Source organism: Halorubrum sp. Eb13 (assembly GCF_002252895.1).
In the GTDB taxonomy this organism is placed as follows: domain Archaea; phylum Halobacteriota; class Halobacteria; order Halobacteriales; family Haloferacaceae; genus Halorubrum.
This window is the reverse complement of record NZ_NHPE01000031.1, coordinates 1-55,587: the sequence shown is the minus strand read 5'-3', so window position 1 is coordinate 55,587 and position 55,587 is coordinate 1. Positions and strand designations below refer to the sequence as shown.

Below are 55,587 nucleotides of genomic sequence, written 5' to 3'. Positions count from 1 at the left end.
TTCGACGTTTCGACCTGTCGGCCGAAGTTTCATACTCGCGCGTGTGGTACACGTCACCGTGATGGACTGCCGAGTCGTCGTGGAGGCCGCCGTCCCGGTGTACGACGTCGGGACCGCGGACGAAGCCGTCCGGATCGCGATCTCGAAGACCGGCGAGATGCTGAATCCGGACCTCAGCTACGTCGAGATAGAGACCGGGAGCCGCACGTCTCCCGCCGGCGAGGAGCTGCCGCCGGCCTTCGTCGCCGCCGACGAGGCGCTCGTCGCGCTCGAACTCCGCATGGACGTGTTCAACGTCGAACGCGCCGAACACGCCAGCCGGGTCGCGCGCAAGGAGATCGGCCAGCGCCTCCGGAACATCCCCCTGAAGGTACTCGACGTCGAGGAGTTCGAAACGGACGACGAGGGGGACGACGAGTCGGAGTCGCTACCCGACGACGGGCCGTAACGCGCCGGCGACCCCGAGCGAGACCGTGGACCGGAGCGAGTCGGACAGCCCTTGGTGTGGACGTCGCTCGCGCGGGCCGAGAGATCCACCGGGTCGACTACCGACTGGGCGACTACCGACTGAGCGAGTGCCGACTACGCGAGCGTCGACTGCGCGGGAGACGAGCCCGCGAGTACGGCTACCGCTCGGCGAGCGGGGAAGGACAGGAAGCGGGACGAAATTTCAGTCTGCGGTCGGGGCCAGCGGCTCCGATTCGGACTCCTCCATCGGCTCCGTGATTCCCTCGGTCAGCTTAAAAACGGCCGCTTTGTGGTCGGTCTTCGACTTGTGAATCGATGTCGGCTTGACGCCAAGTTCTTCGTAGGCTTCGAGGTCAATATCCTCGTTCCAGAATTCGCACTGTTTTCGTACCTCCGCGAGAAGGCCGTGAAGATGGATGAGCTCCTGCTTCTTCATGAGTAACAGCCCTTTGCTACCGGAGGTTTATATTATTATCTTGAGTCACGTTACCATGCAACTTTGCGTATTTACCGGATACGAGGCGTAGACGGGTCTTTTCGGGTTATCGATCGGGAAGGATTCGTTCGCACGCGCCCGCTGAGGGGGCCCGAGACGGAGAGCCGTCCCGCCGCGGAGCTGACTCGGTTTCGAAGGTCGCGTGCGACTTACTGGAACTGCTTGACCGCCTCGAGGTCGCGCTCGGTCCGCATGAACTCCGTCAGCCGGCGGGTCGCGTGACACTCGGGGCAGCTGAAGTTCGAGCGGAGGCTCTGGAGATCAGCGGGGTTGTCCTGCCATTCCTTCGTACACTCCGGACAGACCAGTCTGACGAACGCATCCACCATGGCCTGCCGTACACGCGGCCGGGTTAAAAGCGTACGTGGCGAGGGCTATTCAAACGCGCTCGAACGCGGGAAGAAAATGACAGGGAGAGAACGGATCGAACGGCGGTGTTAGGCCGCCAGCCCCTCGCTCGCTTCGAGGAGCTCCTTGTACCGGTTCCGGATGGTGACCTCGCTGATGTCGGCCACGTCGGACACCTCGCTCTGGGTCACCTTCTCGTTCGAGAGGAGTGCGGCCGCGTACACTGCGGACGCGGCGAGCCCGACCGGGGACTTCCCGCTCGTGATGCCGGACTCTTTCGCGCCGTCGAGGAGCTCGCGGGCCAGCCGCTGGGTCTCCTCGGAGAGCTCCAGCCGCGAGACGAACCGCGGGACGTAGCTCCCGGGGTCCGCAGGCTGGACGCGAAGCCCGAGCTCGCGGATGACGTAGCGGTACGTCCGGGTGAGCTCCATCTTCTCGACGCGGGAGACGGCGGTGAACTCGTCGAGGCTCCGGGGGTTCCCCACCTGCCGGGCGGCCGCGTACAGCGACGCGGTCGCGACACCCTCGATGGAGCGGCCGGGCAGGAGGTTCTCGCTCAGCGCGCGGCGGTAGATGACCGAGGCGGTCTCGCGGACGTTGTCCGGGAGGCCGAGCGCCGAGGCCATGCGGTCGATCTCGCCGAGCGCCTGCTTCAGGTTGCGTTCCTTCGAGTCGCGGGTGCGGAACCGCTCGTTCCAGGTGCGGAGCCGCTGCATCTTCTGGCGCTGCCGGCTCGACAGCGACTTGCCGTAGGCGTCTTTGTCCTGCCAGCCGATGTTCGTCGAGAGCCCCTTGTCGTGCATCATGTTCGTCGTCGGGGCGCCGACGCGCGACTTGCTGTCCCGCTCGCCGGAGTTGAACGCGCGCCACTCCGGCCCGCGGTCCACCGAGTCCTGTTCGACGACGAGCCCGCAGTCGTCGCACACCGTCTCGCCGTGCTCCGTGTCGGTGATGAGGCTCCCGCTACACTCGGGGCAGGTCGTGGTCCGCTCCGCCGTCGTCGACTCCGTTTCCTCGGATTCCGTCTCGGTCGTTCCGCTTCGATTCGTTCGTTCTCGCTCCGTCTCCCCGCCGTAGTCGCGCGTACGTGTTTCTGTCATGGGTTCTCTCCGATCGAACTCCCGACCGAAATACTGGTGCCGGGCTCGCCGATTCGTTAACCAATAGTAAGTCATCAGAGTATATAAATGTGACGTGTTTAAAGTTACCACACACCTCATTTAACGGCCCATATAGGCCCGATACCGCCCGTTTCCGTATTATCGCATCTTCGTCGGGATCGGCGGCCGGATGACGACCGAATAGTTACAGTATATAAATCATGACGGAACGGCGACCGACCTCCGTCCGGCGGCGGCTCGATCGCCTCCGCGCTAGCGATTTCGGCTCACCGGGAACGCCACGCGACCGGGCGCGTCGTTGAAACGGTCGAGGATCCGCTCGTACAGCCGGTTCTTCACGCGCTGCCCGCGACGCGGATGCGTGAGGTACCGAACGCGAAGCTCCATCCACGACTCGCCCTGCGTCACGTTCACCGTCGGACGATTGTGGACCTCTAGCTCCACGGGCGTCTCGGCGAGCGCCTCCCGGTACGCCGCGATTCCGGCGGCCATCTCGTCGCCGATCAGGTCGCTCGCCTCCTCGGCCATGACCTCGCGCGAGAAGTCGAGATCGGTCTTGTAGGCGACCTGGACCCCGACCTCGTTCCACACGTAGGGGGAGCCGCCCCCGCCGAAGTTGACGACGTTCGAGGAGAGCACGACGCTGTTGGGCACCGTCACCACGCGTCCCGACGGCTGGTTCGTCGTGACGAGCTCGCCGTTGATCTCCCACAGCGTCGTCACGAGGAAGTCGACGCCGATCACGTCTCCCTTCGCGTCGTCGATCCGGACGCGGTCGCCGACGCCGTACGGTTGTTTCACGGTGATGTACACCCACGCGATCAGCGACAAGAGGGGCTGTTGGAGCGCGAACGTGACCGCGAAGCCGATGACCCCGAGCGAGAACAGGAGTCCGAGCCAGTTCTCGGTCAGCACCGCGAGCGTCGCGATCGTCCCCACGAAGCCGAAGACGAGTCGCAGGAGGTTGCGCGTGTTGTACGTGCGCCGCTTGTTCGCCGACCGCATCAGGACGCCGACCGCGAGGAGGTACGACCCGTACAGCAGCGCCCCCACGGCGACAACGAGCAGCGCCCGCCCGACGACGAGCGTCGCGGGGTAGCCACCCAGGTCGGGCCAGCCGCCGAGGACGCCCGTCGTTTCGACGATCGTGCCAACGGCGGCGGCGACGACGCCGAGCGCGACGGCGGCGACGCGAGTGGACGTCTCACGCTAACCGCTCGCAGCCGACCGCCAAAACGGTTGTGACGTCCGGTCGTCCGATCCGACCCCGAGTCGCCCCGCTACGCCTCGTCGCCCGTGACCCGCGTCAGCGCCCCCGCCAGCACCTCGGTCGCGGCCGCGCAGTCCTCCCAGTCGGTCCACTCGCGGGGGTTGTGCGAGATCCCGTCCCGCGAGGGCGCGAAGAGGAGGGAGGCGTCGGTGACGCGGGCCACGCGCATCGCGTCGTGTGCCGCGCCGGAGTGGAGGTCGAGCGCGTCCCGTTCGGCGTCCGCCGCGGCGGCGTGGGCGGCCTCTCGGAGGCGCTCGCTCATCGGCGTCGGCGCCACGTCGAAGGGGCGGTCGAACGACGTCTCGACCCCCCGTTCGCGCTCCAGTCGGGCGAGCGACTCGCGCGCGGCCGAGACGATCGCGTCCATCGATTCGGTCTCGACGTCGCGCACGTCGACGCCGGCCTCGACGTGGCCCGGAACAACGTTCGTCGCGTTCGGCGAGACGGAGAGCGACCCGACGGTGCCGACCGCGGAGACGCTCGACTCGTCGACGACGTCGTTCGCGGCCGCCTCCACGTCGAGGACGAACTCGCTCGCGGCCGCGAGCGCGTCGGTCCGGTCGCCCATCGCGGTCGCGCCGGCGTGGTTCGCCTCGCCCTCGACCGTCACCTCGCAGTGCGTGATCCCCGTGATCGTCGTCACCACGCCGGCGTCGGCGCCCGCCTCCTCCAAGACGGTGTCCTGCTCCACGTGGAGCTCGTAGAACGCCGCCCACGACGCGGGGTCGATCGCGTCGTCGCCGCGGTAGCCGATCCGGTCGAGCGCCTCGTCCAGCGTCTCGCAGGCGTCGCTCTCGTACGCGAGGGCCTCGTCGACGGCCGTCTCGCCCGCCGCCACCGACGACCCGAGCAGCCCCTCCCCGAAGGTGCCCCCCTCCTCCTCGGTGAAGCTGACGACGCCGACCGGTCGCGCGGGTTCGACGCCCGCATCCCGCATCGCGCGCACGGACTCCAAGGCGGCGTACACCCCGAGCGGTCCGTCGAAGATCCCGCCCTCAGGAACGCTGTCGAGGTGGCTCCCGCTCACGACGGGAGCAGCCTCCGGGTCCGCTGAGTCGGGGACCCACGTTCCGAGCACGTTCCCGACTCCGTCGACCGCGACGTCGAGGCCGGCCGCCTCCAGGCGCTCCACCAGCCGGTCTCGCGCGGCCGCGTTCGCCTCGCTCCCGGTCCGGTTCGTCCGTCCGCGCCTCTCCGGGTCGTCGTACTCCACGCGTCCGAACGCCGCGTTAGCCTCCAGGTCCGCGCGGAGTCGTTCGGCGTCGACTGGCAGGTCCATGCGCGGATCGGAGGGCCGCCGGACCAAAACGGTTCGTGGTCGGCGCGGGACCGGGCCCCAAAGACACTTATTACGCCCCCGAGTGATATCGGCCGATGTCCCCGATACTGCTCCAGGAGGCCTTGGCCGGCGGGATCGCCTTCCTGTTCGGTCTGCTGGTGCTGCTCGTACAGCTCGCCATCATCGTCTGGATCTACTCGGACGCGCAGCAGCGTAGCGACCAGCCCGCGTTCCTCTGGGCCATCGTCGCCTTCCTCGCGCCGCTGCTGGGCCTCGTGCTCTACTTCATCATCGGTCGGACTCGGTAGGCGCTCACACCCCCCGCAGGAGGCTCGTTACGCCGACCGTCTCGGCGATCATCCACGCCACGAACAGCAGGTACGTCGCGAGTAGGATGTACGACTCGCGGCTCGTGAGCGACAGGTCCGTCCGGAGCGCCGCGAACAGCAGGACCGTCGCCGCCGTGAGCACCCCGAACATCGGAACGGCCGTCGAGAAATTCACCTCAACGCGGCCGACGATGAGCACGCCAAGCGGGATGGCGACGAGGAGGTCGAACGTGTTCGAGCCGAGCACGTTCCCGAGGCTCGTCGCGCCGCGCCCCTCCTGCGCCGTCCGGAGGCTCACCAGCGTGTCGGGGAGGCTCGTCGCCGCCGCGACGATCGTGACGCCCGCGAGGAACTCCGGGATGCCGAAGGTCGTGCCGAGCGACTCCACCGACGCGACCAGCCGCTCGACGGTCACCACGATGACGAGCAGTCCGGCCGCGAGCTTCCCCCACTCCCGTCTGACGTCGACACCGTCGCGCACCGTCTCGATGTCGGCGTCGCCCACGTCTTGGTACTGAATGAACAGGTAGAGCCCGTACAGCGTCAGCGGGATAAGCGCGAGCGGCCGGGTCAGCTCGCCCGCGATCGCCTCGGCGGGAACCGGGACGTAGATGACCGCGAGCGAGAAGGTGACGACGAGCGCCGCGACGGCGATCATGTAGAACTGCGCCTCCTTGTACACGATCGTCCGGCTGGACTCCAAGGGGCCTTGGGCGCCGATCCCGGCCAGCGCGGGGATGACGAGCACGTTGAAGATGGCGGAGCCGACGAGCGCGCCCACGCCCATGTCGAAGACGCCGACGAGCGCGGTGACGAGCACGCTCACCAGCTCCGGGAAGCTCGACCCGACGGCGACGACGATCGAGCCCTGCACGACGGCCGGCAGTCCGTAGTACGCGGAGAGCGTCTGGGCCGACTCCTCGAGCCACCCGCTGCCGACCCAGATGGCCGCGGTCGCTCCGGCGATCACCGCGACGTGGAAGAGTGGCGAGTCCGGGAGGATGCCACCGAACACCGCGTTACCGGACGTGCCGTCCGGCGAGCTCCCACAGGCGGTCGGCGATCTCGTCGTCGAGGTCGTCCCGAGTCACGCGCCACTCCCAGTTGCCGTCGACGGTCCCCGGCTCGTTGAACCGCGACTCGCTGCCGAGCCCGAGCAGGTCTTGCATCGTCGTCACGGCGAGCACAGCCTCGGAGTCCCACACCTCGTCGATGATCTCCCACTCGGGCGCGCGGTCGCCGTCGGCGCCGACGTTGTACCGGAAGCAGTCCCGCTGGCGCTCCGGGAGGTCCTCGAAGTAGCCGATCCACGTGTCCGTGTCGTGGGTCGAAGTGTAGCCGACGACGCCCTCGGGGTAGTGCATCGGCTGGTACGGGTTCCCCTCCTCGCACCAGTCGGCGTACTGGGGGACGCGCATGCCGGGGAAGCCGAACTCCGCCATCAGCTCGTTCATCGCCCGCTCCTCGAACCCGAGGTCCTCGGCGATGAACGGGGCCTGTCCCAGCTCGCGCTCCACCGTCTCGAACAGGTCGCGCCCCGGCCCCTCCCGCCACTCGCCGGCGGCCGGGTCGTCGCGGTCGGCCGGGATCGCCCAGTACTTCACGAACCCCAGGAAGTGGTCGAGCCGCGCGACGTCGGCGAGCTCGAACAGCCGCCGGAACCGCGCGATCCACCAGTCGTACTCCCGCTCGGCGAGCCGATCCCAGTCGTAGATGGGGTTCCCCCAGCGCTGTCCGTCGTCGCCCGGGTTCGGCGGGACGCCGGCGACCGCGGTCGGACGGTTCCCCTCGTCGAGTCGGAACGCCTCGGGCTTCGCCCACACGTCGGCGGAGTCGAGCGCGACGTATATCGGCACGTCGCCGACGATCGAGACGCCCTCCTCGGCCGCGACCGATCGGAGCTCGCGCCACTGCCGGTCGAACGTCCACTGGACGAACTCGCGGAACCGGACCTCGGTCGCGCGTTCCTCGCGCGCCTCGGCGAGCGCCTCGGGGTCGCGGGTTCGGATGGGTTCCGGCCACTCGACCCACGTGTCCTCGGGCCGCGCGTCGGCCAGCGCCCGGAACAGCGCGTAGTCGGCGAGCCAGGGCTCGCGATCGCGGAACGCGTCGAGGTCCGCCTCGTCCTCCTCTCCCGCTTCCGCGTCGAACCGCTCGAATGCGTCGCGCAGCAGCGGGAGCTTGTACTCCCGGACCGCGCCGTAGTCGACGCGGTCGTCGGGGAAGTCGGGGACCGGTTCGAGGTCGGACGAGTCAAGCCAACCGTCGGCGACGAGCCCGTCGAGGTCGATCAGGAGGGGGTTGCCGGCGAACGCCGACGGCGACTGGTACGGCGACTCCCCGGCGGCGTGTATCGTCGGCCCGAGCGGACAGATCTGCCAGTGGTCGACGTCGGCGTCGCCGAGGAACGAGAGGAACGCCGCGGCGCCGTCGCCGAGGTCGCCGATCCCGTGTCGTCCCGGCAGCGAGGTGACGTGGCAGAACACGCCGTCGGAGCGGTCGAATCGCATGCGTCTCCCTGTGACCCCCACCGACTCAAGCGTTGCGTCCGAACGGGGGGCTCGGATGTCGCGGCCAGACGGCCGGCTCAGTCGCCGCGGACCGCGCGCCAGACGACCGCGTCCGCGGTCTCGAGCGTGACGACCCCCGCGTCCGATCCCACCGAGGCGTCGGTGTCGGGCGCCGCGAGCGCGACGGTCCAGTCGGGCGCCCCGTCGCGCTCGCCGCCGTCGTCGCGCCCGGCGACGCCGAGGTCGTCGAGGACGTCCGTCGGCGACACCTCGACTGGGGTTCCCTCCACGTTGCAGGCGACGAGCAGCGCCTCGTCTCCGTCGGGGTCGCGTCTGAGCGCCTGGTACACCACGGTTCCCTCCGTCGGATGCCGGTAGCCGAACGCCTCGCCGCGGTCCGGGTCGACGTCGCGGCGGAGCCAGGGCCGCGGCTGGCGGAACTCGCGGACGCGGCGGTCGAACGCGGTCCGCGCATCGCCCTGAGCGTCTTCCCAGCGGTCCAAGACGAGGTACTCGGCCACGTCGGCGCTCCAGGCGAACGAGAACGCTTGGAGGTCGGTGGCGGCGAGTTCGCCGCGAGCGTTACCTCGAAGGGGGGTGCCCTTGACCGACAGCAGCTCCGCGATCAGGTCGAGGTCGTAGTCGGTCGCGTCGACCAGGGCCGCGAGCGTCGTGACGAACTCCCTCAGCTCGGCGCGCGTCTCGAATCCGAGCTGTTTCAAGCGCGTGAACGAGTCGCGCTCGCCGTACGCCCCCTCCGGGACGTGCCAGTCGATCCACGGCGCCTCCTCGGCGACGACCTTCACGTTCCACGTCGGGTCGGTGTCCCTGACGAACCCCCACGGCGCCCGGTAGTTCGCGTGGAGGAAGTCCATCGGGACGCCCGGCATCGCGACGTGGAACCAGACGAGCGCGGCGGGGCTGTCGTACGCCTCGCGGATCGTCTCGGGCGGCGAGTCGGCGAGGTACGGGTTGATCAGCGCGCCGCCCCAGTCGTCGGTCACCTCGACCTGCGAGCCGCGCCGCAGCGTGTCGTGGTTCGCGACGCCGGTGATCCACTGGCTTCCCATCTCGCCGACCTCGCGCATGCGCCACCACTTCGTCGCCCAGAACGTGAGGAGCGCGGGCTTGTTGTGCGCGAACGTCACCGGCGACCACTGGAACGCGTGCGGGTGCTGCTCGATCAGCGTGCGGTACGTCGACGCGAGCTCCCAGTCCTCCCGCGGCCACGGGCGGCCGTCCTCGTAGATCATCCACGGGCGGTACTCGGTCCCGGCGACCTCGTGGGTCACCCGGTCCATCTCGGCGAGGAACGCGTCGTCGTGGACCTGCTCGCCGGTCTCCTCGTCGTGGTACGTGAAGTCCTGCGCGCCGTCGATCCGGATGCCGTCGGCGCCGAAGTTCGCTTTCCGGCGCTGTAACTCGAGTATGATCGCCCGAACGACGGGGTGGCGGTAGTTCAGGTGGAGGCCGTACATCCCCGGCCCCTCGAAGAACGGGTCGGGAAGCAGCTCCGCCGCCGCCTCGTCCGCGTGCCCGAGCGCGACGTCGAAGACGACCCGGATCGGGTCGGGCATCCCGTGGCAGGCGGCGATGAACTCGACGAGCTCGTCGGGCCGTCCCGTCTCCAGTATCGCGGGGTTCGCCGCTCCGAAGCCGCTCACAACGACGTCGTACCCCCAGTTGGTCTGGTCGGGGCGCTCGACGCCGACACTCGCGCGCTCCAGGTCGCGCTCGCGGTCGAACGCCGACGCGGGGTCGACTGGCGCGTCGTCCGACCCGCCGCCGCGCTCCGGGCCGGACCCGCGAGCGTTCTCGCCGTCTCCGGGCTCGTACGTTCCGCCGGGGCGCCAGTACCACTGGCGCCCGTACGCCTGCGTTAGCGGCTCGACCGGCATGAGCTGGATCGCGTCGTACCCGACGTAGTTCCGCTCGTGAGGTGCGAGCGGCTCGCCGGTTCGGAGCTTCTCGCCGATCGCCTCGAACCGCTTCGCGAGCGCCGCGAGCGACCCCGATTCGGTCGACGTGCCGGGGTGGATCTCAACCATGCTCGTCGCGGGGTCAATCCGCGGGAGCCCGTCGTCCGCCGTCGTCGGGAGCGCCTCCTCGTCGGTCCCGAGCGAGTCGAAGTGGTCGCCGTCGGGGCGCGTCGCGTCGAGGCGCGGCCAGTCGTAGGCCTCCGCGGGCGCGAACGCCCCGAACGGGAGCGAGTACGCGAGGGGGTCCCGAACCGTCTCCCATTCGTCGCCGCCAGCGGTCCGGTACACGAGCTGATACAACGCGCCGAGCCGGTCGCGCGTCCCGAGCGCGATCCCGTCCACGGCGACCCAGTGGAACTCTTCGTCGCGCTCCACCGGGAGCCGGTCGACGCGAAACGTGGCCTCGCGGAGGTCGTCGCGGCCGGGGTCGACCGCCGTCTCGTCGCCGTCGCCCCCGTCCTCGGCGACGGGAGTGAACAGCTCCAGTCGCACGTCGTCGACGGGGACGCCGGCGTCGGCGAGGTCGGGCGTCCAGAAGCCGAAGGCGACGCCCTCGGGCGGGTCGGTCGCCGGGTCCGCGCCCTCAGGTCTGATCGGATGCGCGCCGAGGCGCTCGGCGAGCGACCGGGCCGCCTCGAACCGATCGGCCGCCGCCTCGCGGTCGGCCCGCGCCCGCTCGACGAGGGCTTCGGTCCGGTCGGGGAGCGTCTCGCGCGTTCGATCGCGCGACGCGTCCCCCGCGTCCCCCGCGTCCCCGCTCATCACTCCGTCTCTCTGACGATAGCGACCTCGTCGACGCGGATCCGCTCCGTCCCCTCCCCGTCGACGACGACGCACGACTCCCCGGTGACCAGGTCGCGGTCCGTGTGGTCGGCGTCGACCGCGACGCTGGCCTCGTCGGGCGCGAAGTTGAGGACGACGATCAGCGACTCCGCGCCGTCGCTCCGGCGGAACGCCACCACGTCGTCCGGGTGGACGTCGCCGCTAGCGACGATCGGCCGCTCGCTCAGGTCGCCGCTGGCGACGTGGTACCCCACCCGTTCGAGGCCGCCCTCGGGCCCGAGCGCCGGGTGGTCGTCGCGAGTCGAGAGCAGGCGCTCGTAGCGATCTCGGACCTCGTCGCGCGCGTGCTCCCACGCGATCGCGTCCCGGCGGCCGCGCTGACCGATCTCCTGTCCGGCGTACACCATCGGCACGCCGGGCAGGGTGAACGTCGCGGCGCCCGCGGCGGCCGCGGCGGCGTCCCCGCACTCGACGCGGTAGCGCGTCTCGTCGTGGTTCTCGATGTACTGGAGGAAGCCGGCGTGGTCGGGGAAGCCGATCTCTGCGCGCTGGTCGATCGCGTCTAACACCGAGGCGGCCGGCTCGGCGCCGCGGCCGACCTGCCGGAGCTGGAAGTACAGCGTCGCGTCGAAGTGGATGTCGAACATCCCCTCGTGGAAGCCGGGGATGTACGGGATCGTCTCGTCCATCAGCAGGAACTCGCGGTCGATGTCTTTCACCCGGTCGCGGAGCTCGCGCCAGAACGAGTCGGGGACCGCCCACGCCATGTCACAGCGGAACCCGTCGACGAGCGGCGCCCACTCGTCGATCACGTCGAGGAGGAACCGCCGCACGTCGAGGTTCGCGTGGTTCAGGTTCGCGATCAGCTCCCAGTCGAAGTACGTCCCCGGCTCGCCCGACTCCTGCCACTCGAAGCGGTCGCGGTACGGAGAGTCGGGGTTCCGGTAGGCGTCCTCGAACCACTCGTGGTCGCGTGCGGTGTGGTTGGCGACGAAGTCGAACAGCACCCGCATCCCGTGGTCGTGGGCGGCCTCCACGAGCGCCTCGTACTCGTCGCGGTCGCCGAGGTCCTCCGCCACGTCAAAGAAGTCGACGATGTTGTAGCCGTGCGGCTTCCCGTCGTGCTGGAGCACGGGCGTGAGCCACAGCGTGTCGACGCCGAGGTCGGCGATCTCCGGGATCCGCTCCGCGATCGACTCGAACGCCTCGCCCTCGTCGGCGTCGGCGAACGTCCGGACGTACACCTCGTAGACGGTCGCGTCCGCCGTCCACTCGGGCGGCTGGTTCAGTCGGACCGTCTCGAAGGCGGGGCCGTCGGCGTCGACGGGGGTCGTCAGGTCCGGGTCGGCGGTCTCGTCCTCGTCAGCGTCCGCGAGCTCGCTCCGGTCGGCCCGCTCGACGGCGACCGCGTCGGCGACGCTCACCCGCTGTTCGCGACCCGGCTCGCGGGCGACGGCGACCGCGTGGACGCGGAGCCGGTCCGGGACGGCGTCGACCGGAATCCGAAGCGCGCGTCCGTCGTCGGTCGTCCGGAACGCGTCCCGCGGGTTCCGCCGCCCCTCCGCGACCGCTCGCTCGACGTCGCGATCGTCGACGACGAAGGTGACCGCGAGCTCCGACGCGTCGAGGGCGGACTCGGGGTTCGGTGTCGGCGTCGCGCGAACGACGACCTCGGTGCGCTCTCCCTCGCCCGCTGCGTCTCCGCTCGCTCCGCCCCCCTCCGCCTCCTCGACGGTCGCGTCGAGCCGGACGCGGGGACGGCCGACGCCCTCGTGGGGCCGCTCGGCGCCGTAGTCGATCGCGGCGTGGTCGGCGTCGCGGTCGCGGATCGCCGTTCCGCTGCCGCCGGCGACGTCGACGCCCTCGTAGCTCGCCGCGAACGCGCGGACCGTCAGGAGGTGGTCGCCGTCGGGCGCGTCGAGGCCGAGGCGGTACTGTCCGGGGACGTCCGGCGTGAACTCGGTTACCGAGTCCTCGCCGACTGTCGCCTCGCTGTCCGGCGGCGCGTCGGCGACGCGCCACTCGTACTCCGCCGTCGGGTCCGGGTCCCGCGGGGCGAGCTGCGTCGTCTCCCCGGTCGAGAGGAATCGGGGGGGTCCTGGGTGGTGCATGTGCCATCCATCGGCACCCGGGGTATTCGTTGTTCCCCTTCGCCGGATCGCGGCGAAACCGGTCGGTCGCCTCGTTCGTCAAGGCTTTTACCGAGGGAATCGCAGGGCGACTATGCGACTGCGAACCGCTCTCACGGAGCACGAACGTCGGCGCGGCGAGCGCTATCCGGCGGAGCGTCCCACGACCGCCGGCGCGTTCACGGGCGACGACGGCCGTCTGGTCCACGTCGGGCCCGACGGCACCGTCCACGACTGTTCGTACTCCCTGTCGGGAGTCGGCGGGGCCGACCGGCTCCGGATGGGGATCACGGCCGGCCGCGGCGTCCGCTGGTTCGACGATCTCACGACGACGCGACAGCACTACGACGAGGACACGCCGCTCGTCGAGACCGAGTACGACGCGGGCCGGTACACGATCCACCAGTTCGACCTCGTCGTGAGCGACACCCACCTGACGCACATCGAACTGCGGGGCGCGCCGCCCGCGGGCGCCGAGCTCGTCGCCGCCTGCGCGTTCTCGCCCGACATGGTCGAGGGCCGCGTCGGCAACCTGGTCCACGAGGGGGCCGGACCGGACGACGGGAGCGTCGTCGAGGTGTACCACCGCTCCGAGCACGACTTCCTCACGGCGTCGACGGGGCTCACGGCGGCGCACGGCCAGCGGCTCCGCACGATCACTGAACTGCTCGGCGAGGGCGGGGCAGGGTTCCCCCACCGCGGGGAGATCGACCAGCGCGAGGACTCGCGGCTCACCCCGGACGTCGTCGTCCGCGCGCCATTCGAGCGCGACGGCCGGACCGAGCGCGTCACGCTCGCGAGCCGGGCCGTCGTCGACCGGCAGGAGACGCGCGAGACGGGCGACGACGCGTTGGCCGCGCTCTCCGATGGTCCCGACCGCCGCCGGCGGATCGAGGAGCTCTCTCGGATCGCGACCGCCTACCCGGACGCCGACGACCTCCGCGAGGCGGCGGCCGGCCGTGGGCCGGAGGTGCCCGAAGACGTGCCGCGGCGGGACGTGATCAGGAGCGACCTCCGGGCGCTCGACCTGCTGACGGCCGAGTCCGGCGCTCGGATCGCCGCCCCCGAGTTCGACCCCTTCTACTCGACCTCCGGCGGCTACGGCTACACCTGGTTCCGCGACGAGGCGGAGACCGCGACGGCGCTGTTGACCGCGAGCGAGGAGGTCGGCCTCGACGCCGACGAGGAGCTGCTCGCGACCGCCTCCTTCTTCTGTCGCACGCAGGACGCCGACGGCTCGTGGCCCCACCGCGTCTGGGCCGACTCCGGCAAGGTCGCCCCCGGCTGGGCGAACGCCAGGATCGAGGGCGCGAACGGGACGGCCGGACCGAACGACCAGCTGGACCAGCCCGCGTCCGTGGTCGCGTTTTTGGCCCGACTCCGCCGGACGACCGACCTCCCCGAGGAGTGGCGCGAGCGGATCGACGCGACGATCGCCGACGCGGTCGCCTTCCTCCGCGAGACGACCGAGGACGACGGGCTCCCCCGGCGTTGTCAGAACTGCTGGGAGAACGCCCTCGGGCGGTTCACCCACACCGGCGCGGCCTACCTGCGTGCGTTCGCCGCGGTCGCCCGTGCCCCGGTCGACGACGAGACGCGCGTCGCGGCCGCGGCGGCGGCCGACGAGGCGATCGCCGGGCTCGACGACCGCTGGAACCCCGACACCGAGCGATTCCCCCAACGGGCGAGCGCGGAGAGTCGCGACGACCGTGCGGACGCCAGCACGTTCGCGCTGGCGAGCGCGACCGTCGAGTACGCGGCCCTCCGCGAGGAGCGCGCGGACGTCGACGGCGCGGTCACCGACGGCTCCGGCGCGGCGGTCGCGACGGCCGACTTCGAGGCGTTCCTCGACCGCGTGGAGAGGCACGTCCGGAACTCGATCGAGGCGCTCCGCCGGGAGACGGCCGATGTCGAGGGGATCGTCAGGTTCACCGGCGACGACTGGCGCACGGCCGAGCAGGGCGCCGCGAAGGTGTGGTCGATCGCGACGCTGTGGGGCGCGACGGCCGCCGCCTCGCTCGGCGGGCTCGTGCGTGAGCGCGACGGCGACGCCGACGAGCTGTTCGGGGCGGCCCGAGACCTCTACGCCCTCTGCGAGCCAGACGGTCACTTCGTCAACGACGCCGGGCTGTTCGCCGAGCAGGCGTTCGACGACGGGGACCTCGACGGCGCGACGCCGATCGGGTGGTCGCACGCGCTCCGGATCGAGGCGACGGTGACGCTCGCGAAGCACGGCGCGCTCCCCGTCCCGCACGACCGACCGACCGGACCGAGCGAGGCGCCCCACTGGACGACGGGCCGGAAGTTCGGCGTCGGGACCCCCGCCGACCACGAGGCCGACGACCCGGTCCCGGTCTGGTTCACCCTGACCGAGGGGGCGCTCACCGAGGCCCGGTTCCCGCGGATCGACGTGATGAACGTCCGCACGTTCGACTTCCTCGTCGCCGACCCGGAGACGGGCCACACCGTCCGGACGTTCGACGAGACGAGCCACGTCACGGCGACGGAAACTGTGGAGCGGACGACGGAACCGACCGTCGGCGACGCGCTCGCGTACACGCAGACGATCCGCGAGACCGGCGACGGCCACGGACACGAGTGGACGCTGACCGTCGAGTACGCCGTCGACACCGACGGTGACGCGGTCCTCGCGGACGTCGACTTCGAGGGCGAGGGGGAGTACGACGTGTACGCCCTGGTCGACACGACGATCACGAACGTCGGGACGAACGACCGCGGCGACCGCGTGGCGGGCGCCGACGGCTACCACCTCCTCGCGCGCAACGACGACGCGGCCGAACGGAACACGGGGAAGCTCGTCGACGACGACGGCGACTCATTCGAGGTCGCGCTCGCGCTCGCCAGCGACGACCGGTTCGAGTGGGCCAGCGTCCTCTCGGCCGGCGGCGACGAGGCCGACGCCCTGTTCAGCGAGGGGGAGCGCGGCGACGGCGACGCGGAGGCGACCGGTAACGTCGTGCTCGCCGGGCTCGTCGGGAGCGGGACCGCGGTCTCCGACACGGTCGCGCTCGGCTTCGCCGAGAACGCCGACACCGCGGCCGCGCTCGGCGAGGCCCGGGGCGCCATCTCGCGCGGCTTCGACGATGTCTCCGCCTCCTACGTCGAGACGTGGCGCGACTGGCTCGCCGGCCGGGAGTTCCCCGACTCGGTGACCGGCGACGCGGAGCTGGAGGCGCAGTACCGCTTCGCGCTGATGACCCTCGCGGCCGTGGAGGACAAGCGCCACGACGGCGCGGGGATCGCGAGCCCGTCGGTGCCGTGGGGCGAGACGGAGTACGCCGCCGAGGACCGCGGCTACGGCTACAACTTCGTCTGGTCGCGCGACCTCTATCAGGTGTTCACAGCGCTGATCGAGGTCGGCGAGGTCGAGCGGGGCGCGAACGCGCTCGCGTACCTCTACAACACCCAGCAGGACGACGACGGCTTCCTCCCGCAGAACACCTACATCGACGGCCGCACCCGCTGGGGCGGCGAGCAGATGGACAACATCGCGTTCCCGTCGGTGATGGCGTGGCAGCTGTACGAGCACGGGACCGCGCCGGCCGACGCCGACTACACCTACGACCAGGTCCGGCGCTCGCTCGGCTACATCGCGGCGAACGGTCCGGAGACGGCCCAGGAGCGCTGGGAGGAGGAGGCCGGCTTCTCGCCGTCGAGCATCGCCGCCGAGATCGCCGGACTCGTCTGCGGCGCCGCCCTCGCGCTCGCGGAGGCGGACCGGATCGAGTCCGGCGGCGACCCGGCGGGCGGCTCGCGAGACGACCCCGCCCCCGACGAGCTCCGCGCCGACGCGCTCGCGTGGCTCGGGCTCGCGGACGACTGGACCGCGCGCGTCGAGGAGTGGTGCGCGACGTCGACGGGAACCGATCGGCACGCCGAGACGCCGTACTACCTCCGGGTCACCGCCGACGGCGACCCCGAGTCCGGGCGGCCGCGGACGATCGCCAACGACGGGCCGACCTACGACGAGCGGGAGATCGTCGACGGAGGCTTCCTCGAACTCGTCCGGCTCGGGGTGAAGCCGGCCGACGACGAGACGGTCCGGAACTCCGTCTCCGTCGTCGACGAATCGATCCGCGTCGATACGCCGTACGGCCCCGCGTGGTACCGCTACGTCGGCGACGCCTACGGCGAGATCGCCGCCGGTGACCCGGGCGCGCCCTGGGCCGGCACCGGCGACGGCCGCGGCCGGCTGTGGCCGATCTTCACCGGCGAGCGCGGCGAGTACGAGCTCCGCGCCCGCGCCGACGGCCCCGACGCCTTCGGCGGCACCGAGGAGGCCGAGCTCGAACCCGCCGCCCTGCTGGAGACGATGGCCGGGTTCGGCAACTCCGGGCGGATGCTCCCCGAGCAGGTGTGGGACCGCGAGCACCCGACCGACTACGGCTGGGAGTTCGGCGAGGGAACCGGGGGGGCGACCCCGCTCGCGTGGTCGATGGCGGGCTACATCCGGCTCGCGCACGGCGTCGACGCCGGGGAGCCGGTCGAGACCCCGACCGTCGTCCGCGAGCGGTACGTCGAAGGCGACCGCCCCGCGGGGCCCGACCTCACCGCCGCCGTCGAGTACGCGGGCGAGGACCTCATCGTCTCCGGCGAGACCGACGCCGAGGCGGTCGCGGTGTACACCGCCGACGGCTCGACGCTCGCGACGCCCGACGACGGCGCGTACGAGGTCCGACTGGACGCCGACCTCGACGCCGACACGGTGGTGGTCGCGGCGGCGACGGCCGACGGCGGCGACGCGGACGCGGCGCTCGCCGACTTCGGCGGCGCCGGCACGTCGGTTAAGCGGCTTCGGCTGTAACGGATCCGCGGCCTCTTTTAAAAATAGTCACCCGAGCGCGGTCACGTCGACCGCGCGGGTCTCGCCGTCGACCTCCAGCTCGACGGCGTCGACGATCGACCCGCGGACGCGCTCGCGCCACCCCTCGACGGCCTCGGCGTGACGCTCCCGGCGGGTCTCGATGTCGGCGTCGGGGTGTGCCGCCGCCGTCTCGTCGACCTCGGGGTACGGGGGGACCTCGGCGACGAGGTCGCGGGGATCGACGTGAATAGGGGTCGGGGCGTCGCCGTCGCGCTCGCTCGTCTCGCTTCCGCCCGCTTCCTTCCCCGCCGTCCCGTGGTCGACCGCGTGAAGTCGAGCGCGCATCCGCCCCGAGAATGGCGGCGTCACCCGCAGGACGACCTCGCGGTCGCTCCGGAGCGTCGCCTCGAGCGCGCTCGCGACGTCCTCGCGGTGGACCGCGATTGACCGTATTCGCCCGCCTCCCGCGCCCTCCGCGGGGCCGCCCGCCTCCTCGTCAGTCATCGTCACCCGCCCACTCCGCGTCCGAGAGGGTGCGCTGGACCGCCTCCTCGCCGACGGCGCCGGCGAGGTGCTCGAACCCCGCGCGCACGCCGCGATCGCTCGCGTTCGCGACGAGTCGAGAGACGATGAACTCCGGCGTCGACTTGCCGATCGTACCGAAGCGGGGCTGGTAGTCGACGCGCAGTTCGAGGTCGTTCGTGAGCCCCTCCGCGAAGATCCCGTCGATCCGGGCGGCCTCCGGGAGCGGGCTCAGGTCCTCCGCGAGGTGCGTGACGTACACGCCGAGCGCGCCCCGCTCGACGGTGAGCGTCACGAGACCGTTCAACAGGTCGGCGGCCCGCCCCGGCTCCGTGATCGCCTCGAACTCGTCGACGAGCATCAGCGTCCGGCCCTCTTCGACGAGCGGCGGGACCACCGACTTCAGCGTCGACTCCAGTACGCCGGCGTTGAACGAGGCGTGGCGCCGGTGGAAGACGATCCGGTCGAAGGAGCCGACCTGCGCCTCCTCTGCGGGCACCGGGAGCCCCATCGACGCGAGCAGGGCCACCGCGCAGACCGTCTCCAGCAGCGTCGTCTTCCCGCCCGAGTTCGCCCCCGTAAGCACGCTCACGCGGTCGCCGGTCGGCGGCGCGTCGACGCTCGCCACGCCCGCGTCGCCCGCGAGCGAGTGGGTCCCGACCGCGTACGACACCGGCTGCACCTCGCCGGCGATGAACGGGTTCCGCGCGTTCCGCACCGCGATCCCGTCGTCGACGAGCGTCGGTCGCGCGAGGTCGTACGCGGCCGCGAAGCGCGCGAGCGAGAGCAGGAACGCGGCGTCCGAGACGGCGGTCACCGCCCGGGCGACGTGGCTCTCCCGCTCGTCGTCTCCGTCGCCTCCGCCGTCTTCGCCCGAGTCCGCCCGCGCGCCGCCGATCCGCTCCCGGATGTCGGCGGCGACCGCCGCCTCGCGCTCCGCGACCTCCGCCTCCAGCTCCGCCGCGAGGTCGCGGAGGGTCGCCGAGACGAAGTCGGCGGCGTCGAGCGCGTCGTCGGGAGCCACCGACCGCACCGTCGCCGGGTCGACGCCGGTCTCGCTCGCGACGTGGTCGATCGTCGCGGCCTCCAGGGCCTCGAAGTCGCGCAGCGAGCCGTCCCGGACCGCGTCGAGCACGTCGAACGCGGAGTTCGCCAGCTCCTCGGCCGCGTCGAGCCGGTCGCGCAGGCGGTCCAGCTCGTCGTCGGCGCCGCGAGCGACCTCGATGTCGCCGTCGCCGTCGACGCTCGTCGGGTCGATCGACCCGCGCACGTCGGCGAGGGCGCCGGCGGCGTCCCGCAGGGCGTCCGCCTCCAGCGCGCCCACCGCTTCGAACGGGCCGTCGTCAAGCCCCGCTTCCCGCAGCGCGATGGCGGTTTCGACGGCCGCGAGGTCCGACCCCTCGGCGTCGTCGTACGCGTCGAACGCCTCGGTCACGCGCTCGCGGTCGGCCTCGACGAGCCCCTCCCACGCGTCGCGCGCGGCGACCACGCCGTCGAGTCGGGCCTCGACCGCCTCCCGGTCCGCTAGCGGCGTCAGCACTCGGATCCGGTCGGCGGCGTGGGCCGTCAGCGCGTGGCCGGCGGCCAGCGAGAGCAGGTCGTCGTACACCGAGCGGGTGTCCCCCGTCGCGAGGACGTCCATGCCGGCCTCGCCGTTGGCCCGGCGGAGGATCCGGGTGGCTCGCCCGCGGTGGAGTCCGGCGTCGACGAGCGCCCGGACGTCGGCCGCCTCGATCGCCTCGATCGCCCGCGAGGTCCCCAGCGCCGAGACGAGCCGCTCGCTCGTCTTCGGGCCGATCCCCCAGTAGTCCTCGAGTCGCATACGCCGACGTGACGCCGCGGCGTCTTGGCGTTTTCGTCGGCGGTGCGGTCGCCGATGCGAACACCGGACGCGGTGACTCCCGCCGTCCCTCGGTCGCCACCGTCAAATCCCCGTCGGTCGTTACCACTCGGTATGCCCACGGAACTCGCGGACGGAGTGTGGCGGTTCGAGCTGCGGGGCGTCAGCGCGTACCTCGTCGACGACGACGTCCCCACGCTCGTCGACGCGGGGACGCCGTGGGACGACGCGGCGATCCGGGAGGGGCTCGCCGAGGCCGGCGTGGACGTCGCGGACATCGGCCGAGTGCTGTTGACCCACTACGACCTCGACCACGTCGGGGCGCTCGCGGCGCTGACGCCGGAGCTCGACGCGACCGTGTACACCGGCGCGTTCGACGCGGCGATCCTCCGCGGGGAGCGGTCGCCGCCGCTGCGCAATCACAAGGGAGCGTTTCAGCGCCTCGCCGGCCTGTTCACGACGCATCCGGACCTGGAGGTCGAGTCCGTGTCCGACGGTCAACGGCTCGGCTCGTTCACCGCGTACCACACGCCCGGCCACACCCCGGGTCACGTCGCGTACGTGAGCGAGTCGCTCGGCGTCGCGCTCCTCGGCGACCTCGTCTCGGCGTCCGACGGCGGGCTCGACCCCTCGGAGTGGTTCATCAGCTACGACACGGACGCGGTACTGGAGAGCATCCGCGACCTCGCCGCCCGCGCCCCGCCGTTCGAGGTGGCCTGCGTCGGCCACGGCGACCCCCTCACGTCGGGCGGAAGCGAGGCGCTCGCGGCGCTGGCCCGTCGGATCTGAGAAAAGCGGCCGACCCGCACTCCCGGCTCTACCGCGACTGGCGGTAGATCAGGTTCCGCTGGATGTCGTTGGCGCCCTCGTAGATCACCGGGATGCGCACGTCGCGGTAGACGCGGGCGATCCGGCGGTCGGTGAGGATCGACCGCCCGCCGTGGAGCTTCATCCCCTTCTCGGCGCAGTCGGTCGCGACCTCCGTGGACTTTGTCTTCGCCAGCGCGGCCCAGTACCCCGCGTCTTCGTTGTTCGCGACCTTCTCGCAGGCGCGCCAGTTGAGCGCGCGCGCCGACTCGAAACCGATCCGCATGTCCGAGAGGGTGTGCTGGACCGCCTGGAACTCGTTGACCGTCCGGCCGAAGGCGTTACGCCCGTGAACGAACTCCTCGGCCTCCTCGATGGCGGCCGCGGCCAGCCCGAGCCCGTGCCCGCCGACGACCACGCGGCCGTGGTTGAAGAAGTCCGCGAGGACGTAGAAGCCGCCGCCCTCGCTGCCGACGACGTTCTCCTCGGGGACGAAGCAGTCCTCGAAGACGATGTGGCCCTGCTTCGAGGCGCGCATCCCCATCTTCTCCGGGATGTGCTCCGCCTCGTACCCCTCGCTGTCGGTCTCGACGATGAACAGCGTGTAGTTCGAGTAGCGGTCGTCGCTCTCGCCGGTCTTCGCGTAGACGGTGAGCCAGTCGGCTTCGACCGCGTTGCCGACCCAGTACTTCTCGCCGGTGATCTCGTACCCGCCGTCGACCTTCTCGGCTTTGGTCGTCATCCCTGCGAGGTCGGAGCCGGTCTCCGGCTCAGAGACGGCGAGCCCGGAGATCTGGTCGTTCTCCGCGACCGGCCGGAGGTACTCCTCCTTCTGCGCCTCGGTGCCGTACTGCTCGACCATCTCGCAGCCGAAGCTCGCGAGCTGGAGGGTGAGCGCGATGCCGGCGTCGGCGCGGTAGAACTCCTCCGCGATCGCGAGCACCTGCGCGAGGTCGAACCCCTTCCCCCCGTACTCCTCGCCGATGTCCTGCGCGATGAGTCCCGCGTCCATCGCCGCCTCCAGCACCTCCCACGGGTACTCGCCCGAATCGTAGTACTCCGCCGCGTTCGGCGCGATGTGCTCGTCGGCGAACTCGCGGGCCTCGGCCTTCACGTCGCGCGCGCGCTCCGGCACGACGCTGTCGTCCAGTAGATCCATGTCCGATCCGCGGGCCCCGCGGTCAAAACGTTCGTGGAACAACGAGAAATATTGGGAGAGTTTATTACTCGCCTCGGGCGTCGTCGGCATCGACGACCTCGACGTCGACCTCTGAGGTGTCCTCGTCGGGATCGTCTTCGCCTTCGCTTTCGTCGTCTCCGTTTTCGTCTTCGCCTTCGCTTTCGTCGGCGTCGCCGACGTCGGAACCGCCCTCACCCGCGGTGGCGACGTCGGAGTCGTCCACGCCGTCGGCTCCGTCTGCCGCCTCGCCGGCGGAGTCGTCCGCGTTTTCCGCGGAGTCGTCCGCGTTCGCGACCTCTTCGGCATCGTCGATCTCGACTCTGGCGTCGCCGTCGTCGTCCGGGGGTTCGGTCGGATCCGCGGGCTCGAAGCCGGCCGTCTTCAGTTCGGCCTCCGGATCGCGATTCAGGTCCCGACCGGTCTCCCGAAGCGCCTCCCGCGCGGCCTCTCGATCGACAGTGCCCGAGACCGTCCGCGGGAGCTCGTCGACGAGGGCGATCGTTTTCGGGATCTTGAACCCGCTGAGCCGCTCGCGGGCGAACGAGGCGAGCGCCGCCTCGTCCACCGGTTCCCCCGTCCGGTCGCCGACCGCGAGCAGCGCGGCGACCCGCTCGCCCCACATCTCGTCGTCGAGACCGACGACGGCGACGTCCTCGACCGTGGGAAACTCCCGAAGCACGTCGCTCACCTCGCCGGGCTCGACGTTCTCGCCCCCGGTGATGATGCGGTCGTCGAGCCGGTTGAGCACGTAGAGGTAGCCGTCTTCGTCGATCCGTCCCACGTCGCCGGTGTGAAGCCCGTGGGGGCCGAAGGTGGACTGATCGAGTTCGGCGGTCGCCCCGTCGCCCGCGTCCGTCGGGGGCTTCAGATACCCCGGCGACACCGTCGGGCCGTCGACGACGATCTCCCCCGACTCCCCGGCTTCGACCGGCGCGCCGTCCTCGTCGACGACCGTCACCTCGGTTCCGAACAGCGGGCGGCCGACCGTGCCGAGCCGCCCCTTCGTCTGCCGGGGCGTCGCGGTCGCGATCTGCGAGGCCGACTCGGTCATCCCGTACGTCGGATACACCGGGACCGAGTAGTCGCGGCAGCGCTCCAACAGCTCGTCCGGCGCCGGCGCGCCGCCGAGCAGGACCACGCGAAGCGTGTCCGACAGGGTCCCGCGCCTGTCGAGCATCCGCTTGAGCATCGTCGGGACGAGCGAGACGCCGGTCACGTCGTACGTGTCGATGTCGTCGGCGGTGCCCCCGGCGTCGAACCCCTCCCGGAGCACGAGGGTCGTCCCGTACAGCGCCGAGCGGTAGACGGGCGCGAGCCCGCCCATGTGGTGTAACGAGAGAGAGACGAGCCAGCGGTCGCCGGGGTCGACACCGAGCCGGAACGCGGAGGCGACGGCGGAACTGCACACGTTACCGGCGGTGAGCGGAACCGGCTTCGGCTCCCCCGTCGTGCCGGACGTGAAGAGGATACAGAGGTGATCGTCGAACTCCCACTCTGGGGGATCGACCGTCGCGGGCTCGACGTCGTGGACGGCGGTGACGGTCCCGTCGGTCGGGTCGTCGACGGAGAAGACGGGCGTGTCGTCGATCCCGTCGACGGCCGCCAACGCGTCGTCTTCCGTCGGCTCCGCGCAGACGACCGCGGAGAGGTCCGCCCGCTCCGCCCGCTCCGAGAGCTCCCTGGGCGTGAGCTCCTGTCCGAGCGGGACGAAAGTCGCGCCGATCCGCATCGCCGCGTGGACCAGTCCGACCGTCCCGACGTACGGGGGCGTGATCACGCCGAGCCGGTCGCCCGCCTCGATCCCGTGGGCGACGAGGCGCCCCGCCGTCTCCGAGACGAGTTGGTCGAGGTCCGTGTACGTCCAGGCCTCGCCGTCCTCGGCCCGCACGAGCGCCGCGGCGTCCGGGGAGGCGGCGACCCGGTGTGACAGCCAGTCTCGCACGGGGGTCACCCCCGTCGCGGCGGGCACTCACTCATCGCTCGGCTGTCGGACGGTGAGGACGGGCACGTCCGAGGTTCGGACGACCCGCTCGGTGACGCTGCCGAGGAGATACCGGTCGAGCCCCTTCCGGCCGTGCGTCCCCATCACGATCATGTCGATGTCGTTCTCGTCCACGTAGTTCCGGATCGAGCGGTACGCGGTCCCCGTCGTGACGACCGTCTCGCAGCTCACGCCCGCGCTCTTGGCCGCGTCCGCGACCCGCTGCGTGGCCTCCTCTCCCTCGGACTCGAGCGCGTCGACCACGATCTCGGCGCCCGCTTCGAGCGTCGCGTACGCCGCGCCGTCGACGACGTACAGCGCGTGGAGCGTGGCGTCGTACTGCTCGGCGAGGTCGATCGCATGTTCGATCGCGGCGTCCGACGCGGGGCTACCGTCCGTCGGGACGAGGATATGCGAGTACATCTCGCGAGAAGATACGCTCGGTACCGATTAAAAACCCGATCACGAGCGGCGCACCGCGGGAAGACCGCACGTCTGCGCCGCGTTTTCCGCCGCGACGAGGGCCCGTCGCCGGCGCCGCGTTTCCGGCCGCGACACGGCTGGCTCGCCTCCGCACGCGTCGCCGCTAGCGGAAGCCCATCGCTTCGATCTGCTCTTGATACCGGTTGCGGATGGTGACCTCCGTCACCTGCGCGACGTCGGCGACCTCGCGCTGGGTCTTCTTCTCGTTACACAGCAGCGAGGCCGCGTAGATCGCCGCGGCCGCGAATCCGGTCGGGGACTTCCCGGAGAGGAGCCCCTGCTCGGCGGAGACGTCGATGATCTCCGTCGCCTTCGACTGGACCTCCTCGCTCAGCTCCAGCGACGACGCGAAGCGGGGAACGAACTGCTTCGGGTCGACGGGCTTCAGTTCCAATCCGAGCTCCTGGGAGATGTAGCGGTACGTCCGACCGATCTCCTTCTGCGGAACGCGCGAGACGTCGGCGACCTCGTCGAGCGATCGGGGGATGCCCTCCTGCCGGCAGGCGGCGTAGAGCGCGGCGGTGGAGACGCCCTCGATCGACCGGCCGCGGATGAGGTCCTCGTTGAGCGCGCGTCGATAGATGACCGAGGCGACCTCGCGTACCGACCGCGGCACGCCGAGCGCGCTCGCCATGCGGTCGATCTCGGAGAGCGCGAACTGGAGGTTGCGCTCGCCGGCGTCCTTCGTGCGGATCCGCTCTTGCCACTTGCGCAGCCGGTGCATCTGCGATCGCTTCTCGGAGGAGAGCGACCGTCCGTACGCGTCCTTGTCCTTCCAGTCGATCGTCGTCGTCAGCCCCTTGTCGTGCATCGTCTCGGTGATGGGGGCGCCGACGCGCGACTTCGACTGCCGCTCCGAGTGGTTGAACGCCCGCCACTCCGGCCCGCGGTCGATGTTCCGCTCGTCCAAGACCAGCCCGCAGTCCTCACACACGAGCTCTTGGTCGGCGTCCGTGACTATTTCTTCCGAATCACACTCCGGGCAGGAGACCGTCTCCGTCTCGTCCGACTCTCGCTCGGTGTTCCGCTCCTGTTGACGCTGGCGGCTCGGACGTTCCATTATAAGGTTTCTGGTTATTGTCCTATTTAAACCTTTGTCCCGGATCCGCACGCGTCGCCGGTCGGTTCCGGTTCCTCTCATCTGGTGTGAATGAGTCCGTTGGCGCTTCAAACGCCAGTTACTGACGATCCAGTGCCGAGGATCCCGACTCGCCGACCGTCGGCGCTACCGGTCATCGAACACGAAACGTGACCGCCGAGCGCGGTCATATTAGCGCCGCGACGATCGGCGCTATAATTACTATCAGACATTCACAAAGACTTTTGTATAACTACAACATATGGGCTTCCATGAGCACGACGCAGTCCGACGGGATCGAGGGGACGCTCCGCGGCTGTCGACCCGCGGAGATCGACCCCATCGTCATCGACGCCGACGACCTCGACAGCACCGCGCCCGAACACCTCCGCGAGCTCAAGGCCGAGCTCTCAGCCCGCGGCTACCAGCCGGCGACGCTGTCGGTCGAGGCCTGCTTCGACTGCGAGGACACGCTCTCGACGCAACGGGAGGCCGACCGGCTCCGCGAGTTCGTCCGCGCCGCGTCGTTCCTCGGCGCCGGACGGATCGAGGTCCGGCTGGGGGAGGTGTCCGACCCCGACGCCGCGGAGCCGGCGCTGTCGGCGCTGGCCGAGCGCGCCGACCGCGAAGGGGTCGAACTCGTCCGGACCGCCGCGGCCTGACGGATGGCGTCGAAGCGCTCGCTCGCGACGAAGCTCGGCGTCGTCGCCGGGTTCGAAGAGCCGCGCGTCGCGCTCGAACAGTACCCCACGCCGCCGGACCTGGCCGCGCACGTCGTCCACCTCGCGGACCTCCACGGCGACGTCGACGGTCGCACCGTCCTCGATCTCGGCACCGGGACGGGGATGCTCGCGCTCGCGGCCGCCCTCCGCGGCCCCGCCCGCGTCCTCGGCGTCGAACTCGACCGCGACGCGCTGCTCACCGCGACCGGCAATCAGCGCCGGGTGGCCGCGAGCGCCCCGGTCCACTGGATCCAGGCCGACGCGACGCGGCTCCCGCTGACCGTGCCCGATCCGGTGACGGTCGTGATGAACCCCCCGTTCGGCGCCCGAGACGGGAACCGCAACGCCGACCGCGGTTTTCTGGCGACGGCGAGCCGCGTCGCGACCGTCTCCTACTCGGTCCACAACGCGGGCAGCCGGGAGTTCGTCGAGGCGTTCGCGGCCGACGAGGGCGGCGAGGTGACCCACGCGTTCGCCGCCGACTTCGCGATCGACGCGCAGTTCGACCATCACAGCGACGAGTCGCGCGATATCGACGCCGAGGTGTACCGGATCGAGTGGGCGTGAGCCCGTCGGGTTCCCCGCCCCGATACCCCCTCACTGCCGCCCTCGGTCCGACCGAGCGTTACTGCCGCCCCTCGTACCGCTCCCGCGTCGCGATCCGCACCCGCGTCTCCCCGCGCTCCGCGAACACCGCGTCCTCCTCGCGCACGAACGCGACCCCCTGGAGCGTGACCGTTTCGTTCGCCGCGGGGAGCGCCGCCCGCTCGGTCTCGCCCCCGTGGGCGACGCGCAGTTCGAATCCCCCCTCGACGGCCGCGACGGTGACGTTGCGCCCGTCGATCCGCGGCTCCGCCCGCGCCGGTTCGCTCGTGAACAGCGTCGAGCGCGTCTCGTTCCGGACCGCGTCGACCCGGTAGGCCGGGCCGCCGTTCGCCGCCACCCACCCCACTCGTTGGACCCAGACGGTCTCGCGCCACCCGGTCCCGCCCACGTCGACGGCGCGGTACCCCCAGAAGGCGAGGTTCCCCCGCGAGACCGCGGTCGTCCAGATCTCCCGGTCCGCGTTCTTCACGATGACCCCCGAGGTGTTGACGCTCGTCGACCGACCGAACGCCTCGACGTCGACGACGCCCACCACCTCGTCCTCCACGTTCTCGGCGTAGGTCACCTGGTACCCCTCGACCTCGATCGGATCGCCAGGAAGGTCGCCGTCGTCGACGGCGACGAGGTTCGGGACCACTCCCGGTCCGGCGACGACCGCCAGCGCCGACGCGAGCAGGAGGAGTCCGATCGCGGCCGGCGTGGCGGACCGGACCGCCCCTCGGATCGTGTCGGGTTCCGGCACGGCCGCGTCCGGACGCAGCGGCTCGTCTCGCCCCGCGACCGCGAGGGCGACGATCGCCGCGAGGGCCGCGAGCAGCCCGAATCCCAGCGCCCGGTACAACTCGTACCGCTCGTTCCCGAGGTACCAGTACACCGCCCAGAGCCGACGGGATGCGCCGAAGAGGAGCACCGCGCCGAACGCGGCGAGCGCGGTCGTCCCAGAGCCGCCGCTCGACGCCGTCACCGCCTGACCGCCCTCCGCGCCGTCCGAGCGGGCTTCGCGCTCGCGGCGCCGCCGGACGAGCCACACCGCGGCGAAGATCCCGGCGATGAGCCCGAGGGTGTGGCCCTGGATGGCGACGTTCGCCCACCCCGGCGGCCCGTAGGAGCCGCTCGCTCCGGCGGTGACGACCGGGTCCCGAAGGGCCCGGTAGGCGACGTTCACGAGCGTCGCCCCCGCGAGCGCCGCGATCGTCCCGACGGGATAGAAGACGAGCGCGAACCCCCACAGCGCGAAGACGACCACCGAGAACCCGATCACCGGCCCCAGCGCGAACAGCGCGCTGGCGACCCCGAAAAGCGCGATTGCGCCCGGCACGACGACGAACGCCCGAACGGAGGGACGCTCCGCGAGCGGATCGGTGTCCGGGCGCGACGCGCTCATCGAGAGCGACGCGAGCGTCGAAAGTCCGACGGCGCCGAGGCCGAACCCGGTAGCGCCCTCGGAACGGACCCGGCGCAGCGACTCTCGCGACGGGAGGGACTCCCGGCTCGGCAGCGCCGACCGCAGCGTGCCCGTCTCCTCATCGACCTCGCGTCCGCCCGGAAAGTGCCCGTAGGCGTACTCGGCGATTCCGCCGGCGACCAGCGCCGACAGGAGGTTCCCCGTGATGTGCCCGCGGTTGGCGTGCGCGAAGCTCGACCAGAGGAGCCCCTCCGGGTAGAAGTACGACCACGAGCGGAACGGGATCACGACCGGGCGGTCGGGGTTCTCCAGCCCGCTCTGGACGAAGAGGTACACCCCGATCACGCCGGCGACGGCGACCAGCGTCCCCCACGGCACGCCGAGCAGGAAGCGCGAGCGGAGCGCGCGGGTCCACGATCCGGCCGGCCGGTCGGTCGTATAAACGACCGCGACCGCCACGGCAACGAGCCCGCCGCCGACAGCGAGGTGGGCAGCGTCGGACGTCAGCGCCTCCGCGACCATGTGGGAAAGGGAGCGGTCGACCGCTTATGAATCCGCGGGTCGGTCGACCGGGAGGTGGCACCGGGCGGTCAGATCTTGTTCTCGGCGTCGTCCGCCAGCTCCTTCATCCGCTTGCCGACGCGGCCGGCGGGGGAGAACTCGTCCTCGCTCATCGCGTTCGCCAGGGCGTTGCCGAGCACGAACACGGCGTGTTTGTGCTCGCTCTTCGATTTGTGGACGTGCGAGGGGTCGACCTCCAGCTCGTCGTACGGGTCGAACAGCGAGCCGTCGACGGTCTCGTTCGCGCGGAAGTGCTCCATGATCGTCACCATCTGTTCGTGGAGTTCGAGGAGCTCGTCTTTGTGCATACCAGAGATACGAGTCGTAGACAATTTAAGCGTTGTTGAGGGGAATACGCACGGCTCGCGGGGGGGTACCGGACGCGAACGTACAGCCGGGGAGAGATCGCGGGGACGGTCCCGCTTCAGAACACGTACTCGTCTTCGTGGCCCATCATGCCCTCGTCCTCGAACCCGCCGGAGTCGTCCTCGTCTCTCGGTCCGCTCGTCTTGTACGCCTTTATCCCCGTCGACAGGAGCTCTTCCACCGCCTCCTCTCGGTTGAGGAACTCCCCCTGCTCGACCATCTGGGCGATCTGCATCTCCAGATGCTCCGGCACGGTTATCTCTACTCGTGGCATTTCCTGCCCGGGAGTAATGGGAATGGGTATATAAATGTGGCGTCGACGGTACGGGTATGAGAAATCTCACGACGGCATTCTCGAAACTTCAGTTCGAAATATCTAAATTCTAGATCCGTTATACGAAACTTCTAATCGATGGGCGACACGTTCGACGCGCCTGCGTCCTCGCCGCCCGATCGGCGGTCTGCCGGCCTCGCGAACGACAGCCGTTTGAGCCCGCGAGTCAGGGCGACGCCCCCCGCCGTCGGCGTCGTTTTCCGGGGTGTGACTGGGGTCGACCCGGGTTCTGCAACCGACGCGGAGCGATACGCATAGGTGGGCGCGACGCCTACGCCGGCGTATGAGTGGATCCGGCGGCACGGACGCCGCGACCGAGGCCGACGGCGACGTTCAGGACCTCACGGGGCTCTACCGCGAGTACGGCGACGACCGACTCCCTCCGGGCCAGCGCGAGACCGACCGCTTCCCGGTGCTCTCGAAGAGCGGAACGCCCTCGTGGGACCCCGAGACGTTCGCCTTCGAGGTGTGGGGCGCCGTCGACGACCCCCTCGATCTCTCGCTGTCCGAGTTCCGCGACCTCCCGGCCGTCACCCAGCGACAGGACTTCCACTGCGTGACGGGGTGGAGTAAGTTCGACTGCGCGTTCACCGGCGTCGAGTTCGCCGAAATCGTCGACCACGCCGGGGTCCGCGACGACGTCGAACACGTCCTCTTCCACGCGCTCGACGGCTACACCACGAACCTCTCGCTCGACGAGTGCGCTCGAGACGGCGTCCTGTTCGCGTACGGCTACGACGGCGACGACCTCCCGGCCGACCACGGGGGACCGATCAGGGTCGTCACCCCCCACAAGTACGCGTACAAGGGCGCCAAATGGGTCTCGGGAGTGGAGTTCCTCACGGAGAAGGAGCTCGGCTACTGGGAGAAGCGCGGCTACAGCGACACCGCCGACCCGTGGAACGAAGAGCGGTACAGCTGACGGCGGCGAGCGCTTTCGCGCCGTAGGCGTTAGAGCGAGCGACCGCGCGCCCGTCGCCCGCGCCGACCCCCGGGATAGTCAGGATAAAGGGCCCGCAGTGCCGACCGTTACTTAATGGAACGGGCGCGTTCGACCTCGGCTCCGCCCCTCGTCAGCCGCACGACCGCGGTCGACGCGCCCCCGTTCGCGGCCGCCTTCGACGCCCTCTCGACGCCGCGGACGACGTGGAGCGCGCCGGACGACGCCCTCGTCCTCGGGAGCGGGGCAGCCGCGACCCTCACCGCGAGCGGCCCGGAGCGGTTCGCCGAGATCCGGAGCGCCGCCGCCGACCTGTTCGACTCCGGCGACGTCCACGCCGGGACCGAGGCCGCTCGACCCCGGATCTTCGGCGGATTCGCCTTCCACGAGGGAGCCTGCGGCGGCGACACGTGGGGGCCGTTCCCGGAGGCGCGCTTTGCGCTCCCGCGCGTCCAGCTCACGTTCGCGGACAACGGCACTTGGCTCACGGTGAACGCTGTCGGCCCGGAGACCGACGTCGACGCCGTCGAGCACCGGCTGGCGGACGAGGTCGAACGCCTCGCCGCGGTCGACGGCGACGCGGCCGATCCGCCGCGCCCAGGTATCGCGGAGACCCGTCGGACCACGAGCCGCGAGGCGTGGCGCGAGAGCGTCGACGCCGCGGTCGACCGCATCCGCGGCGGCGACTTACGGAAGGTCGTCCTGGCGCAGGCGCTGGAGGCGGACTTGGCGGCCGAATTCCCGCGAGCGGCGACGCTGAAACGGCTCGCGGAGAAGTACCCCGACTGTCACCGGTACTACTTCGAGCCGGACGAGGAGGAGAGCGCCTTCTTCGGCGCAACTCCGGAGCGGCTGGTCTCGCTTCGCGGGCGGACCGTCGAGACCGACGCGCTCGCGGGGACGACGGGGCGAGGCGAGACGCCGGCGGAGGACGAGTGGCTCGCGCGGGAGCTGCTCGATGACGACAAAAACGTCCACGAGCACGAACTCGTCGCGGACACAGTCCGCGAGCAGCTGGAGCCGTTCGCGGCGTCGGTCTCCGCCGGCGAGCGTCGCGTCCGCCGGCTCGCGACGGTCCAGCACCTCCACACGCCGATCACGGCCGAACTCAGCGACGACCGCCACGTGCTCGACCTCGTGGAGGCGCTCCACCCGACCCCCGCCGTCGGCGGGCTCCCGCCCGACCGCGCCCTGGAGACGATCCACGAGACGGAGCCGTTCGACCGCGGCTGGTACGCGGCGCCGGTGGGCTGGATCGACGCCGCCGGCAACGGCGCCTTCGCGGTCGCGATCCGCTCGGCGGTCGCGGCGCCCCGGCGNNCGCCGGGGTCGGCCTCGTCGCCGACTCCGATCCCGACCGCGAGTGGGACGAGATCCAGCTCAAGTACCGCCCGATCCTCGACGAGTTGGAGGCGGGAGACGGGTCGCCCGGCGCGGACGACGACTGAGTCGAGGGGCGCCCCGCTCGGCGCGGGCGTCGACGAAATCGAGAGACCGCCCGACCGGAGCCGCCGGCGCCCCGGTCGAGAACCGCGCGCGCCGCCTACTGGAACATCTTCAGCGGCTCGGCCTGCGAGCTCTCCTCGGTGGCCTGCTGCATCCGCTCGGCGAACGCCCGCTTCGCCTCGCGGATCTCGGTCGCCTGGTCGACGAGCCCCTCGGTGGGCGTCTCCGTCTCCGCGATCGGGTCGATGCCGTTCCGGATGAGGATCCGCGCGGCCTCGGGGTCGGGAAACTGCGGGTCCGACTCGACGACGAGCCCGACGGCGTCGCGGTCGCGCTCCAGCGCCTCCGCGAGCATCGCGCCCGTCGGCCCGGAGATCAGCCCGGCCTCCGGCGGGTCCTCGACGTCGGCGCGCTCGAGCCGATCGCCGCCGTCGCCGGTCGCCACGCCGTAGATCGACGGCGGCGCCTCCCCCTTCTCGCGGCCGCGTCCGGAGAGGAAGATCGGGAACGTCACCGTCTCCGCGAACCAGTTCTCCAGGCAGCCGGCGACCTCGGTCGCGGCGCCGGGATTCACGGGCACGTCGCTCCGGAGCGCGACGAGGTTGCTCTCCGGGTCGGCGTACAGCCGCACGGGAGTCGTCAGCGCCCGTTCGTCCTCGCGGTAGACGGCCACCCGCGGGAGCCCGTCGCAGTGGACGTTCGCGTAGTGGACCATCTCGTGTTCTTCGATCATGTGGTCCGTCGCGATCTTTCCGACGAGTCCGACGCCCGGGAACCCCTCCACCAGCGTCGGCTCGTCCAGCGAGACGTCCTCGTCGAGGACGGAGATGCGTGCCATGCGTTCGCCTACTCCGGGCAGGGACCTAAAACGTAGGGCGCGCGGGGCGTGCGACTGCGTGGCCTCGCGCGCGTCCCGAAACCGACTAACGGGCCGCCGCGAAAGAGGTGGCATGAATCCGTTAGAGCGGTACGAGCCGCTCGTCGACGACGCGTCGGCGTTCCGCGCGGCCTGCGACCGGCCGCTGCCCTCCGTCGTCCGCGTGAACGAGATGGCGACCTCGCCCGATCGGGTCCGCGAGGCGTTCGACGAAGCGGGCGTCGCGTACGAGCCCGTGGCGTGGCACGACGGCCTGCTCCGGCTTCCGGACGGGAACCCCGGCGGGAACTGGCCGTACGTCCACGGCTGGACCCACGGGCAAGAGGAGGTGTCGGTGCTCCCGGGGCTCGCGCTCGACCCGCGGCCGGGCGAGCGCGTCTGGGACGCCTGCGCGGCCCCCGGTAGCAAGACGACGCAGATCGCCGACGCGATGGACGACGAGGGCACGCTCGTCGCCAACGACAACAACCTCGGTCGGCTCTCCGCGCTCCGGCACAACGCGGAGCGCCTCGGGATCACGAACGCGATCGTCACGAATCAAGACGCCCGGAACTTCTCGACGAAGCCGCTCGCGTTCGACGAGTTCGATCGGGCCCTCGTCGACGCCCCCTGCTCCTGCGAGGGCACCTGCCGCAAGAACCCGGACGTCGTCGACCAGTGGACGCTCGACCACGTCCACGCCGTCGCGGGGATCCAGAAGGGGGTCTTGGCCCGGGCCGTGCAGGCGACCCGCCCCGGCGGGACCGTCGTCTACTCCACCTGCACGTTCGCGCCCGAGGAGAACGAGGCGGTGCTCGACCACGTCATCTCGAACGAGGACTGCGAGGTCGTCGAGTTCGACCTCCCGCTCGACGCGGTCCCCGGCGTCACCGAGTGGGAGGGCGAGACGTTCGACGAGTCGGTGACGCGCGCGCACCGCGTCTACCCCCATCACAACGACACGGGCGGGTTCTTCTGCGCGAAGCTTCGTGTGGGCGGGGATGACGAGGCGGGCGCGGGCGACGGGGAGGTGGCGGCGTGAGCGACGGCCCCGGATCCGTCGACGACGCGGACGGAGACGCCCCGACTAACGACGGCCAGCGCTTCGACCGCCTCCCGGAGACCCCCGACGACCGCGAGGTCGACGGGCGCGCGAGCCGGCGTGAGGTGCTCGACTGGTGGGACGAGCGGTTCGGGGTCGACCCGAGCGTCTTCGAGGGGTACAGCTTCTGGGAGAAGGGCGCGGGGAAGGTCTGGATCTTCAACGGCGAGGCGACCGACCCCAGCGAGGTGGAGGCGATCGGGATGACCTTCCTCCGGACGCGACAGGAGCACTGGAAGCCCACCGGGCGCGCGGCCACCCGGTTCGGCCGCCACGCGACGCGGAACGTCGTCGAACTGGGCCCCGAGCAGGCCGCCCGGTTCGCCGCCGGCGACGATCAGGACCTCCCGGAGTGGGACGGCGACTGGGGGTATCTGATCGCGACCCACGAGATAGCCGGCGGGTCGGCGCCGATCGGGGTTGGACTGTACCTCTACGACGAGCTGCGCTCCGTGGTACCCAAGGGGAGCCGCGCGGACCTGCCCGTCGTGGAGTGAGGGGTCCCCGTCGCGGAGTGAGGGGTCCGCGTCGGATTCGATAAAAACCGCCCGTCGGAGCGGGGCCCGCTGGCGGCGCTCCACCGCGTCGAACGCCTCAGATCGACGTGTCCTTCGGCGGCTTGGTGGCGAGGTTGGTGATCCCGTACGTGGCCATCAGGATCAGGCCGAGCAGGATCGTGTACGACCGCACGCTGAGACTGATCAGCGTCTCGTGGACGACCTGCCCTTCGCCCGACACCGGGTGCGGGGCTCCCGCGATTATCTCGAGCAGCCCCATCCCGACCGTCCCGATCAGGAGCAGCGCTGCGCCGCCGTACAGTCCGACTCGTTCCACTGTGGTGAGTTCGCTCATTGTTGTCTCCGTGTTAGCCGATCAAGTACCGCATCCGCGGGTGGTTCCTGACGAACTCCGTCTTCGCGAGGTACGCGTCGACGCCGAGCACGCGGCCGGCGCCGAGCGTGGCGATCATCGCGAAGATCAGCAGCCCCAGGAGGTCGCCGGTGATCACGCCGTGGGCCCAGCCGCCGGTCTCGCCGTTGATGAAGTAAAAGAACGTCATCAGGAACGCGCCGAAGAACGCGGCCAGCCGCGTCAGCGCGCCGACGATTAAGCCGAGCCCGATCAGCGTCTGCCCGAGCGGGACCATGACGTTGACGAACGACAGCATGATTCCGTCGGAGAACAGCGTGACAATCGGAGCGAGGCTGGTCCCCGCCGCGGCGCCGCCCACGAACCAACTCGCGTCGAACGGCCAGGCTAAGAACTTGTCGAGCCCCGCGTGGAGGAACCACCAGCCGACGATCAGCCGCATCACGACGAGCCAGTAGGCGAACCGTGACTCCTCGACCGGGAACGATACGTCTCTACCGAGCAGCCGCGTCTGGATGTTGGTGACCATAGCGTGCTCCAACCGGACAATTACCTTACCGAAATATATAAAATCAGTCTCATTTTCAGCCCAGAGTAATCCGCGATCGGCGCTTTACCTAAAATTCAGGCGCTAATGCCCCGTCCTCAGGGAGCAACGCAGGGAGCGAAGCGACCGAGTAGCGCAGTAGGGCGGGGATACAGCGTCCCCAGAAATCGCAGATTTCTGGTGTGCGAACGAATCGCTCCGCGATTCGTCCACGCCGTCATCGTCTCACAGACACTCTGCAACGACCGGTCCACAGGCCCACCAAAGTGTTTATACGTCCCGATAATGTATCTACATCGTACATGGAACAGTTCACAATCAACGGCCACGAAGTCGTGGACGGCGACGTGAAAGCCACCGGCAACGGCGCTCACGTCTACGTCCCGAAACGATGGCGTGGCGCGGACGTGAAAATCGTCCGTACATCCGACCCTACCGACGAATAGATGAACTACAACTACAGGTATCGGCTGAACCCGTTCGACGACCTCCGCGGGCGGTTAGCGTGGACTGTCGATACCTGTAGGCAGGTCTACAACCATTTCCTCCACCGACTCAACCGACGCGACGATACGTCCTCGTACTCCGAGCAGAAGCGTCTGCCGGACTTGAAAGACTGGTGGACCGACCTACGAGACGTTCACTCGAAGGCGTTACAGAAAGTCGTCCAGCGGTTGTACGACAACCTCTCGACGCTCAAAGGCCGGAAGAAAAACGGCTACAACGTCGGTGAGTTGAAGTGGAAAGCACCGGGAGAGTACCAATCGTTCACCTACAGTCAATCCGGCTTCAAACTCAAAAACACGAGTGGTCGGACGCGACTGTGGCTCTCAAAGATTGGTGACATTCCCATCACATTCCACCGTGACCTGCCTGACGATGCCACTATCAAGACCGTCACGATCAAACGCGAACCCACCGGCAAGTGGTACGCCATCCTCGGCGTCGAAACCCCTGACGACCCTCCCGAGAAGCCCGACGAAGTGACTGACGCAGTTGGCATCGACGTGGGTATCCTGAAATACGTCCACGACAGCGACGGAATCGCCGTCGAGTCGCCGGACCTTTCCGATGAACGCGAGCGATTGGAACGCGCTCAACGTAACCTCTCGCGGAAGAAACACGGCTCGAACAATTGGGAGGAACAACGCAAGACGGTCGCTCGACGCCACGCCGAGCTGAAACGCAAGCGACGTGACTTCTTGCACAAACTCTCGGGGTACTACGCCAGCGAATACGACCTTGTAGCGGTCGAGGACTTGGACGCGAAGGGACTGGTCGAACTACCGGGCAACTCTCGGAATCGGGCCGGAGCCTCGTGGGGGACGTTCCTGCGGATGCTCGAATACAAGTGCGAACGGGAAGGGACGCAGTTCGTCGCCGTGGACCCCCGAGGAACGACGAAAGAGTGTGCGTCGTGTGGTGTCGAGACGGACAAGCCGTTGTGGGTACGCGAGCATTCGTGTCCGTCGTGTGGATTCGCGGCGGACAGAGACGCGAATGCGTCGTGGAACATTCTTTCTCTCGGTCTCGAACAAATAGGGGCGGGCTGTCCCGAATCAACGCCTGTGGAGACTGCGCTCCCTACGGACACCGATTCGGTGTCTGCAAAGCGCGTCATGGAAGCAGGAAGCCCCACCCTCAAGGAGCGAACCGCGTCAGCGGTGAGCGAGTAGGGTGGGGAGGAAGTCACTCCTTTCTCCGGACCGTTCCGCCGCCGAGTCCCTCCCACTCGACTCGGTACCCGAGCGCGGAGAGGGTCGCGCTCGCGTCGTCGATACCGTACCCGTCGAACACCGTCTCCGCCTCCGCCAGCGGGACCCCGTCCGCCACCTCGTCGCCGATCCGCTCCAGGACCGCCGGCCTGACCAGCGTCCGCCCCACGAGCTCGTGCTCCGGGAACGGGCCGTCCTCCACCGCCGCCACGCTCACCCCGTATCGGTCGGCGAGGTCGGTCAGCGTGAGCACGTCGTCCTCGGGCTCGAACGAGTCCGGGAGATCGGCCGCCGCGTCCGCGACGAACTCGGCCTCGTACTCGCGGAGCACGTCGACGACCTCCTTCACGCGGACGGTGCCGGAGTAGGTCACGACGCGGTGGTCGCGCGCCGCGACCGCCTCGCCGACGCCGAGGCTCTCGTCGACCGCGACCAGCAGGTCCACGTCCTCGACGTCTGCGAGCTGGCCGAGCTTCTTCTCGACGTACTCGGGGGTCCAGAAGCCCATCACCTCGAAGAACAGCCGGAAGTCGGCGTGATCGTAGTCGAACGCGAAGTCGGGGATCATCACGCGCGTCCCCGTTTCGAGCGGTTCCGGCTCCCGCACGAGCGACCAGTCGAGGTCGAGCCCGCGGAACCGCCCGGCGAAGTCGGCCTCGACCCCGCTGTCGAACGACGGCTCCGCGACCGGCTCGACGCCCGGCACCGTCACGTCGCCGTCGGAGAGGCGCATGGTGCGCTCGCGGCCGCGGTCGTCGATCGTCGCCTCCAGCGACCACTCCGCGGACTCCGCGACGGTCCGGAGGAGCCGCGCGAAGGCGGTCCCGTATCGCCGGGTGCGCGAAAAGAGGGTGTCGGGGCCGGTGACGACGAGCTCCCGCCCCTCGGGCGTCTTCTCCAGCTCGTACATCAGCCGGAGCCGCTTCACCGCCGAGACGAGCCGCTTCGGGTCGTTCGACCGGATCCGGACCTCGGTCGCGTCGAAGAGGGCGGTCTGCGCCAGCGAGAGGTCGTACTGCTCCAACAGGGAGTCCGGCCCCCACCGCACGTCGGCGTCGACGAGGACCTCGTTGACGTCGCGGTCGGCGTAGAGCGACACCTCCACGTCGCCCGGCTCGATCCCCAGCGCGTCGGCGGCTCGGTCGACCGCGGTCTCCCGCTCCGCCTCGCTCGCGACGCCGACCGCCTCCGCCGCCTCGAACGCGGCCCGCCGGACGCGGCGCGGCGGGACCGGCGCCCGCGTCTCGAAGTCGCACTCGCGCTCGATCAGGGCCGCGAGCCCGCGGACGAGCTTGAAGTCGCCGCCGGAGTCGCCGGCGTCGGCCTCCAGCGCCGCCAGCGCGTCGTCGAGGTCGCCGCGGCGCTCCCCGACGTGGGACTCGAACGTCCCGAGCACCCGGGCCGCGAGCGGGCGGTGCTCGCGACCCGTAAAGCGCGGGCGGTATCCACCGCCGGCCCGCGAGACGCGCAGGAGGTCCTTGCGTAACACGGCGGCGGCTACGCCCGGGTCGGCCTAAAACCGGCCGGTTCCCGCGGTGCGACACGCTTAACTCCGAAACCCGTCGATCGGAGCGTAATGAGTACCGACGCGGCGAGTGACGCGGACGCCGGCGGCGAGGGGGGTGACGACGGAGGCGGGAACTCCGACGGCGACGAGCCAGAGGCGTTCGTCCGCACCTGCGAACACCTCGTCGACCGGATCCTCGCGGGCGAGATCGACCGCGACGACCTCGAGTCCGCCAAGCTCGACGCCTGCTCGAAGTTCTCGTCCCCGAAGGTCCCGAAGAACACCGACATATTGGACCACGCGCCCTTCGAGGCGCGCGACGACGTGATCGAGGTGGTCCAGCGGAAGCCGGTCCGGACCGCGTCCGGCGTCTCGCCGGTCGCCATCATGACCTCGCCGAAGCTCTGTCCGCACGGGAAGTGCCTCTACTGCCCCGGCGGACCGGCCTCGGAGTTCTCCTCGGCGCAGTCGTACACGGGTCACGAGCCCGCCGCGGCCCGCGGAGAGCAGAATGATTACGACCCGTACGGGCAGGTCACGCTCCGGCTCGAACAGCTCCGGAAGATCGGTCACCCGGTCGACAAGGTGGAGCTCATCCTGATGGGCGGGACGATGACCGCGCGCTCGCACGACTACCAGGAGTGGTTCGTGAAGCGCGCCCTGCAGGCGATGAACGACTACGACCTGGACGAGGAGCCGGAGCCGGCCGAGGGCGAGTCGTTCGCGCCCGCTCCCGAGGAGACCGAGTTCGAGTACCTCGAAGACGTGATCGCGGAGAACGAGACGAACGCGATCCGCAACATCGGGACGACGTTCGAGACGAAGCCCGACTGGTGCGACCCCGAGCAGATCGACCGGATGCTCGACCTGGGCGGCACCAAAGTCGAGGTCGGCGTCCAGACCACCTACGAGCGGATCAACCGCGAGATGCACCGCGGGCACGGAAACGAGGCCTCCCGCAACGCGAACCGTCGCCTGCGCGACGCGGCGTTCAAGGTGGGGTTCCACATGATGCCCGGACAGCCGGGGATGACGCGGGAGATGTGTATCGAGGACTTCCGACAGATCTTCGAGAACCCGGACTGGCGCCCCGACTACCTGAAAATCTACCCGACGCTCGTCGTCGAGGGGACGCGGGTGTACGACCGGTGGCGCCGCGAGGAGTTCGACCCCCTCACGAACGAGGAGGCGGCCGACGTCGTCGCCGAGGCGATGGACCACGTCCCGAAGTACACCCGGCTCCAGCGCGTCCAGCGCGACATCCCCGCCGACTTCATCGAGGGCGGCGTCTGGAAGTCGAACCTCCGACAGCTGGCCGATCAGCGCGCCGAGGAGAAGGGGATCGTCCAGCGCGACATCCGCGCCCGCGAGGTCGGTCACAACGACGCCGACCCGGACCCCGACGACGTCGAACTCGACGTGATGACGTACGAGGCCGGCGGCGGGACGGAACACTTCATCTCCTTCGAGGACCCCGTCCGCGACCTGCTCGTCGGGTTCTGCCGCCTGCGGTTCCCCTCGTTCGCGCCCGACCAGCCCGGCGCGCCCGGCACCGAGGACGACGCGATCCGCCGGGAGCTGGAGGACGCGGCGCTGATCCGCGAGCTCCACGTGTACGGCACCGAGGTCGCCATCGGCGGCGACGGCGACTGGCAACACAAGGGGTACGGCACCAGGCTCCTCGAACGCGCCGAGGAGCTCGCCCGCGACGCCGGCTACCGCAAGATGGCCGTCATCTCCGGAATCGGCGCCCGGGAGTACTACCGGGACAAGCTCGGCTACCACCAGGACGGGCCGTACGTGTCGAAGCGGCTGTGAGGCCGACTCGGTCGGACTCGCTCGCCCGACCGCACCCACAACGACACGCCTTTTTCCGGCCCGCGAGTCTCTGTCGTGTATGGACCAGAAGCGGGAGCTGTCGAGCATCGACCTCGCGGCCCTCGTCACCGAGCTCAATCGGTACGAGGGCGCGAAGGTCGACAAGGCGTACCTCTACGACGACGACCTGCTCCGGCTGAAGCTCCGCGACTTCGACCGCGGCCGCGTCGAGCTGATGATCGAGGTGGGCGACGTGAAGCGCGCCCACGTCGCGGACGCGGAGCACGTCGCCGACGCCCCCGGTCGCCCGCCGAACTTCGCGAAGATGCTGCGTAACCGCATGTCTGGCGCCGATTTCGCGGGCGTCGAGCAGTACGAGTTCGACCGGATCCTCACCTTCGAGTTCGAGCGCGAGGACGAGAACACGACGCTCGTCGCAGAGCTGTTCGGCCAGGGCAACGTCGCCGCCCTCGACGAGACCGGCGAGGTCGTCGGCTCGCTGTCGACGGTCCGGCTCAAGTCCCGGACGGTCGCGCCCGGCTCGCAGTACGAGTACCCCGCGTCGCGGCTCAACCCCCTCGACGTGAGCCTCGGCGGGTTTAAAAGGAACATGCGCGAGTCCGACAGCGACGTGGTGCGGACCCTCGCCACGCAGCTCAACCTCGGCGGGCTATACGCCGAGGAGGTGTGCACGCGCGCGGGCGTCGAGAAGGAGACGCCCATCGACGAGGCGACCGACGACCAGCTCCGCGCGCTCCACGAGGCGCTCGAACGGATCGGCGACCGGCTCCGCTCCGGCGACGTCGACCCGCGCGTGTACGAGGAGGAGCTGTCCGAAAGCGAGGCGGACGACCGCGACCCCCGCGTCGTCGACGTCACGCCGTTCCCCCTCTCGGAGCACGAGGGGCTCCCGAGCGTCGGCTTCGACTCGTTCAACGCCGCCGTCGACGAGTACTTCTACCGGCTCGACCGCGACGACACCGGCGAGGGCGAGGCCCCGGCGGACGCGAAGGCCTCCCGGCCCGACTTCGAGGAGGAGATCGCCAAACAGGAGCGGATCATCGAACAGCAGGAGGGGGCGATCGAGGGGTTCGAGGAGCAGGCCGAGGCGGAGCGCGAGCGCGCCGAACTCCTGTACGCGAACTACGACCTCGTCGACGAGGTGCTCTCGACGGTTCAGGAGGCTCGCGAGAGCGAGGTCCCGTGGGACGAGATCGCCGAGACGCTCGACGCGGGCGCGGAGCGCGGGATCCCGGCGGCCGAGGCCGTGGTCGACGTCGACGGCGGCGAGGGGACCGTGACGGTCGAGCTCGAGGCCGGGAGCGACGACGGCGAGGGCGTCGACGCGGTCCGAGTCGAACTCGACGCGAGCGCCGGCGTCGAGGTCAACGCCGACCGGCTCTACCAGGAGGCGAAGCGGATCGAGGGGAAGAAGGAGGGCGCGATGGAGGCGATCGAGTCGACGCGCCGCGAGCTGGAGGCCGTCAAGGAGCGCAAGGCGGAGTGGGAGGCGGAGCAGGCGGCGGACGACGGGGACGGCGGAAGCGACGGCGACGAGGGAGACGACGACGAGGCGTACGAGACCGACTGGCTCTCACGCGCCTCTATCCCGATCCGGAGCCCCGACGACTGGTACGACCGCTTCCGGTGGTTCCACACCTCGACCGGCTACCTCGTCATCGGCGGGCGCAACGCCGACCAGAACGAGGAGCTCGTCAAGAAGTACATGGGCAAACACGACCGGTTCTTCCACACGCAGGCGCACGGCGGGCCCGTGACCCTGCTGAAGGCCGCGGGGCCCTCCGAGTCCGCGGACCCGGTCGACTTCTCCGAGGAGACGCTGCGGGAGGTCGCGCAGTTCGCCGTCTCGTACTCCTCGGACTGGAAGGACGGTCGCGGCGCGGGCGACGCGTACATGGTCGAGCCGGATCAGGTATCGAAGACCCCAGAGAGCGGCGAGTACATCGAGAAGGGGAGCTTCGTGATCCGCGGCGACCGGACCTACTTCGAGGACGTCCCCTGCCGGATCGCCGTCGGCGTTCAGTGCGAGCCCGTCACGCAGGCTATCGGCGGGCCGCCGTCGGCGATCGTCGACCGCGCGGCGACGAGCGTCACGCTGGAGCCGGGGATGTACGCCCAGAACGACGCCGCGATGATGGTGTACCGCGAGCTGAAGGGGCGGTTCGCGGACCAATCGTTCGTTCGCAAGGTGGCGAGCGCGGACCAGCTTCAGGAGTTCCTCCCGCCGGGCGGCTCCGACATCGTCGACTAGGCGGACCGGAGCGCGATCCTTTCAAGCCTCCGCCTCCGACTCCGCCCATGAGCTTCGAGGCGCTGCCGGACGGCTGGCGGGTGTGGAACGAGGAGCCGAGCGGACGGGCGATCCTCGTCTACCGGCCCGACGTGTTCGACGGCGACGACCTCCCCGCGGAGTGCATGCCGACCATCTACCTCACGAACGGCGCGCGGACGGCCCGCCCCGGATCCGGCCAGTACGCGACCGACGAGTGGCACGTCGTGCTCTTCTTGGAGCCCGAGGTCGAGGCGGTCTCGGAGACCCGCGACGACCGCGAGTCGGGCGCGGCCGCGGCCGTCGCGGTCGCGGAGCGGTTCGCCGCCGGCGACGTCGACTACCGCGCCGCTTACCAGGTGCCGCGGGAGGCGTACTTCGAGCGATTAGACGAGCTGATCGAGGGGGAGTGAGCGCGACGTCGACGGGAGGTGAGCCGACCGGCCGGTCGGCGACTTCGCCGGACCCGATCCGCGTTTGTGCATATATACCCCGTCGTAAACCTCGATAGCACCACGAACACGAGGATTTTTATCGCCTCACGCCCCACCGTCGCGTACATGAACGCCGGTGGGGACCACACCGCTGACGAGCCGCGAGAGAAGTGCGGCGTCGTCGGCATCTCGCTCGCTGACCGCGAGGCCGCGCGGCCGCTGTACTACGCGCTGTACGCGCTCCAACACCGCGGGCAGGAGTCCGCTGGGATCGTCACGCACGACGGGTTCCAACAGCACAGCCACGTCGAGCGCGGGCTCGTCGGGGACGCGTTCGAGGAGGGGGACCTGGCGTCGCTGTCGGGCGGCACCGGCATCGGTCACGTCCGGTACCCGACCGCCGGGAGCCTCGACAAGAGCTGCGCACAGCCGTTCTCCGTCTCCTTCAAGTCCGGCTCGCTCGGGCTCTCGCACAACGGGAACCTCGTGAACGCCGACGAGGTGCGCGAGGAGCTCGCGGCGGCCGGCCACGCGTTCACCTCCGACGGCGACACCGAGGTGATCGCCCACGACCTCGCGCGCAACCTCTTGGAGGAGGACCTCGTGCGCGCCGTCAAACACACGATGAACCGCATCCACGGCTCCTACTCGCTGGCGATCACCCACGACGACACCGTCCTCGGCGTGCGCGACCCCCTCGGGAACCGTCCCCTGTGTCTGGGGAAAGTGGACGGCGGATACGTGCTCGCCAGCGAGTCGGCCGCCATCGACACCCTCGACGGGGAGCTGATCCGGGACGTGCGCCCGGGCGAACTCGTCGTCCTCGACCCCGACGGCGCGGGGTACGACACCTACCAGCTGGTCGAGCGCGAGTCGACCGCGCACTGCTTCTTCGAACACGTCTACTTCGCGCGCCCCGACTCGGTCATCGACGAGAACCTCGTGTACGAGGTCCGCCGCAAGCTCGGGCGGAAGCTCTGGGAGGAGTCCGGCGTCGAGGCCGACGTCGTGATGCCGGTCCCCGACTCCGGCCGGGCGTTCGCCTCCGGCTACGCCGACGCGGCCGGCGAGACGACCGCCGACGGCGAGGCCCGTCCGGAGAACGACGCCGGTATCGAGTTCGCCGAGGGGCTGATGAAGAACCGGTACGTCGGGCGCACGTTCATCATGCCGACGCAGGACGAGCGCGAGCGCGCGGTCCGGCTGAAGCTCAACCCGATCAAATCGACCGTGGAGGGGAAGTCGGTCACCATCATCGACGACTCCATCGTCCGGGGAACGACCTCGACGCAGCTGGTCGAGCTCGTCCGCGAAGCCGGCGCCGAGGAGGTCCACCTCCGGATCGGCGCGCCGGCGATCGTCGCGCCCTGTTACTTCGGGATCGATATGGCGACCCGCGAGGAGCTGATCGCCGCCGACGCCTCCACCGAGGAGATTCGACAGGAGGTCGGCGCCGACTCCCTCTCGTACCTCTCGATCGACGCCGTCTCCGAGGCGCTCGGCGAGAGCCGCGCGGACCTCTGTCTCGGCTGCGTCACCGGCGAGTACCCCTTCGACGTCGAGGGCGAGGAGAGCGACCGCGACCTCGACCCCGTCACGCCCGACCCGACGCCGGCGGACGACTAATCGGGCTCCGACCTCGGTTCCCGACGACTCGCCCCGTCGCCGCCTCCCGTTCTCACGTCGCGAGTCGGGAATCGGGAATTTAAATACGCCCACGCTGGGAGGTACAGGTATGACATCCGACGCCGACGACGCGACGATGAGCCGCCGCGGGCTGTTCAGGGTCGGCGCCGCAGGCGCCGCCGCCGCGACCGGCCTCGCCGCCGGTTCCGGGACCGCCGCCGCCCAGTACGGCGGCTGGCTCGACGACGTGGACAACTACGACGGGACGCACGACTACACCGGACAGGACGAGGTCACCGTCGACGTCGGCGCGGTCAACGGGCTCAGGTTCGGTCCGGCCGCGATCCTGATCGACCCCGGAACGACCGTCGTCTGGGAGTGGACCGGCGAGGGCGGCGCGCACAACGTCGTCGCCGAGGACGGGACGTTCGACAGCGGCGAGACCGTCAGCGAGGCGGGGACCACCTTCGAGTACACGTTCGACGACGCGTCCGACAGCGACACGTTCAATTACCTCTGCGTACCGCACGAGGCGGTCGGCATGAAGGGCTCCGTCGCGGTCGGCTCCGTCGACGACGACCTCGTCCAGCCCGACGCCGGCGGCGACGGTGGGAGCGGTGACGGCGGAGGCGGGGGAAGCGGTGGCGACGGAGGCGACGGAGGCGACGGCGGAAGCGGTGGCGACGGAGGCGACGGCGGAAGCGGTGGCGACGGAGGCGACGGCGACGACGGCGGGAGCGCCGGCCGCGTCCTCAGCGCGGGCGACATCGGCGCGCTCGCGCTCGGCTTCGGGTTCGCCGGTGCGCTGCTCGTCCCGCTCTTCTACGCGGCCCACCGGATGGCGAACGAAGACGGGTAGGCGGCCGGACCGGTCTCACCGACCGCTTTCCCGGTCGGTGCCGACGGCGACCCGCGACCGCAACACCAGTGAGACGGCCGCCAGCCACAGCGCCGCTTCGAGGAAGAAGGAGGGGGTTCCGACGTAGAACAGCGCGAACTCGCCCGGCGGGATCGCGAGCGGGTCGGACCGCGTGAGGAGCGGCCACCCGAGGAACGCCGCGTCGCCCGGCCGCCCGTTCACGACCATGTGGAGCGCGTCGAGCGCGAGGTGAGAGCCCCAGCCGACCGCGACCGCGAGGCCGCGGCGCCTCGCGGCGACGGCGACGAGCGCGGCGAGCGGCACGAGCAGCGCGGAGTGGCCGACCGACTGGTAGACGTCGAAGACGCCGAGCGCGCCGAGCGGCTTGTCGACGACGTCCGGGAGCGCGGCGCCGGCGAAGACCCACCACACGGAGAGCGGCGGCGAACCGCCGAGGTACCGCCGGAGGCGCGGGTGTCCCGACAGCCACCCGAGGCCGGCGGCGACGAGGAGGTGAGTCGCGAACAGCACGACGGTTCGTACGGTTGACGGCGATATCAAGCTTCGTCGGAGCGGTCGGGGCGATCGGTGCGGCCGGTACGGTCGGAGCGCCCGGCTTCGCCGGTCGGCCCCGCGCCCGCCTCAGAACGCGTGGTACAGCATGACGTACACGCCGATCCCCATCGCGAAGGAGATCAGCCAGAGGACGGCGGCGACGAAGCCGACCTGCGCGTGACGCGTGTGGTACAGCTCCTCGTACGGGCGGGTCGCGGCGAGCAGGAGCGCGTAGAAGACGAACGGGATACAGGCGATCGCGAGCAGAATGTGTATCCCGAGGAACGGGAGGTAGAGGTAGGTGTAGACGACGTCGGGGCCGGGGAATTCGGTCGTGCCGACGTGGATCAGCCGGTAGAGGTACGCGCCGAGGAAGGCGGTGAAGAGGCCGAACGACGTCAGCATGAACGCGCGGTGTCGGCGCACGTCGCCGCGGGCGATGGCGCGCCAGCCGAGGACGATGGTGCCGATGGCCGTCGCCGAGACGGCGGCGTTGAAGTGCGGGATCGCGGCGAGGACGGCGTCGCTCGCGCGGGGCAGGAGGACGCTCGGGATCGCGCCGCCGACGGCGCCGAACACCACGGCCAGCGCCGCGACGGAACTGAGTGCGGTCAAAAGCGGGACGTTCTCGCGGGCCCACTCGGACATATCGGATCTGAGGGCCGCCACTCCCAAACCCGTGCCGGTTCCGGCGCGTCCGACCGGGGGCGTGTCCGACCCGGAATTCGCCCGGCCCCGCCGCCCGGTGTCACTCTTCGACACGGCACTGCCGAATGGAAGGGCTTTTAATTGGGGGAAGGGTACGTGAGGACGCGATTGAACACCGCGAGCGTGGGTAGCCAAGCCAGGCCAACGGCGCAGCGTTGAGGGCGCTGTCCTGTAGAGGTCCGCCGGTTCAAATCCGGTCCCACGCATCGCTCGGCGGCACACCCGCCGCACCGATGCACGGTGTTGTCTCTACGACAGCATCCACGCACAATTCCTTTCGAACGTTACGCGACGAGCGACAGCTGTGATCGGAACGCTGTGATCGTGAACACCGCCGAAGCCCCAGCCGCGAGGACTCGCGACTGCCCCTTTGAGTCCCACCCGACCGCAGCCGCACAGCCCCTCGCGCCTCCCCAGCCTCGCCGCGGCCGCGCCGGCGGCCGCGGGCTCCCTCGCGCGTGCTGACTCGCGGCCGCCGAGGGCGGCCGCTCACAGGCACGCGCCACCGCCCAGTCATTTATAAGTAACCTCGGTGGCCTCGATCCGCATCGCCCGCGCGAACTGCCACCCTTTTAGTCCCGGCCTGCCGGAGTAACGCGTAATGAGCGAGGACGCGACCCCCGAGTACGACCACGAGGAGCTGGGGCTCGTCGCCGGGCTGGAGATCCACCAGCAGCTCGACACGGAGACGAAGCTGTTCTGCGACTCCCCGACCGTCGAGCGCGACCCCGACGAGGCCGACCGCGAGATCGCCCGCCGGCTCCACCCGACGAAGAGCGAGCTCGGCGAGCTCGACGACGCCGCGATGGAGGAGAGCCGCGTCGACCGCGAGTTCACCTACCTCGCGTACGACACCACCTGCCTCGTCGAGGAGGACGACGAGCCGCCCCGGCGCGTCGACGGCGAGGCGCTCTCGGTCGCGCTCCAGATCGCCGACCTGCTCGACGTCTCGGTCGTCGACCAGGCGCACGTGATGCGGAAGCTCGTCATCGACGGGTCGAACACCTCGGGCTTCCAGCGCTCGATCCTGCTCGGCCAGAGCGGGGAGATCGAGACGAGCGAGGGGGCGGTGTCGATCGTCGACCTCATGCTGGAGGAGGAGTCGGCAAAGCGCGTCGAGGAGACTGACGACGGCGTCGTCTACTCGCTGGACCGCCTCGGCGTCCCGCTCGTCGAGATCGGTACCGGTCCGGACATCCGGAGCCCCGAGGGCGCCCGCGAGGCCGCCGAGCGCATCGGCATGCTGCTCCGGTCGACCGGCGCGGTCAAGCGCGGGCTCGGCACGATTCGGCAGGACGTCAACGTCTCCATCGCCGAGGGCGCCCGCGTCGAGGTGAAAGGCGTCCAGGACCTCCAGGGGATCGAGGACATCGTCCGCGGCGAGGTCGGCCGGCAGGCGGAGCTGCTCGCGATCCGCGACGAGCTTCGCGACCGCGACGCGAGCGTCGGCGACGTCTCGGACGCGACCGACGTCTTCGCCGAGACCGACTCCGGGGTCATCCGGGGCGCGCTCGACTCGGGCGGGAAGGTGACCGCGGTTCCGCTGTTCGGCTTCGACGGGCTCGTAGGGTGGGAAATCCAGCCGGACCGCCGGCTCGGGACCGAGCTCTCCGACCACGCGAAGCGACACGGGGCGGGCGGGATCTTCCACACCGACGAGCTGCCGGCGTACGGCGTGACCGAGGCCGAGGTCGAGTCCCTCCGCGAGGCGGTCGGCGCCGGGCCGGAGGACGCGGTCGCCATCGTCGCCGCCGACCCGGAGACCGCCGACCTCGCGATCGAGGCCGCCGCCGACCGGGCCGCCGCGGCGATCGAGGGCGTCCCCGAGGAGACCCGCGGCGCCAACGAGGACGGGACGACCCGCTACCTCCGTCCGCTTCCCGGCGCGGCTCGGATGTACCCCGAGACGGACGTGCCGCCGGTCGAGCCGGACCCGTCCGACGTCGACCGACCCGAGCTCCTCGACGAGAAGACCGACCGCTACGCCGAGGAGTTCGGACTCGATCGCGGGCTCGCCGAGCAGGTCGCCTTCGGGCGGCGCTTCCCGCTGTTCGAGACCGCGGTCGAGCGCGGCGTCGACCCCACCTTCGCGGCGTCGACGCTGGAGTCGACGACGACGGAGATCCGCCGCGAGGGGGCCCCGGTCGAGAACCTGACCGACGACCACTTCCTCGACTTATTCGCCCTCGTCGAGGGCGGCGACCTCGCGAAGGAGGGCGTGCCGGAGGTGCTGACGACGCTCGCCGAGAACCCGGACCTCACGGCCGCGGAGGCGGTCGAGGAGGCCGGACTCTCTGGGGTGAGCGAGGATGCGGTCCGCGAGGCGGTCGTCGACGTCGTCGAGCGCAACGCCGATCAGATCGAGGCGGAGGGGATGGGGGCGTTCTCGGGGCTGATGGGCGAGGCCATGGGCGCGCTCCGCGGCAAGGCCGACGGGGAGGTCGTCTCCGACGTGCTCCGCGAGGAGATCGGCAAGCGGTCGTAACGGTCCTCGGAATCCCTCCCGTTCCGCCCCCGATTCACACGTTGTCGCCCCTGTTCTTTACGTGTCGCGGGGCCTTGATTCGTACCTAGAGGGAACACCAGATGGACGATCCGCCACCGGGTCCCTCGGACGACCCGCCAGCGACAGACCGCACGCCCGAGCCGGCCGTCGCGAAGACGCGCGGCGACCGGGTCTCCGACGCGACGAACCGGTTCATCCACGGCGTCGAACTCGCCGCGGCGGCGCTGTTCGCCCTCCTGTTCGGGATCGGCGTGGTCGACCTCGCGATACAGATCGCCGAGTCAGTTCCCACCGGCGAGATCACCGACCCGAACACGGTCATCGGATTCATCGAGACCGGACTGCTGCTGCTCATCATCGTCGAGGTGTACGAGACGGTCGTCGCCTACATCGAACAGAGCGACACCCGTCGGATCGTCAGGCTCGTGATCTACACGGGCGTCATCGCGATGGTCCGGAAAGTGATCATCTTCCGGACCACCGAGTACCCATCGACGCAGGACGCGCTCTTCGCCGCGTTCGCGTACACGCTGGTGATACTCGGACTGGTAGCGCTACTGTTCGTCGAGCGGTCGGTCGGGTCCTCCCTGTCGCCGGAGTGAGGTCGGCGCTACTCGGTCAGCTCCGCGAGCAGCGTGTCGAGGTCGTACGTCGCCGGCGCTCGCGGCTCGTCGCGGAGTGTGGCGATCGTGAACGTCGAGTTCGTGCGTTCGACCTCGGGAATCGCCTCGAAGTCGCTGATGAGCCGCTCGACGGTGTCGGACGACGAGAGCCGCGCGAGGACGACGAAGTCGGTTTCGCCCATCGTGAAGAACGCCTCCGTGACCCCCTCGACCGCCAGTAGCTCGTCGGCGAACTCCTCGTACGGGCCCTCGTAGCTCGCGAGCACCTCGACGATGACGGTGACGCCGAGCCCGAGCGCCTCGTGGTCGAGGTCGTACAGATCGTTCTCGATCACGCCGTCCTCGCGGAGGTTGTTCAGCCGGTAGTGGATCGTCGACACCGGAATCCCGGTCTCCTCGTGGAGCCGCTCGGGGCTCCCGGTTCCGAGGTCAGATATCGCCTTCAACAGCCGCACGTCGCGCTCGTCCATACGCCCCCTTCGAGTGAGGGACTGTTGTATATTCCGACCGACACACTTGCACTCGAATCCAAGAACGACCCTCGTTTCGGAAGCGTATTGCAGTTCGTTCGTATGCGTGATTGTTCATTCTGAATTCGGCCGATTGTGAGAGAATAGTTTAACTGTCTCAAGAAACTTCGATCTAACACTCAATGAAGCTACGGAACCTCCTCTCTACTCCGGAATCAGTCGTCGCCGCCTTCGTCCTCCTCGCGACCCTGTGGGGCACCTCCTTCGTCGCGATCGAGGCCGGGTTACACCACTTCCCGCCGCTGCTGTTCGCCGGCGTCAGGTACGCGATCGCCGGAGCGATCGTGCTGGGCGTCGCCGCGGTCATGTCCGGACGGACGACGCCCAGCGGACGCGACGAGTGGCTCGGCGTCGCCGTCGCGGCGACCTTCGTTATCGCCGCGTACCACGGGCTGTTGTACGTCGGCGAGCTCCACATCTCGGGGGCGGTCGCCGCGGTGGTCGTGAGCCTCGTGCCGGTGTTGACCGCGGTGTTCGCCGCGGTCCTCCTCCCCAACGAGCGGCTCGGTCCCGTCGAGATCGGCGGGTTCGCCCTCGGTGTCCTCGGGGTGGTCGTGATCGCCGACCCGACCGCGGCCGGGGCCGGTAACTCGGCCCTCCTCGGCGTCGGCCTCGCGTTCGCCGGCGCCGTCGCCTTCTCGCTGGGCGCGGTCCTGCTCCGACCGCTCCGGACCGACCTCCCGATCGCCGCCCTGCAGGGGTGGGCGATGGTGCTCGGCGCCGGAATCCTCTTCGTCGGCGCCGCCGCGCTCGGGGAGTCGCCGTCGGCGATCGAGTGGAACAGAACCGCGATCGTGTCGCTCGCCTACCTCACGCTGCTGTCGGGCGTCCTCGCGTTCCTGATCTACTTCGCGCTGCTCGACGAGGTCGGCCCGGCGCAGCTCCACCTCGTCGGGTACGCCGAGCCCGTGGTCGCCGCGGCCGGGAGCTGGGTCCTGCTCGGCACCCTCGTCGAGGCGGAAGCGATCGTCGGGTTCGTCGCGATACTCGCGGGCTTCCTCGCGCTCGAACGCCGGGAGATCGCGGCGTACGTCGGGTTCGACGCGTATCACTGGCCCGCGCTGATCGGGCGGAAGTAAGGGTTTTTTCGGGGCGCTCAGCCCTCGACGTCCGCGGTCAGGCCCGCGCGGAGATCGCGGCCGAAGTAGTGGCCGAGCAGGGCCGCGACGAGCCCGAGCCCGCCGCCGACCGCGAGCAGGGGAAGCCCCCACTGCTGGAGGTAGTCGACCCCGATCGGGAGGAAGCCGACGCCGAGGACGTTCGTGACCGCGACGAGGGCCCCCGCCGCGGCGCCGGCGAGCCCGGTCTCGACGTACCGTCGGGCGGAGAGCGCCAGCCCGATCAGGAACGCGGCGAGGAACACGCCTCCGGCCGAACCGATCGTCCCGCCGATGAGCGGGATCGCGCCGCCGACGAAGACGCCGATCGCGACCGCGGCGAGCGCGAGCGCGAACGCCTTCGCGGAGAACCAGCGACCGCTCGTCCCGACGCGCCCGCCGTCGCCGCCGGTCTCGGCCGCCCGGCCAGCCGACTCGTTCCTCTCGGCGCGCGAATCGGCCTCGTCCGACGTCGAGGGGTCCCCGCCCTCGGCGAGGTCGTCGTCGAGGAGGTCGTCGAGGTCGTCCATCGGGTCGCCGTCGGACGCCTCCCGCTCCTTGGAGGGTTGCATACCGGAGCGTTCGCCCGTGAGACCTTGGGTCTTGTGCCCACAGTCGACTCGCCTCGTCGGCGAGCGGCGGCCGCCGCGGTCGCGTCGGGTCTCCTCGTCGACGCGGTCGCGTCGCGTCTCACGGCCGCGTTTCACCGGAAACGAGGTGTCTCGGAGGCGAGCGCCGCGACGCACGGCACGGTCGCTCCCCGCTAGTCGCCGCCGCCCGACTCGCGCGATCCCCAGACGCGCTTGTCGACGAGCTCGACCGTCATCGGCCCGTCGACGGTGACCTGACACGACAGCCGCGGGTAGCCGAAACGGGCCGCGAGCCGGTCGTGCCAGTGGTCCGGCGGCGGTCCCTCGCGGATCCGAACGCCGCAGGTGGCGCAGATCCCGCGCCCGCCGCAGTTCAGTCGGCGCGTCGCGGCCGCGTACGGCGACAGGTCGGCGTCGAGGAGGACGCGCCGCAGGTTCCGTCCCGGCTCGACAGCCAGCTTTGTGCGTTCCTCGCCATCGACGACGGTCACGGGAACGGTCTCGGCGTCGGTCATGCGACACCCGACGTTACGCCCGCGGACCCATAGGCGAGCGGGTCCCCGCTGGCGACCCGGAACGGCTTTCCACGCCCGCGCCGACCGCGTCGACATGGACACGCGTCGCGCGCTGCTCGACGCCCTGGAGGACGGTCCGGTCTCGGGACCGGCGCTCGCCGCGGAGCTCGACGTCTCGCGGGCGGCGGTGTGGAAGGCGGTCGAGGCGCTCCGCGAGGAGGGGTTCGCCGTCGAGTCGACGGGCGCGGGCTACGCCGCGCCCGCGGAGCCCGCCTACTGCGCGGCCGGGATCGAGTTCGGACTCGACGCGCCGTACGAGGTGGAGTACCACGACGCCGTCCCGTCGACGAACGACCGCGCCCGCGAGCTGGCGGCCGACGGCGCCGCCGACGTCGCCGTCGTCGCCGACGAGCAGACCGGCGGTCGGGGCCGGCTCGACCGCGAGTGGGTCGCGCCGAGCGGCGGCGTCTGGCTGTCCGTCGTCACCCGGCCGACGGTCTCGCCCGCCCGCGCGCCGCTGTTCACCCTCGCCGCGGCGGTCGCGACGGTCGACGCCTGTCGCGAGGTCGGCGTCGACGCGCACATCAAGTGGCCGAACGACGTGCTCGTCGGGGGCGACGGTGCGGGAGGCGCCGCGGGCGACGCCGACCGCTCGGGACGCGGCGGCCGCAAGCTCGCCGGGATCCTCACCGAGATGGAGGGCGAGGCCGACCGCGTCTCGTGGCTCGTCGTCGGCGTCGGCGTCAACGCGAACCTCGACCCGGAGGCGCTCCCGGGCGACGCGACCTCGCTGCGCGCCGAGACCGGCGACGACGTCGACAGGCGGCGGTTCGCGGCGACGCTCCTCGAGCGGTTCGCGGCGCTCGCGGAGACGGCGGACCGATCCGACCGGATCCTCGCGGCGTGGCGCGAGCGGGCGAGCACGCTCGGGCGACGGGTCCGCGTGGAGACTCCGACGGGGGCCGTCACGGGGACCGCGGTCGACGTCGAGTCGCCGGGCGCGCTCGTGATCGACACGGGGGACGGGACGCGGCGCGTCCACGCCGGGGACTGCGAGCACCTCCGCGACGCCGACGGCTGACCGCGGGGTCGGGTCGGCGGGGGCTGGACGGCGCGGCGTCGCGAGGGTCGGGACTGGGCAGCCCGGCCGCGCTCACGTCCGTCCGGCGGCCTCCGCCACGCTCGGCTCCGTCGGGACGTCGCCGTCGATCCGGACCGTCAGGACCGGGACGGCGGCGCCGCGAACGACTTTCTCGGCCACGCTCCCGAGCAGGAGCCGGTCTATCCCGCCGCGGCCGTGGGTGCCCATCACGACGAGGTCACAGCCGTTCCCCTCGGCGTACCGGATGATCTCGCGGCTGGGCGACCCCTCGACGACGGCCGTTTCCACGTCGACGACGGTCTCCTCGGCCAGCTCCTCGACCGCCGCCACGGCCTCCTCGGCGTCGCCCCGCAGGAGCTCGCCGACGCCCTCCCAGGAGGCCTCCATCGGCATCCCCGCGTAGCTCGCCGTGTCGACCACGTGGACCGCGTGGACCGCGGCATCGTGGACCGCGGCGAGGTCCAGCGCGTGCGCGACCGCCCGCTCCCCCTCGGTGGAGCCGTCGGTCGGGACTAGGATCCGGTCGTAGAGTGTCATCTGTTCACATGTATCATGAAGCTGCGACCGCATAACTCTTTGCAGGCTTTGCCGGTTCTTTGGCCCGACCGTTCGAGGCGTGCGTTTAAGCGCTCTCGACGCGATATGCGGCCATGACGACCGAGATCCACCTATCGAGAGTCGAGGGCGAATTCGCTGACCACTCCTTCCCGGCGGCTCGGAGCGACCTCGCCGAGGCGTGCGCCGGGACCACCGTGCTGTTCGCCGACGGCGACGCCGACCTCGGCGAGCTGCTCAGCGAAATCGAGCAAGAGCGGTTCGAGAGCCCCCAAGACGCCTACACGGCGCTTCAGAACGTCCTCCCGATCGAAGCGGTCGGCGAGCCGGGGCAGTCCGACGGCGACGCCTGATCGGGTCGGGATGACGCCCGACCAGTCGGATCCGACGCCCGACCAGTCTGCTCCGACGCCCGACCGGGTCGACGACGCCTGCCGACTCCCCGTACGTCACTAATCCGCACGCCACGTCGCGTCTCGCATCGCTTTTTACCGCGGGTCGCGCACTGACGGTAATGAGTTATCGGATCGGCCTCGTCGGCAAGCCCTCCGTGGGGAAGTCGACGTTTTTCAACGCCGCGACGATGAACGACGTGCCCGAGGGCGCGTACCCGTTCACCACGATCGACCCGACCGTCGGCGAGGCATACGTCCGCGTCGACTGCGCCGCCCCGGAGTTCGACGAGAGCTGCACGCCGAACGTCGGCGTCTGCCGCGAGGGGACCCGGTACGTCCCCGTGAAGCTCGTCGACGTCGCCGGGCTCGTCCCCGGCGCCCACGAGGGGCGCGGTCTCGGCAACCAGTTCCTCACCGACCTCAACGAGACCGACGTGCTGATTCACGTCGTCGACTTCTCGGGCAAGACCGACATCGAGGGCGAGGCCACCGAGGGCCACGACCCGCGCGAGGACATCGACTTCTTAGAGGAGGAGCTCGACGAGTGGTACCTCGACGTGCTCCGCAAGGGGATCGAGAAGTTCGAGACGCGCTACCACGGCTCAGAGGCCGCCATCGAGCGGGAGCTCGCCGAGCAGATGTCGGCGTTCGGCATCGACAAGGACCGGATGAAACGCGTCATCCTCGCCGAGGGACTGGAGCTCGACCCCGAGACGTGGGACGACGCCGACGAGGCGTCGCTCGCCCGCGAGATCCGCAAGCGCACGAAGCCGATGGTCGTCGCCGCGAACAAGATGGACACGCCCGAGGCGCAGTCGAACTGGGAGGCGATCACGTCGGACCCCGACTACGACCACCTCTCGTTCGTCCCCGCGAGCGCCCACGCCGAGAAGGCCCTCAAGAACGCCAACGACGCCGGCGTCGTCGACTACACGCCCGGCGAGAGCGATTTCGACGTCGTCGGCGACGTCTCCGGCGA

Annotated in this window: 49 protein-coding genes, 1 tRNA gene and 2 pseudogenes; 24 read left to right on the top strand and 28 right to left on the bottom strand. The window is 70.3% G+C overall.

The features are described 5' to 3' along the window. Window positions 1–61 precede the first annotated feature (61 nt). Window positions 62–448 carry a DUF555 domain-containing protein gene (locus DJ75_RS03140; protein ID WP_094522445.1) on the top strand — a complete coding sequence of 129 codons (387 nt, stop codon included), beginning with the start codon at window positions 62–64 and terminating at the stop codon, window positions 446–448. 222 nt (window positions 449–670) lie between these two features. Here DJ75_RS03140 and DJ75_RS03135 read toward each other — a convergent pair whose 3' ends face one another. The 5 genes and pseudogenes from DJ75_RS03135 to DJ75_RS03115 all read right to left on the bottom strand — a co-directional run bounded on the left by DJ75_RS03135 (window position 671) and on the right by DJ75_RS03115 (window position 4,982). Further along, on the bottom strand, window positions 671–904 hold the full coding sequence (locus DJ75_RS03135) for a UPF0058 family protein (protein WP_094522443.1): 234 nt from the start codon (window positions 902–904) through the stop codon (window positions 671–673). Window positions 905–1,113: 209 nt separating this feature from the next. Beyond that, window positions 1,114–1,293, bottom strand: coding sequence for a hypothetical protein (locus DJ75_RS03130; protein ID WP_094522441.1), 180 nt, complete (start codon window positions 1,291–1,293; stop codon window positions 1,114–1,116). Between the two features lie 108 nt (window positions 1,294–1,401). Continuing rightward, window positions 1,402–2,412 (bottom strand): transcription initiation factor IIB family protein, encoded by a 1,011-nt coding sequence (locus DJ75_RS03125; protein WP_094522439.1) that lies wholly within the window; start codon window positions 2,410–2,412, stop codon window positions 1,402–1,404. 273 nt (window positions 2,413–2,685) lie between these two features. After that, a pseudogene (locus DJ75_RS03120) lies at window positions 2,686–3,641 on the bottom strand (mechanosensitive ion channel family protein). 72 nt (window positions 3,642–3,713) lie between these two features. Beyond that, window positions 3,714–4,982: a hydantoinase/carbamoylase family amidase gene (locus DJ75_RS03115; RefSeq protein WP_094522436.1), complete on the bottom strand. Its 1,269-nt coding sequence runs from the start codon at window positions 4,980–4,982 to the stop codon at window positions 3,714–3,716. A gap of 95 nt (window positions 4,983–5,077) precedes the next feature. On the opposite strand from DJ75_RS03115, the gene DJ75_RS03110 reads away from it, so the two are divergent. Then, the gene (locus tag DJ75_RS03110) at window positions 5,078–5,290 is read left to right on the top strand and encodes a PLDc N-terminal domain-containing protein (protein ID WP_094522434.1); all 213 of its coding nucleotides are present in this window, start codon (window positions 5,078–5,080) and stop codon (window positions 5,288–5,290) included. Between the two features lie 4 nt (window positions 5,291–5,294). Here DJ75_RS03110 and DJ75_RS03105 read toward each other — a convergent pair whose 3' ends face one another. From DJ75_RS03105 to malA, 4 genes are all read right to left on the bottom strand, one after another. Beyond that, a complete protein-coding gene (locus DJ75_RS03105) occupies window positions 5,295–6,326 on the bottom strand; it encodes a sodium:calcium antiporter (protein WP_094522433.1) in 1,032 nt (343 codons plus the stop codon). A gap of 4 nt (window positions 6,327–6,330) precedes the next feature. After that, window positions 6,331–7,821, bottom strand: a complete 1,491-nt coding sequence (malQ, locus tag DJ75_RS03100) for a 4-alpha-glucanotransferase (RefSeq protein ID WP_094522431.1) — start codon at window positions 7,819–7,821, stop codon at window positions 6,331–6,333. Between the two features lie 77 nt (window positions 7,822–7,898). Next, on the bottom strand, window positions 7,899–10,562 hold the full coding sequence (gene gghA, locus DJ75_RS03095) for a glucosylglycerol hydrolase (protein WP_094522429.1): 2,664 nt from the start codon (window positions 10,560–10,562) through the stop codon (window positions 7,899–7,901). Further along, complete coding sequence (gene malA / locus DJ75_RS03090; RefSeq protein ID WP_094522427.1) at window positions 10,562–12,694, bottom strand: alpha-amylase MalA; 2,133 nt, start codon at window positions 12,692–12,694, stop codon at window positions 10,562–10,564. The genes gghA and malA overlap by 1 nt, the downstream gene beginning before the upstream one ends. 112 nt (window positions 12,695–12,806) lie before the next feature. On the opposite strand from malA, the gene DJ75_RS03085 reads away from it, so the two are divergent. Then, complete coding sequence (locus tag DJ75_RS03085) at window positions 12,807–17,537, top strand: glycoside hydrolase family 15 protein (RefSeq protein ID WP_094522425.1); 4,731 nt, start codon at window positions 12,807–12,809, stop codon at window positions 17,535–17,537. Window positions 17,538–17,564: 27 nt separating this feature from the next. On the opposite strand, the gene DJ75_RS03080 is transcribed toward DJ75_RS03085, so the two are convergent. Continuing rightward, window positions 17,565–18,041 carry a hypothetical protein gene (locus DJ75_RS03080; RefSeq protein WP_094522423.1) on the bottom strand — a complete coding sequence of 159 codons (477 nt, stop codon included), beginning with the start codon at window positions 18,039–18,041 and terminating at the stop codon, window positions 17,565–17,567. Then, window positions 18,034–19,881: a DNA mismatch repair protein gene (locus tag DJ75_RS03075; protein WP_094522421.1), complete on the bottom strand. Its 1,848-nt coding sequence runs from the start codon at window positions 19,879–19,881 to the stop codon at window positions 18,034–18,036. The genes DJ75_RS03080 and DJ75_RS03075 overlap by 8 nt, the downstream gene beginning before the upstream one ends. A 132-nt stretch (window positions 19,882–20,013) precedes the next feature. On the opposite strand from DJ75_RS03075, the gene DJ75_RS03070 reads away from it, so the two are divergent. Then, window positions 20,014–20,688: an MBL fold metallo-hydrolase gene (locus tag DJ75_RS03070; RefSeq protein ID WP_094522419.1), complete on the top strand. Its 675-nt coding sequence runs from the start codon at window positions 20,014–20,016 to the stop codon at window positions 20,686–20,688. 28 nt (window positions 20,689–20,716) lie between these two features. Here the strand turns inward: DJ75_RS03070 and DJ75_RS03065 are convergent, their stop codons facing one another. The 4 genes from DJ75_RS03065 to DJ75_RS03050 all read right to left on the bottom strand — a co-directional run bounded on the left by DJ75_RS03065 (window position 20,717) and on the right by DJ75_RS03050 (window position 25,410). Then, window positions 20,717–21,865, bottom strand: a complete 1,149-nt coding sequence (locus DJ75_RS03065; RefSeq protein ID WP_094522417.1) for an acyl-CoA dehydrogenase family protein — start codon at window positions 21,863–21,865, stop codon at window positions 20,717–20,719. 64 nt (window positions 21,866–21,929) lie between these two features. Then, window positions 21,930–23,828: an o-succinylbenzoate--CoA ligase gene (menE, locus tag DJ75_RS03060; protein WP_094522463.1), complete on the bottom strand. Its 1,899-nt coding sequence runs from the start codon at window positions 23,826–23,828 to the stop codon at window positions 21,930–21,932. A gap of 27 nt (window positions 23,829–23,855) precedes the next feature. Beyond that, window positions 23,856–24,290 (bottom strand): universal stress protein, encoded by a 435-nt coding sequence (locus tag DJ75_RS03055; RefSeq protein WP_094522415.1) that lies wholly within the window; start codon window positions 24,288–24,290, stop codon window positions 23,856–23,858. 163 nt (window positions 24,291–24,453) lie between these two features. Beyond that, on the bottom strand, window positions 24,454–25,410 hold the full coding sequence (locus tag DJ75_RS03050; RefSeq protein WP_094522413.1) for a transcription initiation factor IIB family protein: 957 nt from the start codon (window positions 25,408–25,410) through the stop codon (window positions 24,454–24,456). Between the two features lie 290 nt (window positions 25,411–25,700). Between DJ75_RS03050 and DJ75_RS03045 the strand changes: the two genes are divergently transcribed. After that, window positions 25,701–26,090 (top strand): hypothetical protein, encoded by a 390-nt coding sequence (locus tag DJ75_RS03045; RefSeq protein WP_094522411.1) that lies wholly within the window; start codon window positions 25,701–25,703, stop codon window positions 26,088–26,090. A gap of 3 nt (window positions 26,091–26,093) precedes the next feature. Further along, window positions 26,094–26,717 (top strand): METTL5 family protein, encoded by a 624-nt coding sequence (locus tag DJ75_RS03040; protein WP_094522409.1) that lies wholly within the window; start codon window positions 26,094–26,096, stop codon window positions 26,715–26,717. A 58-nt stretch (window positions 26,718–26,775) separates the two neighbouring features. Here the strand turns inward: DJ75_RS03040 and DJ75_RS03035 are convergent, their stop codons facing one another. The 3 genes from DJ75_RS03035 to DJ75_RS03025 all read right to left on the bottom strand — a co-directional run bounded on the left by DJ75_RS03035 (window position 26,776) and on the right by DJ75_RS03025 (window position 29,362). Further along, complete coding sequence (locus DJ75_RS03035) at window positions 26,776–28,683, bottom strand: rhomboid family protein (RefSeq protein ID WP_094522407.1); 1,908 nt, start codon at window positions 28,681–28,683, stop codon at window positions 26,776–26,778. Window positions 28,684–28,751: 68 nt separating this feature from the next. After that, window positions 28,752–29,030: a UPF0058 family protein gene (locus tag DJ75_RS03030; RefSeq protein ID WP_094522405.1), complete on the bottom strand. Its 279-nt coding sequence runs from the start codon at window positions 29,028–29,030 to the stop codon at window positions 28,752–28,754. Between the two features lie 116 nt (window positions 29,031–29,146). Next, on the bottom strand, window positions 29,147–29,362 hold the full coding sequence (locus DJ75_RS03025; RefSeq protein ID WP_094522403.1) for a cell surface protein: 216 nt from the start codon (window positions 29,360–29,362) through the stop codon (window positions 29,147–29,149). Window positions 29,363–29,705: 343 nt separating this feature from the next. Here DJ75_RS03025 and DJ75_RS03020 point away from each other — a divergent pair, with 343 nt between their 5' ends. Beyond that, a complete protein-coding gene (locus tag DJ75_RS03020; protein ID WP_094522401.1) occupies window positions 29,706–30,344 on the top strand; it encodes a sulfite oxidase-like oxidoreductase in 639 nt (212 codons plus the stop codon). Between the two features lie 114 nt (window positions 30,345–30,458). Next, a pseudogene (locus DJ75_RS03015) lies at window positions 30,459–31,810 on the top strand (isochorismate synthase MenF). Between the two features lie 95 nt (window positions 31,811–31,905). Here DJ75_RS03015 and DJ75_RS03010 read toward each other — a convergent pair. After that, complete coding sequence (locus DJ75_RS03010; protein ID WP_094522399.1) at window positions 31,906–32,646, bottom strand: proteasome assembly chaperone family protein; 741 nt, start codon at window positions 32,644–32,646, stop codon at window positions 31,906–31,908. Between the two features lie 112 nt (window positions 32,647–32,758). Between DJ75_RS03010 and DJ75_RS03005 the strand changes: the two genes are divergently transcribed. Both DJ75_RS03005 and DJ75_RS03000 read left to right on the top strand, forming a co-directional pair. After that, entirely contained in the window at window positions 32,759–33,706 is a 948-nt protein-coding gene (locus tag DJ75_RS03005) for an RsmB/NOP family class I SAM-dependent RNA methyltransferase (RefSeq protein WP_094522397.1), read from the top strand. After that, complete coding sequence (locus tag DJ75_RS03000) at window positions 33,703–34,263, top strand: hypothetical protein (RefSeq protein WP_094522395.1); 561 nt, start codon at window positions 33,703–33,705, stop codon at window positions 34,261–34,263. The genes DJ75_RS03005 and DJ75_RS03000 overlap by 4 nt, the downstream gene beginning before the upstream one ends. A gap of 97 nt (window positions 34,264–34,360) precedes the next feature. On the opposite strand, the gene DJ75_RS02995 is transcribed toward DJ75_RS03000, so the two are convergent. Beyond that, window positions 34,361–34,618: a hypothetical protein gene (locus DJ75_RS02995; protein ID WP_241881481.1), complete on the bottom strand. Its 258-nt coding sequence runs from the start codon at window positions 34,616–34,618 to the stop codon at window positions 34,361–34,363. A gap of 13 nt (window positions 34,619–34,631) precedes the next feature. Then, entirely contained in the window at window positions 34,632–35,165 is a 534-nt protein-coding gene (locus DJ75_RS02990) for a DoxX family protein (RefSeq protein ID WP_094522393.1), read from the bottom strand. A 320-nt stretch (window positions 35,166–35,485) separates the two neighbouring features. On the opposite strand from DJ75_RS02990, the gene DJ75_RS18030 reads away from it, so the two are divergent. Beyond that, a complete protein-coding gene (locus DJ75_RS18030; protein WP_137695475.1) occupies window positions 35,486–35,629 on the top strand; it encodes a DUF2080 family transposase-associated protein in 144 nt (47 codons plus the stop codon). Next, window positions 35,630–36,859, top strand: coding sequence for an RNA-guided endonuclease TnpB family protein (locus tag DJ75_RS02985; protein ID WP_094522391.1), 1,230 nt, complete (start codon window positions 35,630–35,632; stop codon window positions 36,857–36,859). It begins immediately after the preceding gene. Between the two features lie 13 nt (window positions 36,860–36,872). On the opposite strand, the gene DJ75_RS02980 is transcribed toward DJ75_RS02985, so the two are convergent. Beyond that, on the bottom strand, window positions 36,873–38,387 hold the full coding sequence (locus DJ75_RS02980; protein ID WP_094522389.1) for a DUF790 family protein: 1,515 nt from the start codon (window positions 38,385–38,387) through the stop codon (window positions 36,873–36,875). 87 nt (window positions 38,388–38,474) lie between these two features. Here DJ75_RS02980 and DJ75_RS02975 point away from each other — a divergent pair, with 87 nt between their 5' ends. The 5 genes from DJ75_RS02975 to DJ75_RS02955 all read left to right on the top strand — a co-directional run bounded on the left by DJ75_RS02975 (window position 38,475) and on the right by DJ75_RS02955 (window position 45,432). After that, window positions 38,475–40,223 carry a tRNA uridine(34) 5-carboxymethylaminomethyl modification radical SAM/GNAT enzyme Elp3 gene (locus tag DJ75_RS02975; protein WP_094522387.1) on the top strand — a complete coding sequence of 583 codons (1,749 nt, stop codon included), beginning with the start codon at window positions 38,475–38,477 and terminating at the stop codon, window positions 40,221–40,223. A gap of 79 nt (window positions 40,224–40,302) precedes the next feature. Continuing rightward, window positions 40,303–42,495 (top strand): ribosome rescue protein RqcH, encoded by a 2,193-nt coding sequence (gene rqcH / locus DJ75_RS02970; RefSeq protein WP_094522385.1) that lies wholly within the window; start codon window positions 40,303–40,305, stop codon window positions 42,493–42,495. A 47-nt stretch (window positions 42,496–42,542) separates the two neighbouring features. Continuing rightward, on the top strand, window positions 42,543–42,926 hold the full coding sequence (locus DJ75_RS02965; RefSeq protein ID WP_094522384.1) for a DUF5820 family protein: 384 nt from the start codon (window positions 42,543–42,545) through the stop codon (window positions 42,924–42,926). Between the two features lie 147 nt (window positions 42,927–43,073). Beyond that, window positions 43,074–44,573 carry an amidophosphoribosyltransferase gene (gene purF / locus DJ75_RS02960; RefSeq protein WP_094522383.1) on the top strand — a complete coding sequence of 500 codons (1,500 nt, stop codon included), beginning with the start codon at window positions 43,074–43,076 and terminating at the stop codon, window positions 44,571–44,573. Window positions 44,574–44,682: 109 nt separating this feature from the next. Next, window positions 44,683–45,432 (top strand): halocyanin domain-containing protein, encoded by a 750-nt coding sequence (locus DJ75_RS02955; protein WP_094522382.1) that lies wholly within the window; start codon window positions 44,683–44,685, stop codon window positions 45,430–45,432. A 15-nt stretch (window positions 45,433–45,447) separates the two neighbouring features. On the opposite strand, the gene DJ75_RS02950 is transcribed toward DJ75_RS02955, so the two are convergent. Continuing rightward, window positions 45,448–45,963 (bottom strand): metal-dependent hydrolase, encoded by a 516-nt coding sequence (locus tag DJ75_RS02950; RefSeq protein ID WP_094522381.1) that lies wholly within the window; start codon window positions 45,961–45,963, stop codon window positions 45,448–45,450. Window positions 45,964–46,074: 111 nt separating this feature from the next. Then, window positions 46,075–46,635, bottom strand: a complete 561-nt coding sequence (locus DJ75_RS02945; protein WP_094522380.1) for a DUF420 domain-containing protein — start codon at window positions 46,633–46,635, stop codon at window positions 46,075–46,077. A 181-nt stretch (window positions 46,636–46,816) separates the two neighbouring features. On the opposite strand from DJ75_RS02945, the gene DJ75_RS02940 reads away from it, so the two are divergent. The 3 genes from DJ75_RS02940 (at window position 46,817) to DJ75_RS02930 (ending at window position 49,803) form a co-directional block, all read left to right on the top strand. Beyond that, window positions 46,817–46,901, top strand: a tRNA-Leu gene (locus tag DJ75_RS02940). 395 nt (window positions 46,902–47,296) lie between these two features. Beyond that, the gene (gene gatE / locus DJ75_RS02935) at window positions 47,297–49,180 is read left to right on the top strand and encodes a Glu-tRNA(Gln) amidotransferase subunit GatE (protein WP_094522379.1); all 1,884 of its coding nucleotides are present in this window, start codon (window positions 47,297–47,299) and stop codon (window positions 49,178–49,180) included. Window positions 49,181–49,281: 101 nt separating this feature from the next. Then, window positions 49,282–49,803 (top strand): phosphate-starvation-inducible PsiE family protein, encoded by a 522-nt coding sequence (locus tag DJ75_RS02930; protein WP_094522378.1) that lies wholly within the window; start codon window positions 49,282–49,284, stop codon window positions 49,801–49,803. Between the two features lie 8 nt (window positions 49,804–49,811). Here DJ75_RS02930 and DJ75_RS02925 read toward each other — a convergent pair whose 3' ends face one another. After that, window positions 49,812–50,294 carry an Lrp/AsnC family transcriptional regulator gene (locus DJ75_RS02925; protein WP_094522377.1) on the bottom strand — a complete coding sequence of 161 codons (483 nt, stop codon included), beginning with the start codon at window positions 50,292–50,294 and terminating at the stop codon, window positions 49,812–49,814. A 182-nt stretch (window positions 50,295–50,476) separates the two neighbouring features. Here DJ75_RS02925 and DJ75_RS02920 point away from each other — a divergent pair, with 182 nt between their 5' ends. Further along, complete coding sequence (locus DJ75_RS02920) at window positions 50,477–51,433, top strand: DMT family transporter (protein WP_094522376.1); 957 nt, start codon at window positions 50,477–50,479, stop codon at window positions 51,431–51,433. A gap of 17 nt (window positions 51,434–51,450) precedes the next feature. On the opposite strand, the gene DJ75_RS02915 is transcribed toward DJ75_RS02920, so the two are convergent. Together DJ75_RS02915 and DJ75_RS02910 are read right to left on the bottom strand one after the other, a co-directional pair. After that, window positions 51,451–52,023 (bottom strand): hypothetical protein, encoded by a 573-nt coding sequence (locus DJ75_RS02915; RefSeq protein ID WP_094522459.1) that lies wholly within the window; start codon window positions 52,021–52,023, stop codon window positions 51,451–51,453. A gap of 191 nt (window positions 52,024–52,214) precedes the next feature. Next, window positions 52,215–52,556 carry a 2Fe-2S iron-sulfur cluster-binding protein gene (locus tag DJ75_RS02910; RefSeq protein WP_094522375.1) on the bottom strand — a complete coding sequence of 114 codons (342 nt, stop codon included), beginning with the start codon at window positions 52,554–52,556 and terminating at the stop codon, window positions 52,215–52,217. 94 nt (window positions 52,557–52,650) lie between these two features. On the opposite strand from DJ75_RS02910, the gene DJ75_RS02905 reads away from it, so the two are divergent. After that, the gene (locus DJ75_RS02905; RefSeq protein ID WP_094522374.1) at window positions 52,651–53,637 is read left to right on the top strand and encodes a biotin--[acetyl-CoA-carboxylase] ligase; all 987 of its coding nucleotides are present in this window, start codon (window positions 52,651–52,653) and stop codon (window positions 53,635–53,637) included. 72 nt (window positions 53,638–53,709) lie between these two features. Here DJ75_RS02905 and DJ75_RS02900 read toward each other — a convergent pair whose 3' ends face one another. Next, entirely contained in the window at window positions 53,710–54,195 is a 486-nt protein-coding gene (locus tag DJ75_RS02900; RefSeq protein ID WP_094522373.1) for a universal stress protein, read from the bottom strand. A 113-nt stretch (window positions 54,196–54,308) separates the two neighbouring features. Between DJ75_RS02900 and DJ75_RS02895 the strand changes: the two genes are divergently transcribed. Further along, complete coding sequence (locus DJ75_RS02895; protein WP_094522372.1) at window positions 54,309–54,566, top strand: DUF2795 domain-containing protein; 258 nt, start codon at window positions 54,309–54,311, stop codon at window positions 54,564–54,566. A 161-nt stretch (window positions 54,567–54,727) separates the two neighbouring features. Then, the coding region (ychF, locus tag DJ75_RS02890) for a YchF-related putative GTPase (protein WP_094522371.1) at window positions 54,728–55,587 on the top strand (860 nt) is incomplete at its 3' end.

Excerpts from the sequence above, each read along its gene's own strand:
- purF (WP_094522383.1), top strand. The coding sequence starts at position 43,074 with ATGAACGCCGGTGGGGACCACACCGCTGACGAGCCGCGAGAGAAGTGC.
- DJ75_RS03050 (WP_094522413.1), bottom strand. The coding sequence starts at position 25,410 with ATGGAACGTCCGAGCCGCCAGCGTCAACAGGAGCGGAACACCGAGCGA.
- DJ75_RS02955 (WP_094522382.1), top strand. The coding sequence starts at position 44,683 with ATGACATCCGACGCCGACGACGCGACGATGAGCCGCCGCGGGCTGTTC.
- gatE (WP_094522379.1), top strand. The coding sequence starts at position 47,297 with ATGAGCGAGGACGCGACCCCCGAGTACGACCACGAGGAGCTGGGGCTC.
- DJ75_RS03125 (WP_094522439.1), bottom strand. The coding sequence starts at position 2,412 with ATGACAGAAACACGTACGCGCGACTACGGCGGGGAGACGGAGCGAGAA.
- DJ75_RS02930 (WP_094522378.1), top strand. The coding sequence starts at position 49,282 with ATGGACGATCCGCCACCGGGTCCCTCGGACGACCCGCCAGCGACAGAC.
- gghA (WP_094522429.1), bottom strand. The coding sequence starts at position 10,562 with ATGAGCGGGGACGCGGGGGACGCGGGGGACGCGTCGCGCGATCGAACG.
- DJ75_RS03070 (WP_094522419.1), top strand. The coding sequence starts at position 20,014 with ATGCCCACGGAACTCGCGGACGGAGTGTGGCGGTTCGAGCTGCGGGGC.
- DJ75_RS03115 (WP_094522436.1), bottom strand. The coding sequence starts at position 4,982 with ATGGACCTGCCAGTCGACGCCGAACGACTCCGCGCGGACCTGGAGGCT.
- malA (WP_094522427.1), bottom strand. The coding sequence starts at position 12,694 with ATGCACCACCCAGGACCCCCCCGATTCCTCTCGACCGGGGAGACGACG.
- DJ75_RS03140 (WP_094522445.1), top strand. The coding sequence starts at position 62 with ATGGACTGCCGAGTCGTCGTGGAGGCCGCCGTCCCGGTGTACGACGTC.
- DJ75_RS03005 (WP_094522397.1), top strand. The coding sequence starts at position 32,759 with ATGAATCCGTTAGAGCGGTACGAGCCGCTCGTCGACGACGCGTCGGCG.
- rqcH (WP_094522385.1), top strand. The coding sequence starts at position 40,303 with ATGGACCAGAAGCGGGAGCTGTCGAGCATCGACCTCGCGGCCCTCGTC.
- DJ75_RS02895 (WP_094522372.1), top strand. The coding sequence starts at position 54,309 with ATGACGACCGAGATCCACCTATCGAGAGTCGAGGGCGAATTCGCTGAC.
- DJ75_RS03135 (WP_094522443.1), bottom strand. The coding sequence starts at position 904 with ATGAAGAAGCAGGAGCTCATCCATCTTCACGGCCTTCTCGCGGAGGTA.
- DJ75_RS02920 (WP_094522376.1), top strand. The coding sequence starts at position 50,477 with ATGAAGCTACGGAACCTCCTCTCTACTCCGGAATCAGTCGTCGCCGCC.
- DJ75_RS03030 (WP_094522405.1), bottom strand. The coding sequence starts at position 29,030 with ATGCACAAAGACGAGCTCCTCGAACTCCACGAACAGATGGTGACGATC.
- DJ75_RS03075 (WP_094522421.1), bottom strand. The coding sequence starts at position 19,881 with ATGCGACTCGAGGACTACTGGGGGATCGGCCCGAAGACGAGCGAGCGG.
- DJ75_RS03080 (WP_094522423.1), bottom strand. The coding sequence starts at position 18,041 with ATGACTGACGAGGAGGCGGGCGGCCCCGCGGAGGGCGCGGGAGGCGGG.
- DJ75_RS02905 (WP_094522374.1), top strand. The coding sequence starts at position 52,651 with ATGGACACGCGTCGCGCGCTGCTCGACGCCCTGGAGGACGGTCCGGTC.
- DJ75_RS03055 (WP_094522415.1), bottom strand. The coding sequence starts at position 24,290 with ATGTACTCGCATATCCTCGTCCCGACGGACGGTAGCCCCGCGTCGGAC.
- DJ75_RS02945 (WP_094522380.1), bottom strand. The coding sequence starts at position 46,635 with ATGTCCGAGTGGGCCCGCGAGAACGTCCCGCTTTTGACCGCACTCAGT.
- malQ (WP_094522431.1), bottom strand. The coding sequence starts at position 7,821 with ATGCGATTCGACCGCTCCGACGGCGTGTTCTGCCACGTCACCTCGCTG.
- DJ75_RS03020 (WP_094522401.1), top strand. The coding sequence starts at position 29,706 with ATGAGTGGATCCGGCGGCACGGACGCCGCGACCGAGGCCGACGGCGAC.
- DJ75_RS03130 (WP_094522441.1), bottom strand. The coding sequence starts at position 1,293 with ATGGTGGATGCGTTCGTCAGACTGGTCTGTCCGGAGTGTACGAAGGAA.
- DJ75_RS03065 (WP_094522417.1), bottom strand. The coding sequence starts at position 21,865 with ATGGATCTACTGGACGACAGCGTCGTGCCGGAGCGCGCGCGCGACGTG.
- DJ75_RS03085 (WP_094522425.1), top strand. The coding sequence starts at position 12,807 with ATGCGACTGCGAACCGCTCTCACGGAGCACGAACGTCGGCGCGGCGAG.
- DJ75_RS18030 (WP_137695475.1), top strand. The coding sequence starts at position 35,486 with ATGGAACAGTTCACAATCAACGGCCACGAAGTCGTGGACGGCGACGTG.
- DJ75_RS03110 (WP_094522434.1), top strand. The coding sequence starts at position 5,078 with ATGTCCCCGATACTGCTCCAGGAGGCCTTGGCCGGCGGGATCGCCTTC.
- DJ75_RS02995 (WP_241881481.1), bottom strand. The coding sequence starts at position 34,618 with ATGAGCGAACTCACCACAGTGGAACGAGTCGGACTGTACGGCGGCGCA.
- DJ75_RS02925 (WP_094522377.1), bottom strand. The coding sequence starts at position 50,294 with ATGGACGAGCGCGACGTGCGGCTGTTGAAGGCGATATCTGACCTCGGA.
- DJ75_RS02910 (WP_094522375.1), bottom strand. The coding sequence starts at position 52,556 with ATGACCGACGCCGAGACCGTTCCCGTGACCGTCGTCGATGGCGAGGAA.
- DJ75_RS02915 (WP_094522459.1), bottom strand. The coding sequence starts at position 52,023 with ATGCAACCCTCCAAGGAGCGGGAGGCGTCCGACGGCGACCCGATGGAC.
- DJ75_RS03025 (WP_094522403.1), bottom strand. The coding sequence starts at position 29,362 with ATGCCACGAGTAGAGATAACCGTGCCGGAGCATCTGGAGATGCAGATC.
- DJ75_RS03040 (WP_094522409.1), top strand. The coding sequence starts at position 26,094 with ATGGCGTCGAAGCGCTCGCTCGCGACGAAGCTCGGCGTCGTCGCCGGG.
- DJ75_RS02965 (WP_094522384.1), top strand. The coding sequence starts at position 42,543 with ATGAGCTTCGAGGCGCTGCCGGACGGCTGGCGGGTGTGGAACGAGGAG.
- DJ75_RS02975 (WP_094522387.1), top strand. The coding sequence starts at position 38,475 with ATGAGTACCGACGCGGCGAGTGACGCGGACGCCGGCGGCGAGGGGGGT.
- DJ75_RS02985 (WP_094522391.1), top strand. The coding sequence starts at position 35,630 with ATGAACTACAACTACAGGTATCGGCTGAACCCGTTCGACGACCTCCGC.
- DJ75_RS03010 (WP_094522399.1), bottom strand. The coding sequence starts at position 32,646 with ATGGCACGCATCTCCGTCCTCGACGAGGACGTCTCGCTGGACGAGCCG.
- DJ75_RS02900 (WP_094522373.1), bottom strand. The coding sequence starts at position 54,195 with ATGACACTCTACGACCGGATCCTAGTCCCGACCGACGGCTCCACCGAG.
- DJ75_RS03045 (WP_094522411.1), top strand. The coding sequence starts at position 25,701 with ATGAGCACGACGCAGTCCGACGGGATCGAGGGGACGCTCCGCGGCTGT.
- DJ75_RS02990 (WP_094522393.1), bottom strand. The coding sequence starts at position 35,165 with ATGGTCACCAACATCCAGACGCGGCTGCTCGGTAGAGACGTATCGTTC.
- DJ75_RS03035 (WP_094522407.1), bottom strand. The coding sequence starts at position 28,683 with ATGGTCGCGGAGGCGCTGACGTCCGACGCTGCCCACCTCGCTGTCGGC.